This window comes from Alteromonas macleodii, from assembly GCF_903772925.1.
Lineage (GTDB): Bacteria > Pseudomonadota > Gammaproteobacteria > Enterobacterales > Alteromonadaceae > Alteromonas > Alteromonas macleodii_A.
In genome coordinates this window covers 3,122,599-3,180,269 of sequence record NZ_LR812090.1, presented here as the reverse complement: position 1 = coordinate 3,180,269, position 57,671 = coordinate 3,122,599, and the positions used below count along the sequence as shown (strand labels likewise).

Here is a 57,671-nt window from a genome sequence, read left to right as displayed (position 1 = left end):
GAGCTACTAGGCCAGCGAGCGGTACAAAACTTTCTTGCTGCTTTGAAATATCATTAGCGCCAGGCAGGGTATTATCTTTGCTGAGGGCATTGTCTTTACTATTTTTGCTGTAAAAAGGGCTTATCCCTCCTTTATAAAAGTCATCAATAGAGACCAAAATCGTATCTTGCGGCACAAGACTACTTACATAAGCGTTAACCGTTGCTGGCCATTGCGGGGGGGGCGTCGACGCTTTATTGTTCTTATTTAGCGTATTGTGACAGCTTAGTTTGGCATTTGTAACAGGGTGAAGCAGCCCGTTTACAGAAAAGGAGGTCGTAGAATTAGCACGCAATATTCGAGCAGCAGAAGATGGCTTACTTTCTCCAGCTCTCAAAGAAAGAGACGATAACAAAGAGTCTTCATCAGTAGCTCGAAAGGTATTTCCTAGAAGAGGCTGGGTATCAACGCCAAGCAACTTGAGGGCAATGGGTGTTGCTTCCTCATCACTGCATGAAAGGGTAATGCTGCGTTCAGATGTAGCTATAAGCTGAGTAAAGCCATGCCGGCGAAGGATGGCATAATCTTCCTTTGTAAAGCCTTCATGAGTAAAGCGCTGATGCGCTGCCTGCTCTTTTACAGAGCGCTCATGTGCAGAGTACTCATGTGAAGAATGCTCATGTTTAACGCTGCCTTGCGAGTGTTTACCTTGTTCAAGCTGTGCATCGCTGCCGACCGGGGTGATGATACTGCCAGCCAAAAGCCCTTGATTCGACTGCAATAGTTCACCCTGTGTTGCGCCTTCGTTTATCAGCAAAACGGTAACAAGCCCGGCATTGGCCAAAACTATTGCGACCATAATGAGCAAGGGTTCCCACGGTCTATGCCTTGCCATAGCAAGAAGACTAGAGATACTCAGAAGTAATGTGCGCAACAAAGCAGCTTCTCACTCTTTAATGGCGTATTTGTAACAATATTCATATCGCTAAATATCTCCACCGTTACGCTTATTTACGTAAACTGGTGGTGAAACAGTGCCATGTATTACATTTTTAGACTCTATGCTTCCAGGCCTGACATCTTCTAATACACCTTTATGCAGTCGCAGAACAGAATCCGCTTTTATCGCTACGTCTTGACTGTGGGTAACTACCACAAGGGAGGTGTTAGCTTGCTTGCAGGTTTCAAAAAGTAAGTCTGACACTATTTCGCTAGTGGTCTCATCCAAGTTGCCGGTGGGTTCGTCGGCCAAAATAAGCGAGGGGCGATGTACGAGCGCTCGCGCTATGGCACAGCGCTGCTGTTCCCCTCCAGATAATTGGCTTAGCGGTTTTTGCGCTAAGGGTAGTATTCCAAGTTCATCCATTAACGCTAATTGATAGTCTTTATCAAAATTACCTTTTAGCCTTGCGGTAAAGGCAATGTTGTCCCATACGTTAAAGCAGTCGAACAAGTTAAAGCTTTGAAACACAATACCTAAATGCTGCTTGCGAAAATTATCGATATCCCTAGCTTTAGATGTATTATCGAGCTTGCTATAGCCAGCAATCGACAATCCGTTTACTGCAATGTCTCCGCCGTCGGGAGTCTCAAACCCAGCAATAAGCGACAGCAAGGTAGATTTACCGCAGCCAGACGCCCCCTGAATACTCACCGATTCGCCCGGGTTTACAGTCAGGCTAAGGTTGTTTATAAGCTCAACCCCTGTCTTTGAAAAGGATTTCTTTAAGTCTTTTATTGTCAACATAGCTCAGGATTAAAGGTTCAGGGTTAACACTACGGTGTTCAAAATACAGGGTTAAAGGCTCAATGCTATAGCGTAAAAATATGGGCCTAATCGTGGTGTTAATAATCATAGGGCACACAGTAGGTCGAATTTCAGGCTCTCGCGGCTAAAATACATTAAATGCCCATACACGCTAATTAAATTAATTGTTTTTCTATCTGAGGGTATACGTATAGTTCAGGATTTTTGGTTAAAAAACGAGAGGGGAATTCAATGTTCTATTGTTCCTAGGTGTCTTGTGACACCAGAAGGTGTCTTAACTTACGCCATGGGGCAGGGGCTTTGGACTAGAAATTAAAAAGGGGCTGTAAGCCCCTTCTAGTTTGTATCGTTACTGGTTAATGAAGTTATCGAGCTCTTCGCCAGTGATTTTCTTGATTTGTGCAAATAAATACCAAAGCGCGGCAATAAGTAAAATCATGCTCGGGATCACAATGACAGGGTAGCTAAGCGCTGTCATTCGACCCAGCTCTTCAGTGTAGGCCGTTGTGCCCGGTTCACTGACCAATATCATTTTTGCCAAAATATAATTAAGCGCTGAAGAGAGGAAAAACGAACTCGCGACAATATAAGAGCTTACCGCCACCTTCTTTTTAAACTCTGGCTGCTTTCCCTTGGCATCTAGTACCTGATTGAGGTGAGGCCAGTTTATGATCTGGTCGTTAAGAATAAGCATTTTTACCAAGGGTTTATTAGTGTACTGGGTCACTAACACCGCTATACCGATAATGCCCGGAATGGCCGCTTCTTTGATCGCAATATACTCTGCTGGCAATTTGAGCAAGCTAAACCCGCCAGTAAGTAACACGCTGATAATCCCAAGAACAGAAAAGCCGTTTACCTTTCCTGATTCTTTTAGGTCCCATAGACCGTAACCAATAGGGAAGCTAAGTGCGGCTACAATACTCCATGCTGGCCCTAGGTAATCTTCTGAACTTGCATAGCTCATCAATACCACAGGAATAACAATGTTAAACGCGAGGTTGCCGAAAAAGCCTTGATTCTTTTGAGTAGGTTCTTGTACTGCTGACATATCTTTTAATAACGTCTTATCTTAAAGTCAATTATACGGAAAGTAATTAGCGTGCCCAGTGCCATGCGGCAAATAAGCCGCCAATAAAGCCAAACAGATGATATTCAAAGGAAATAAATTTTGATGTGGGAAGTACACCAACCAGCATTCCACCATATAGTGCCGCAACCACAAGTGATATAAGCAAATACCGCACTTTATTACTTCTAAAGCCAGCCAACACTAAGAAACCGAAATAACCATATACCATTCCGCTTGCGCCTATATGTGTGGCGGTTCTACCAAACAGCCATACGCCTAAGCCACCTATAAGCAGTGCACTTAGCGTTGCGATGAGAAACGTACGTTTTCCCCATTGCATAGTAAGCCACATGAACAGCAAAAGAGGCACCAAGTTAGCCATCAAGTGCGTCGGTGTTCCATGAAGAAAAGGTGCTGTAAAGATATAAGGTAGACTTGATAGGGTACGAGGCACCACACCAAACTGATTAAGAGCATTGCCGGTAAGTAAATTTGCTACTTCTACTACGATTAAAAGTGCGCCCAACGTTAGCAGAACGCGAATTTGAAATGAAAGCGGCTTCATAAAATTGCCCCTTAACTAGATTACAAAATAATATGGGGAAGGTAGCGAGAAAGGTCCTGTGTGATCGCTGAGGCATCTTCTCTTACCGAAATACCCGCTGGCATGTCATCTACTAACCAACTACCTATAAGCGTATGATTACCTTCAAAAACGGGCAATGGTTCAAAAGCTTGAACAATAAAACCTTCTTCGCCGTAAGGGCCATCACTCAAAACGCTCTCAACACCACTTTCGATAATTGATACGTTGGCACCCTCTCTAGAAAATAGGGGCTTTTTAATCCACTTTCCGGACAAACTATTTGCGTTTATTTCGTCTGAAAAATAAGCGGGAAGTAGGTTAGGGTGGCCTTCAAACTTTTTCCAAAGCTGGGGAAGCAGCGCTTTATTTGAAATAATAGATTTCCACGCAGGCTCTAACCAATTTACTTGGGCGTCTTCTAATACGTTGCCAAACTCTTCGCGCAGCATAAATTCCCAAGGGTAAAGCTTAAAACAATCAGTAATAGGAGCATCTTGAAGGTCAGTAAAAACGCCTGTGTCTGCTAATCCAATATCTTCGATAAACACAAAGTCAGCTATAAGCCCTGCTTCTTTAGCGCAGTCTTGAAGGTATTGCACAGTACCGCGGTCTTCAACGGTATCTTTACAGCACGCCATATGCAGTTGATTTATGTTGTAGTGCAAGGCAATTTCACGAAAGCGATGTACTAACTTTTCTTGCAAGCTGTTAAACTGATCGGCATGCAGAGCAAGTTTGCCTGCATCGACATTTTGCGAAAGCCACAGCCATTGCCAAAAACCGGATTCATACAGGCTGGTGGGCGTATCTGCATTGTTTTCAAGAAGTTTTGCTGGTCCTTTGCCACTGTAAACAAGGTCAAGGCGAGAGTATAAACTTGGGTCTCTTTCGTTCCAGCTATTACGCACTAAATCCCAATGCTGCTCCGGGATGCAAAAGCGAGTAAGTAATTCCTCACTATTCACCACATCTTCGGTAACCGCCAGACACATTTGATGTAACTCGGCAGTGGGGTCTTCAATGTCGTTTTCAATTTGTGAGAGTGTGAATTGGTAGTAGGCACTTTCATCCCAGTACGGTTCGCCGTACATGGTGTGAAAATGGAAACCAAACTCATTGGCCAACTGCTGCCAGCCCTTACGAGGCTGGCAAGGCATTCTAAACATTCTTATCCGCCCCAGCCGCCTTTACGGCTGCTGCTACCCCAAGATGACTTAGCGCGCACACTGCTGCCAAACCCGCCTCGTTTCATAGTGCGGTTCACCGTTGGTTTTGGTTTGTAAACGCTTTTATTTACCCGGTAATTTCTTTTTCGAATATCGCCATCGAACACATAGCCGTCTGCCGTTATCCAGCGTGAACGAAACGGTGAGTTATATGAATAGGAAGTATATAAGGGTTGCGAGTAGTAGCGACTTGGTGAAAGTAAAGAGCTCACCATATAGCCAGCCATGAAAGGCATGAAAAAGCTGCCGCTGCTGTTGTTTACGTATTGGCACTGATTTGGGCCAAATTCGTACTCACAGTCATATTCAGAACTAAAGCGTGGACTGGTGCGCATAGCCTCATCCACCGCTGTCTGATAGGCAGCTTCACAGCGCTCTACCGCATCTGGGAAGTCTTGCTTACAATCTTCTAGCGATGTGTAAATAGTGGCATCTTCTTTTTCCCCGCCACAACCACTGAGGATAACGCTAGCCACGCCTAACGCTAAAGGCTTAACGTTAAAACCTTTACGCATACTATTAAGGTTAATGTGCTTAGTGCGCTTCATAACAGGCCGCTCACTTTGCTGGTTATCAACAATTTGACGTTCTATGTTGCTTTTATCAGTCATTGCTGCCCCCTTAATAGGTCATGCAAGCGGCGTTTAGTAAGCCTACGGCAATGGACATACTGGCCAGCATTACACCTGCAGAAACTTCATTATTGTTAATACGTTCTGCAATTTTAGGCATAAAGCTGAAACGTAATATGGCAAACGCCAAAGACTGAGCAACAACCGCAACGAGCGCCCAAATAGCAAAATCTACCACAGCAACAGAGTTTGAGGCCGCGCTGCCAAGCGCTATAGCAAAACCGATAATAGCCCCGCCAAATCCAATAGCTGCAGCTACATTTTTTTCTTCTTTTACCAGCTTCCATTCATCATGAGGTGTAACTAAGGCGTACACCAATTTGAAGATAAACAAGAAAACAATCGATAGGCCGAAGTACAGCGCAAAGTTATCCAGGCCGGCCAAAGAGTGCATAATGGTATCCATAGTTATTCCTTTTTTATTAACCGTTTATTGTGATGTCTGCAGGCTCAACATCGAAGCCTGTAGAAATCACTAAGCATCTGTCTAAATTGTTACCCACTTGTTTTTCTTCACCAACAACAAGCAAGGTCTCAACTCTATCGTTACTGATAGGACGTTCATACAACATCATAAACTGATCTGTTTTACTCACATCACCATCTTCTTCGTAGGTCGTTTCGGTTACCGCAACTGGCGGTGATTCGTCGCCCACAGCCCCCCATACACGAGTATATACCTTGCCTTCAAGTTCGTAGGTAGGCTGACTGATTACGCTCTTTAAACATTCATTCCACTGAGCTGTGTTGCCAATGGTTTTTGTCTCATAAAAGTGCCAAAGTTTCACGTCAGTAATGTGGTTCTCTGATAGGCCACCATCGGTCACCACCTGTAAAAAGCCATCATCGTCAGTGTAAAAACGAAGCAGAGTGCCGCCAGTATCTAAGGGGGCTTCACCTACCGCTTGAATTAACTGAGAACGTGCAGCGCCTTCAATGGTTAACTCGGGTTCTAGTAGGGAAAGTTTTAAGTTATCTAACTCGAAAGAACCACCTAAATAAAGCCCCATTATTTCTGGCGCCTTAGGTTCTGATTTCTTAATAGATTCTGATTTCTTAAATAGTTTACTAAACATGTTTACGCCTCTTAATCAGCGTCCAGTGACGACCAGTTTATTGCATTAATGCGTCGCTCAGCGATGTAAAACAAGGTGTCACCTGGGTTTAACGTAGCGTCTAACGGTGGGTTCACCACCATTTCTTTCACAAGGCCATTGGGTGCATAACCGATAAAGATGGCGTCGTGTTTGCGCTTTAAATTGATAAATAACTTGGCAACGGAAATCGCTTGGCAACTTTGCGGTATTTTTACTGAAAATTGTGCTTGCCCTTCATCAATACTTAGCAAGTCGTGATGAAGCATACTGGAACCTGGATCAAATGCAGCTTTAACAAGCATTTCTATTGCAACACTAGGTGTGCATTCCACTTTAGGACAGTGGTCCTGAAGCAAATTTACTAAGCTGTCATCGTCGAAATAGGCCACTTGATGAGCATCAGGATTACGCTTGGTACAATAAAGCGCAGTAGTCATGGTGACATCATCTTGCGGGTTATCGATAACAATAGTTTTGGCAGAGCTTACACAAGCGCGGTCCATATCTTCGTCTTTGTTGAACGAATCTACTTTTACAAATTCAATGACGCCGGGCATGGGGTTGGTAATATCAGCTTTTACGCAAAGTACAATGTCAGGACGTTCAGACATTGCATCTCGTTCTTGCAGAATCAAGTCAAGCAGCATCATGGTGCGCTGCTCATTCCAACCAATCACCAAGATATGTTCATTAAGCATCAAGCTATTCATACCCAACAATCCTTTCTTCCACGTTAAAGAAACCCAAGCTGCAATTCGGCCAATTACCATGGCGAAAATACTCAAACCAAGCGGTATGACATAAAGCGCAACAACTAACTTTCCCGCTGGAGTGACGGGAGAGAGATCGCCATAACCTACCGTTGAAGCGGTGACCGCTAACCAGTAGACAAAATCGGTTTTAGCAATTAAGTCGTGTTCGCCTGCAGCGAAAAGAAGCCAATAGCTTGTTACTGCGTAAAACGCGGTCGCACCGACAATGGTGTACCAGCGAGACTCTGCAAAGTATTGCAGCATGATTTTTCGCAGCTTAATCCATGGAGACATAAAACAAACAGCCCTTGTTATGCGTGTCCTTACTCTGCCTTGAAGTACTTGATTTGTCTAGATTAGGTCGTTGTTATCTGGCGATTTATGCAAGGAATTATTGTAACAAGAATTAAAAATGGGAGCCTTTAGCTCCCATTCTTTGACTTACTTGCCTAGAATTCGAGCTAGCTCGTCATCGGCTGAGGTTTTACCCCCTTTGATGCCCGCTTCTGCTAGGCGTTTTTCTAAGTCGCTGCTCGACTCCTCGCTAGCCAGTTCCTCGGCTGCTTGAAGTTCCGCATTGCGCATCTTTTGCTTATCCTGAATGCGAGACAAAGACTCAGTAGCTGTCTTCATTTTGCTGTTCGCGCCCATGTGGCGTGAAGATACTGCAACCTGCGCTTTTTGAACACTTTCAGTAGCTTTGACCATGTCCACTTGCTGTTCTAAGCGACGCAAGTTCGCTTTAGCTTGCTGAATATTATTAGCCAACTGCTTTTCAGACTGTTTGAACTGATCAAGGTAGGTTTGTTCTTGCTCACGTTCTTCTTTCAGCTCTGACACTTTCTGAGCACAGTCAAGAGCAAGCTGACGATCGTTATCTATCGCTTTACGGGCATGCTCTTCGTACTCGGCTATTGACGAGTTAAAGCTATCTACTTTTTGTTGAGAAAGTTTACATTTCGCCAAAATCTGCGTTCGTGCATGATCAGACTTGCGTAGTTCTTCTTTGGCTTCTCTGATTTCTTGTTCCAAAATTCGAATCGCCTGACTGTCTGCAACAGACTGCGCAGCTTCGGTAGCACCACCTTTTACTGCAGTAATTAGTTTTTTCCACACTGACATTCGCTTCTCCTTAAGAAGTAAATTTTAGTTAAGGTGTGTTTCGTAGGCATCTAAGAAAGATGCAACATTTTGAAACAAGGTTTCCACTTCAATAACAATACTTTCGGCTTTCGACTGGGCACTTAGTGCACCAAAGGCGGTGTAATATTCTTCGCCACCAATATTTGAAATACCTACCGTGGTTAGAGGAAACACCATGTGGGTAGACAGTATTTCATGGTCAAGCGCAGGCTTATCTTTTACTTCCGACGCGGCGAACAAGAGACTTTCTACCAAAATTTGCTCACCGCTAATTGCAAGCCATGCATCAATGCCGTCTTGATTAGCAATAAGTAAGCAGTTTTCCTCATGTGTTACCACAAAGTCATCGTGCTCTTTAAATAAGGCTTCGATGCTTTCCAGTTCCCAGCTCATACCTTTCTCCTTTAGTTATTAAAGCGATAATGTTGAAAACGAATGTCGTATGCTCGGTGCTTTGTAACGCATTGCTTAGCTTACATCGGTGTTGAAACACAAAACCTAAAACCTAGCATTACCAAAAGAACAACCGCAGTTACTGTAACGACTATTTACGTCTTCGCCAATATCTTGACTTGCAGTGTAGACCTGTTGTGCCATAATCGTCAACATTAAATGCATGCTATAAGTGTAAAAAAGTGTGTTTTTGTAAAATATATATCACATTTGTGTGATTTTGGAGGCTGGGTGAACACAGGAAATGCGCAGAGTGCAAAGAATGCATGGCGACAAACGGTTGCAAGAGTCGTGAAATCTGAAATGTCTGTGCGTGGCGTAAAATATCAAGCGCTAAGCCAAAGGCTTGAAGAAGTTGGTGTGGATCAAAGCGCTGACAATTTAAGGAATAAAGTGAATAAAGGTATTATGGGGGCCGATTTATTGCTTCAGATTTTATACGTGCTTAAAGCTCGACCTTTAGATGCCGCGCTTTTAGAAGAAATCTTAACTGATCTTAGTGTTTCGAAAGAGTAGAATAGGGCAGATAAAAAAGTACCCAGCAAATGCCGGGTACGAACGATAAGGAATGTTATGGGAGAACATCATCACTATCTGGAGCAGATGTTAATCGTTTAAGTATTTGCTCGCTAGTACAAAATTCAACTAGTGCGTATTTTGAACGATAAGTGGGTATTAATATCTATACTTATAGGCTAAGAGGTAGGATTTCTAAGACTTTGGTCGACATTGCTTTCTGTGAAATTCCGCAACTTTAGTATAGTTACCTCCTCTTGATATTGTGTTAATCCATAAAGAAAGCCACATAAATTGCGTTTTAATTAAGAATCTATTATCTATGAAACTATCTGAATTCAGCTTTTCGCTTCCGGAAAGCCTAATTGCAAAATATCCCACCGAAAACCGTTCAGCCAGTCGCCTTTTGCAGCTAGATGGTAAAACAGGCGAAGTACGCCACAGTATGTTTGCTGATATGGTCGAACTTTTAGATGAAGGCGACTTGCTGGTTTTCAATAATACCCGAGTTATTCCCGCACGACTTTTAGGTAAAAAAGAAACGGGCGGACAAGTTGAAGTGCTTATTGAGCGTATTACGTCAGACAATACTGCGCTGGCACACGTTCGCGCGAGTAAGGCACCTAAGCCGGGAACTAAGCTTATTCTTGAAGAAAAAGTAAACGTGACGGTTACTGGTCGAGACGAGGCGCTATTTATTTTGCAGTTTGACCACGATGAAACTGTGCTAACGCTGCTGGAAGCGCATGGTCATATGCCGCTACCTCCTTATATTGACCGCCCAGACGAAAACTCAGACAAAGAGCGCTATCAAACCGTTTACAATCAAAAGCCAGGCGCTGTTGCAGCACCTACTGCGGGGCTTCACTTTGACGACGCCATCTTAGAGGCGCTCAAAGAGAAAGGCGTGAATTTGGCTTTTGTAACCTTGCACGTGGGGGCGGGTACCTTTCAACCCGTGCGCGTTGACAATATTCTTGAGCACAAAATGCACGCTGAGTTTGCAGAAGTCCCTGAAGAAGTCGTTGACGCTGTGTTAGCTACAAAAGCTAACGGAAAGCGTGTTATCGCAGTGGGTACAACCTCTGTACGCTCTTTGGAATCAGCGGCAAAGGCAAGCGCTGAACGCGGTGACGGGGAGCTTATTGCGCCATTTAACGAAGACACAGAAATCTTTATCTACCCAGGCTTCGAATTTAAAGTAGTAGACGCCATGTTCACTAACTTTCACCTTCCAGAGTCTACGCTAATGATGCTAATTAGTGCATTTGCCGGTAAAGACAATGTGATGAATGCCTACCAAGAAGCGATAGAAAAAGAGTATCGATTCTTTAGCTATGGTGATTCTATGTTTATTGAGCGCGCCTGAGCACATCATAAGTCTACGCTTCTTAGCGCTTAAATCGGTGTTTTTCCGGCCTTTCTAGTTTAGTTACAGATAAACATAGATACGGGGCATGATCTCAGCCAAATTACTGGTATAATCGCCGCCAATTTATTTTTATACCCAGCGCAGAAGCGCGTAAAAGTGGGAATGCTTTCACATGCAATTTGAGTTGTTAAAAACCGAAGGCCGAGCACGTCGCGGTCGTTTGGTGTTTGAACGCGGTGTTGTCGAAACTCCAGCGTTCATGCCAGTAGGTACTTACGGTACTGTTAAGGGAATGACCCCTGAAGAACTAAAAGACAGCGGTGCACACATCTGTCTTGGAAATACTTTTCACCTAATGCTACGCCCTGGTACTGGCATTATTCGCCAGCACGGCGATCTGCACGACTTTATGAATTGGGACAAGCCAATTCTTACTGATTCGGGCGGTTTCCAAGTATTTAGTTTGGGTGACTTGCGTAAAATTACCGAAGAAGGCGTAACGTTCCGCTCTCCAATTAATGGCGAAAAGATTTTGCTTACGCCTGAAAAGTCGATGGAAGTTCAGCGCGATTTGGGCTCTGACATCGTAATGATTTTTGACGAGTGCACACCGTACCCTGCTACTGAGCAAGAAGCGCGGGTTTCAATGGAAATGTCGCTGCGCTGGGCAAAGCGCAGTAAAGAGGCACACGGTGATAACCCAGCGGCACTGTTTGGTATTATCCAAGGCGGTATGTACGAAGGGCTGCGCGATGTTTCACTCGCTGGCTTAGAAGCTATTGGCTTTGATGGATACGCCATTGGCGGTCTTTCAGTAGGCGAGCCAAAAGAAGACATGATCCGCATTATCGACCACACTGCGCCAAAAATTCCAGAGGACAAACCTCGCTACCTAATGGGCGTAGGTAAGCCAGAAGATTTGGTAGAGTCTGTGCGTCGCGGTATCGATATGTTTGACTGTGTTATGCCCACGCGTAATGCGCGAAACGGTCATTTGTTTGTGACAGAAGGCGTTATCAAAATTCGCAACGCGAAGCACAGAAATGATACCTCACCATTAGATGAGAATTGTGATTGCTACACTTGTAAAAACTATTCTCGCTCTTATTTACATCATTTGGACAAGTGTAATGAAATATTGGGTGCGCGCTTAAACACCATCCATAACCTTCGTTACTATCAGCGTGTTATGCAGGGTCTTCGCGATGCGATCGACGCAGGTACGCTTGACGAGTTTGTACAAGAATTTTATGAACAAAAAGGGTTGCCGGTTCCGGCACTATAACAACGATAATATTTGGGGAATTTTATGAGCCTATTTATCTCGAACGCTTACGCACAGTCTGCTGGTGCACCGCAAAATGGCGGCATGGAAATGATCATCATGCTAGCTGTATTCGGTTTAATCTTTTACTTCTTGCTTTACCGCCCACAGGCTAAGCGCGTGAAAGAGCATAAAAACCTAGTTTCTTCGCTAGGCAAAGGCGATGAAGTATTAACACAAGGTGGTTTGGTAGGAAAAATCACTAAAGTGTCAGAAGAAAAAGACTTCATTGAAGTTGCACTTAACGAATCAAACAACATCGTTGTTCAGAAGTCTTCAGTAACTGCTGTGCTGCCTAAAGGCACCATGAAGTCACTGTAAGTAACAATAGCCGGGGCCGGGACGCTTCCCGGTACTGGCACGAAAGGATTATCCAGTGCTAAACAAAAACTCTATTTGGAAAGTACTGAGTGCACTCATTGTGGTTGCAGTGTGTGCACTTTATGCGCTTCCTAACATTTACGGTGAAGACCACGCCGTACAAATCTCAGCAGGCCGTGATGCCGTGGTGACAGATGCCACTGTTGAACAAGTGAAAGCCGCGCTAAGCGAAAAAAACATTTCTCCAAAGCGTGTTGAATTTGAAGGTGAACAAATTTTAGTTCGCGTTTCTGATTCAGACACCCAACTAGTTACTCGCGAAACATTAGAAAAAGCCCTTGGCGATGATTATTACGTTGCTATGAACCTTGCTCCGGACACGCCAGAGTGGCTTGAAGGTTTAGGTGGCGCGCCAATGAAGCTAGGCCTTGACCTTCGCGGTGGTGTTCACTTCTTAATGGAAGTGGACATGACAGAAGTTATTACCAAGTCTCTTGAAGATGCAGAGAGCGGTTTCCGTACTTCATTACGTGAAGAAGGTATTCGCTATCGTGGTGTAAAGCAGGTGGACGATCATATCGATATTACTTTTCGCGATGAAGACGCACTTGATAAAGCCGAGTTCTTTCTGCGTAACCAAAGTCGCGACCTTACTTTTAACCAAGTGGATGACTTAACGCTTCGCGCTATTTTTGCTGAAAGCAAGCTTCAAGAAATTCGTGACAACGCGGTTAAGCAAAACATAACTATTATTCGTAACCGTGTTAACCAACTTGGCGTGGCTGAGCCTCTTGTTCAAAAACAAGGTGCAGACCGTATTGTTGTTCAGCTTCCTGGTATTCAAGATACCGCTCGTGCGAAAGAAATTCTTAATGCCACCGCGACACTTGAGTTTCGCATGGTTGATCAGAAGAATGATATTCGTGATGCTTTGAACGGTCGTGTTCCTCCTGGTTCTCAGGTGATTGAAGACCAGCAAGGCATTCCCCAGCTTCTTGAAAAGCGTATTATGCTTACAGGTAGCCATATTATTGATGCGAACAGCGGTGTTGATGAATATGGTCTTCCAAACGTAAACATCTCTCTTGATTCTGAAGGCGGTAACAAAATGTCTCGCTCAACCCGTGGCAATATTGGTAAGCCAATGGCTACGGTCTTTATCGAGTACAAATCTACCGGTGAGAGAAATGATGACGGTAAGCTAGTATTTGAAAAGCATGAGCAAGTCATTTCAGTTGCCACTATTCGTGCGCAGCTCGGCAGCAAATTCCAAATCACTGGTCTTGATTCACCAAAAGAAGCCCGTGATTTAGCATTGCTACTTCGTGCGGGTGCACTGATTGCGCCAATTCAAATTGTTGAAGAGCGTACGGTTGGCCCAAGCTTGGGTAAAGAAAACATAGAGCTGGGTATGCAGGCTATTATGTATGGTCTGGCAGCGGTGCTTGTTTTCATGTTGATTTACTACAAAGCGTTTGGTGTTGTAGCGAACATCGCACTTATTACTAACCTAGTCATGATTGTAGGCATTATGTCGATGATCCCAGGCGCAACGTTAACGTTACCAGGTATGGCGGGTATTGTACTGACCGTTGGTATGGCGGTAGACGCAAACGTGCTAATTTTCGAGCGTATTCGAGAAGAGCTTCGTGACGGTCGCAGTCCGCAACAAGCTATCCATCAAGGTTACGACAGCGCGTTCTCAACCATATTGGATGCGAATATCACTACTTTCCTTGCTGGTCTAATTCTGTTTGCAGTGGGTACCGGCCCAATCAAAGGCTTCTCTATTACGCTAATGATTGGTATCGCAACGTCTATGTTTACCGCTATCTTAGTTACTCGCGTTATTGTTAACGCAGTATGGGGTGGTAAACGTCTTGAGAAATTAGCGATTTAAGGAGCGTAAAATGCAGTTATTAAAATTATCCGAAACCGTTAATTTCATGCGCCTTCGCATTCCTGCGATGGTGCTGTCGACAATTCTTATTATCGGCTCATTCGTTTCTTTAGGTGTAAATAGCCTTAACTGGGGTTTAGACTTCACAGGCGGTACGCTTATAGAAGTTGGCTATGAAGACGCGGCCGATTTAGAAGGCATTCGTGTTCAGCTTAATGAATCGAACTTCGAAGACGCCATTGTGCAAAATTTTGGCAGTAGCCAAGACGTATTGATTCGTATAGCGCCTAGAGACGGCGTGAAAGCAGTAACTATTGGCGAGCAGGTACTAGCAGCGCTGCGCGCTGACGGTACTGAGGTTGATATGCGTCGTATCGAGTTCGTAGGTCCTAACGTAGGTGAAGAGCTTACTGAGCAGGGCGGCCTTGCGATGCTAGTCGCACTCTTGTGTATTCTCGTTTATGTCGCAATGCGATTTGAATGGCGATTCGCTCTAGGGTCAGTGTCGGCACTAGCTCACGACGTTATACTTACGCTAGGTTTGTTTTCAGTACTTCAAATCGAATTTGACCTTACGGTACTTGCAGCGGTACTAGCGGTAATTGGTTATTCACTTAACGATACCATCGTTGTGTGTGACCGTATTCGTGAGAACTTCCGCAAAATTCGTAAAGGTGAGCCTGTTGAGATTATCAATATCTCGCTAACGCAAACCCTAAACCGTACTATCATCACCTCATTAACCACGGTGTTGGTATTGGTTGCATTATTCTACAAGGGTGGTGCGCTTATTCACGGATTTGCAACAGCATTGCTGTTTGGTGTAGTGGTAGGTACTTACTCATCGGTGTATATCGCAAGTTCAGTGGCACTTGCATTGGGTATTAGTAAAGAAGACCTAATGCCACCACAAGTGGAAAAGGAAGGCGCAGATTTAGATCCTATGCCTTAATGCTTCACTTCAGGTAGTTCAGGCCAAATTTAAAAAACCGCATCAATTCGATGTGGTTTTTTTATTGGAGTAATAGGCGCATTAAACCAATATATAAAAATGCCATGGGAGTTAGTGGGTTATTTATGTAATATGATTTGAAAAGCAAGTCATTTGAAGCCTACGTTTAGGTACTAATATGAATTTCAATTTCTCGGAAGTTGCAGATACTATAGAGATAAACTCTGCTAAATCTTGATTGAAAAAATGTACACAGTCTCCTTCGAAACCACAAAATAAAGACATCGCCACTGATTTTAGTTTGGCATTTGTGACAAGCTTCTTAAACACCTTTTTTCCTCTATTTCAGATTTTAAGCAGTTTATAGAATTGACATTAGTAAGGGGTACTGCTAGCTTAATTTAGCGCTGGGTCGCATATAAATAATTTAATTTACAAATAGATAAGGAATTCTATTATGCGCTACCTGATACAAATATCGATACTCTCATTATTAATAATGTTGTCGATACCCTCCACGGCAAGTGAGCTAACTTCAACGTACGTTTGCGACGACTGCAGCTACTCTGATGCGATTGATATGGCACGCTCTTATCACATTCAACCCGAATGTGTTGCTGAAAACCTAGGTAACGATGGCCAAGTTTTGCTTGGAAATACTACCTTTTCTTGTCCCACAACAACTCAAGAACTTATTATTACTGATCCCATAAACCGAACTAGTTTTAAGTTTGAAGTGCGTGCTGTCCAAACAGTAGATTGGGGCACTGCTTATGACATTACAGTGACTGACAAATCGATGATTCAAGAAGAGCGTGATGCTTTGGAGATGTTTTACGAAATTGACGAAGATTTTCGTCGTGGAATGGAACAAAACATATGGATAGAAGCAGAGCCGTTCATCAGTGCTAACACGCAAAACGTATCTATAAGTAGCGGCGGTGCAGGGGTTGTGGCAATGACTTCGTCAAACAGCGGTGGGCCAGATTGTTCAAACCATGCATCGCAAATCTTTGGTTCAGCCGAGTTTCGGAATAATGTTGAAAATCAGTCAACCCAACAAATAACCAGACAAATGGGGCTGAGTTCATGGAAAGACTTCACTTCTCAAATAGATACTAACGTATCGTTATCGCTAGGGACATCGTTAGGCGTATCGATTAACTTCTCACAAAGACAAAATAGTTATTTCGTTACAAGAGAAGATGATAACGGTGGCAAACTAGTTTATGAAGTTAGTTATCACGGTGAAAAAAGAGAGATTACTCGATTACCAAGATTGAGGAGCAGCACTGAGAGGTTTTTAAATTTGAATTTTAAACTTATCCCTGGTGTTTCAACAATTGATGGATACAGAATTACCAGCCTTTTTGGCGGTTATACCGATTTAACCGAAATCCCAATTTCGGTATGTTTGTCAGAAATGTTGACCAAACTACTCAATACAAAAACGCTGACAGAAGGAGGTGGTTCAGGCTCACTGATTGACGCAGTGGGGTTTGACGCGTCAAATGGGGGAACGTTGATTCCAAGAGCGAATACATGGACTAACCTAGGCGGTTGTAGAATTGTAGAAGGGACTGGGCAAATATGTCGTGCGGGAACCAACGACTGTGTGCAGGTAAGAGCCGATTATATTGATTGTTAGTCTAATCTCGTAAAATGCTACATGTACAAACACTGATAAGTGTTTGTACATGTTTTTTAAAGTATTTACTTAAGGTGTTTAACCAAGCCTTGAACCACTTTTACGCTACCGGCAACAATTTCACCTTTGTGAAGTGGGTCATTGCCGCCTTTAAAGTCGGTAACTAAACCGCCAGCTTCACGAACAATAAGTTCGCCCGCGGCAATATCCCAAGACTTGATACCACGCTCCCAGTACCCATCGTGACGGCCAGCCGCGACGTAAGCAAGATCTAGCGCTGCACTACCTGCGCGGCGAATGTCACCCACTTCGTGGAAAATTTTGTTTAGGCTAAGTGCATACTCGCCAAACTGAGATTTGTTTTTGAAAGGTAGGCCAGTAGCAATAATGGTTTCAGTAAGGTCACGTGGTTTAGAAGCACGGATACGATAGCCATTTAGCTGTGCGCCTTGACCACGGCTCGCGGTAAATAATTCACTGCGAATTGGGTCGAAAACAACCGCTTGGTCTAGACGACCTTTGTGAAGAAGTGCAATTGAAACGGCAAAGTGAGGGATGCCTTTTACAAAGTTAGTGGTGCCATCTAACGGATCGATAATCCACTGATAGTCTGTTTCTGTGCCCAGAACCTCACCCGCTTCTTCGCCTAGGAAGCAATGGTTCGGGTAAGACTGCTGAATTTTGGCAATAATTGCTTGTTCCGCTTCTTTATCAACTTGAGTAACGAAGTCGTTTAAGCCTTTTGACTCTGTCGCTACTTCATTATGTTTTTCAAAACCACGAACAATAACTGTTCCAGCCGCACGCGCAGCGCGCACCGCAATATTCAGCATAGGATGCATAGATAAACCACCAATTGTAAAAGACCAATGAAACAAACCAGCTGTATAAAAAATAGCTAGTTGTTTGCGAAAACGGGCGGAGTCTACCAGAATCTATGCGCGTTGCAAATGAATTCCCATTAGCGAAACAATTAATGATATCCCGTATTTTTTCAACACTGATTGGAATTGTCCTCAATAAGAGCCGTGGGGAAGGGCAAACTGGCCGGTTCAAAAAATTATATGGCATGCAACATAACTTAAGGGGGCTTGAGCTGCTCATAGCCTTCTATACTGCCGCTATGATAAACTTGAACTAATTTAAGATTGTAAGGTGATACGCGTTCGCGAATATCATCTATTTATAAAAGTACGTAGGTATCACACGCATGCTCGAAAATATTCGCATCATTTTGGTTAACACTTCTCACACAGGAAACATAGGCTCAACAGCGCGTGCTATGAAGACCATGGGCCTGAGTAGCCTTTATCTTGTTGACCCAGTAAATGAACCCGATGGTCAAGCGAGTGCCCTAGCAGCAGGTGCGGGCGATGTGCTGGCAAACGCTAAAATAGTAGGAACATTAGAAGAAGCTGTTAAAGACTGTGGCTTAGTGGTAGGAACGTCAGCCCGTTCGCGCACTCACTCGTGGCCTATGCTTGGCCCCCGTGACTGCGGAGAGAAGCTTGTACAGGAAGTAGAAAAGTACCCAGTAGCCTTGGTTTTCGGCCGTGAAAACAGTGGTTTGACGAATGAAGAATTGCAGCAATGTCACTTTCACATGTGCATTCCCGCTAACCCTGAATATAGCTCGCTTAACTTAGCGGCTGCAGTTCAAACACTGTGTTATGAAATTCGCATGGCGTATTTAAATCGCGAAACTTATCCAAGCGTTGAAGAAGAATACCCGCTAAATGACGATTTAGAGCGTTTTTATACCCATTTGGAAACAACGCTTGAAGGCACGTCTTTTATACGTAAAAGCCACCCAGGTGTGGTAATGACTAAGCTACGCCGCTTGTTTAACCGCGCACGTCCTGAATCTCAAGAGCTTAATATTTTACGCGGAATATTGGCGTCTATCGACAAATCGGTTAAAAGCGCTAACTCCACCGAAAATAAAGACGAGAAAGAGTAAGCAGTTATGTTTGCCCGCATTAAAGATGATGTAAAAGGCGTTTTTCACCGCGACCCTGCGGCCAGAAATACCTTTGAAGTATTAACCAACTATCCTGGCCTTCATGCTGTGTGGCTACATCGAATTAGCCACAAATTGTGGAAGGCAGAATGGAAATGGTTGGCACGCACATTATCAACGTTTAGTCGTTGGCTTACGGGCATTGAAATTCATCCAGGGGCAACGTTAGGACGACGGGTATTTATCGACCACGGTATGGGCGTCGTTATCGGTGAAACCGCCGAAATTGGCAATGATGTTACTCTATACCATGGGGTGACTCTTGGTGGTACTAGCTGGAAAGCCGGCAAGCGCCACCCAACACTTAAAAACGGCGCAGTCGTGGGAGCGGGGGCTAAAGTCTTAGGTCCGATTACCATTGGTGAAAACGCCAAAGTAGGGTCCAATTCTGTAGTTGTTAAAGATATTCCAGACGGCGCTACAGCAGTTGGCATTCCCGGTCGTATTATTATTTCTAAGCAAAAAGAGTCGAATGCCACGGTAAATCCTCAGCGCGATAAAATTGCTCAGAAATATGGTTTTGATGCCTATGCAGTCGCGCCAGATAACCCTGATCCAGTGGCCAATGCTATGGGAGTCATGCTAGAGCACATGCATCAGATGGATACGAAAGTGGAAGAGATGTGCAAGGTCATTCAGTCATTGGGTGGCGATGTGTGTACCGATAATTTACACAACATCAGTGCTGAAGATTTCGCAGATACGGGCTTTGATTTAACAGAAACTCAAGAGCGCGAAAAAGCCCATTCATCCTTCGACCCAGCAATTTAAAGTTTAAGCCCTATTTAATTCTAATAGGGCTACAGATATTCTGCCTCTATACTGCAACAGTAACAGTAAATAAAAAGACCGTCTTTACAATGATTTAACATCTGTGTTGACTAGTGTAAGACTCCAACATACATTGTGGTAACGTTAATTATGGCTTTTCAGGGATGTTATGCAGAGCGAGTTACCACTTTTAGACGTTTTGATCGTAGGAGCGGGTATTTCAGGTATTGGCTGTGCATATCACATTCAAAATAAATGCCCTGACTTGTCCTATTCGATTATTGAGGCAAGGGGCGATCTAGGCGGAACTTGGGATTTATTTAAGTATCCAGGAATACGGTCAGATTCCGATTTATTTACCTTTGGTTACGACTTCAAACCGTGGAAAGAGAAAAAAGCTATTGCTGATGGCGCGTCAATTAAAGCCTATGTTGATGAGACCGCTGCTGAAAATGGGATTAAGGAATATATACGCTTTTTTACACGTGTCGTGGATATAGACTGGCAAAGCGATAAGAAATATTGGCGAGTAACGTTATCGTCAGAAAAAGGCGGACAGCAAGAACAAATCGCTGCAAGATGGATATTTAACGCATCAGGTTATTACCGATATGACAAAGGTTATACCCCAAACTTTAAGGGGCAATCCCGCTTTAAAGGTCTAATCGTACACCCCCAGCATTGGCCCGAAGACCTAGAATACGAAAATAAACGCGTAGTGGTGATAGGTAGCGGTGCTACAGCGGTAACGCTAGTTCCCGCATTAGCAAAAAGCGCGTCGCACGTGACTATGCTGCAAAGAACGCCATCCTATATATTGCCTGTCCCCGTTGATGATCCGGTCGCAAAATATTTACGTGCATGGTTTAGTGAAGATACAGCGTTTAAAGCTGCGCATCGGTTTAATATAGCGAAACAGCGCTGGGTGTACGGGTTTTGTCAGCGCTTTCCGCATCGTGCGCGCAAAATAATACGCATTCTTAATGCAAAGATGCTACCAGCAGGGTACCCAGTAGATACTCACTTTAACCCACCTTATAACCCTTGGGAGCAGAGGCTCTGCGCAGTTCCAGGTGGTGATTTATTCGAATCAATTTCAAGTGGAAAAGCGTCTGTTGAAACGGATACGATAGATACATTTACCGAATCGGGAATTAAACTCAATTCGGGGCAGCATGTAGATGCCGATATTATAGTAACGGCAACCGGCTTAAATCTTCTGCCATTAGGAGGATTAGTTCCTAAAATAGATGGGAAAGCTGTTACGCTTTCAGATTGCGTTACGTATAAGGGGATGCTGCTTAGTGGCGTGCCTAATTTTGCGATTGCGGTTGGTTATACATCTTCTTCATGGACTTTAAAAATAGGTTTGTTGTGTGAGCATCTTACGCGTCTATTGAATTATATGAAACAACAAGACTATGTAGCATGTACACCCGTTGCCACGCAGAATATGGAAACACAGCCGTTACTTAACTTCGGGGCCGGTTACATTCAACGTTCATTAGATAAGTTACCCCGACAAGGGATGCATTATCCCTGGTCTATGTCGTTTAATTATGCAGAAGATGTAAAGATTTTCCGAAAAGGGCGGGTAGACGATCCTGCTCTTAAATTCGAATAGAGTTTTGAGCGTTCTGCGATACCCTGTATTTACTAAACGAGAATATTTATATGAGCTTAGCCCAGCATAATGAGCAATTTGTAACGCTTAATAACGGTGATACATTCTGTTATGCCGAACATGGTAGTGAAAACATTGAGACAATCGTACTTATTGTCGGATTGGGTCTTCAATTAGTTTACTGGCCAAAAGCACTAATAGAACGCTTAGTGGCCAGTGGTTTCCGTGTTATTTGCTTCGACAATCGCGATGCTGGAAAGTCGGTGCGCAGCAACACACCGCATCCTTCTCTCCTTCAGCAACTAAGAGGCAAGGCTCCTAAAGGGGCTTACGGGCTGGAGCGTATGGCTGAAGATACTGCCCAGCTTTTGGAGGCGCTAAATATCGAAAGCGCACATGTTGCTGGAATGTCTATGGGAGGGATGATTGCGCAAACTCTCGCGAGCCTTCACCCAGAAAAAGTGCAATCTATGACGTCGATTTTCTCTACCACTGGAAGTCGAAAAGTCGGTCAACCGTCTTATTCAACGCTATGGCGTTTAGCAAGAGCAAAGGCACCAGCATTTGAAAATGATGCGGTTAGAAATTATGAAGCAATGATGACTCATATAGGTGATGCGGCAGCTGAAGATGCCATAAACCAATGGCACCAATATGCGAAATTAGCATGGCAGCGCAATGGTGGTAAGAGTGATGCAAAAGCCCTGTTTCGGCAAATTGGTGCAATCATGAAATCAGGTGATCGAACACCAATGCTTAGAAACGTTAAAACACCAACGTTAGTGATACACGGAGACGTCGACCACATGGTTCACCCAAGTGGTGGCGCTGCAACTGCTAAAGCTATATCTGGTGCTAAGCATCAGGTTCTGCGAGGGTTACGCCATCAAATTGATAATATTCAGTCACATCGAATAGCAGACAGTATTCTTGCTCATATCCACTTAAACGCTAATGGTAAGCGGGCATAATAAACGTGAATTTTTGCGTATGAAATACATATTCTTTGAAGAGCGCAATCAAACGTAAAAACACCGCTAAAAAGTGCTTTGTGTTACAGTGCATCAGAGCTTACACCTCTAATAAACAAAAGCGATTACACGCATCAATAATACCTGACTAAATTACTAGGTCTTATACTTGACCATTTTAGTCGGGTATGTGAAAATTCCCGCACTACAAAACGGCGGGAGAATTCAATGAAACTCACTTCAAAAGGGCGCTATGCGGTTACCGCAATGCTTGATGTCGCTTTGCATTCAAAGCGTGGTCCAGTGCCTCTTGCCGATATTTCAGAACGACAAGAAATTTCCTTATCTTATTTAGAGCAGCTTTTTTCTCGACTGCGTAAAGAGCAGCTAGTAGACAGTGTTCGCGGGCCCGGTGGCGGTTACCTATTAGGCCGCGAAGCGAGTGACATTGCAATAGGCGAAGTCATTCGCGCCGTCGACGAGTCTATTGATGCTACGCGGTGTCAAGGGCAAGCCGATTGCCAAGGCGGTGATCGTTGCTTAACCCATAGCTTGTGGCAAGACCTAAGCGACCGTATTGCCGCATTTTTGAACTCGATTACGCTTGGTGAATTAATGGCTAAGCGCGATGTGCAGGAAGTGGCCGGTCGTCAGGACGGTAATGCATCACTTCGTCATATCACTAAAGATATCGAAGTAAGTATTCAACTTTAAATTGGTATTGAGTAACGCATGGCTTTATCAACACCCATTTACTTAGATTACGCAGCAACGACCCCGGTAGACCCAAATGTGGCTGAGGCGATGGCAAAATGCTTAACGCTAGAAGGTAACTTTGGTAACCCGGCTTCTCGTAGCTATCGCTTCGGCTGGATGGCTGAAGAAGCGGTAGATGTTGCTAGAAATCAAATTAGCGACGCGCTGAATTGCGACCCTAGAGAGATTGTTTTTACCTCGGGCGCAACTGAGTCAAACAACCTCGCCATCAAAGGTATTGCGCAAGGCTATGCCGACAAAGGTAAGCATATTATTACTGTAAATACCGAGCACAAAGCGGTATTAGATACCTGTGAGTATTTACAGAGCCAGGGCTTTGAAGTTACGTATCTTGAAGTTCAGTCAAACGGGTTAATTGACTTAAAAGAGCTAGAAAACGCGTTGCGTGAAGACACTATTTTAGTATCGGTTATGCACGTTAATAACGAACTTGGCGTTATTCAAGACATCAAAGCCATTGGGCAACTTTGTCGCGAAAAAGGCGTGTTTTTTCATGTGGATGGTGCGCAGAGTGTGGGCAAGATAGCGATTGATTTGGCAGAGCTTCCGATAGACTTACTGTCGATATCAGCCCATAAAATTTATGGCCCGAAAGGGATGGGGGCTTTATATGTGCGTCGTCGCCCTAAAATCAATTTAGTGGCACAGATTCATGGCGGTGGACACGAGCGCGGCATGCGTTCGGGTACCTTAGCCACCCATCAAATCGTGGGAATGGGTGAAGCTATTGCACTGGCGTCATCAAAAATGGAAGAGGACAGTACGCGCATCTTAAAACTGCGTGAATCGCTGTGGCAGGGTCTTCAACAGCTTGGTGATATTTACCTAAACGGGCATGCCACGCAGCGCATCCCCGGCATATTGAATGTGAGCTTTGCGGGTGTAGATGGCGAAAGCTTGATGATGGGCTTAAATGACATTGCCGTATCTTCAGGGTCGGCGTGTACGTCAGCGAGTTTAGAACCTTCTTATGTACTAAAAGCCATTGGCCGCAGTAATGAGCTTGCTCATGCAGGTATACGTTTTAGCGTAGGGCGTTTTACGACCCAAGAAGACATTGATTACGTAGTAAACAAAGTCGTTGATGTAACAACGCGACTGCGCCAAGCGGTTGTTGCTTAAACGCTTCAATAGTCGTTCAGCTAGCTGTTTGACTAAGCGCTAAAAACAGAGCTTAGTGTAGAGCCGGATCAACCATTAGAGCGCAGATTTGGGCAAGCGTTATTGTTCGGGACAAGGCGTAGGTTGAGTTAACACATTCTATAGATTTTAGGGAATGTGGACGAAAATTAATGCGAGCTTGAAGGAAATTGAGCTTCAAGCAGCGTTTAGAACATGTAAGTGGCGATAAATTAATGGCTGAATATTTGAGTGAAATAGTCGGGTATTATATACTACGGCACCAAAATTTTAGGCTGTCCGCAATGTAACTGGCAGTTTCAACAATTCTTTAGGGGATAAACCCAGATAAATAAAGTTGTTGAAGTTGAAGATTTGCATAAATTACCAAGACCGTGGGGTGATTTATTTGCTAGTTAAGTAGAAAGCGCTGTGGCAGCAAATGCAGGCAAACAAGTGAGATCCCAACATGAGTGAACAGATCGAACAGGCGTTAGAAAGAAAGTACGATGCAGGTTTCTATTCAGAAATCGAATCTGAAACGTTTGAGAGCGGCCTGGACGAGTCGGTTATCCGCCGCATATCAGCAATGAAAAACGAGCCTGAATGGATGCTTGAATGGCGTTTGAAGTCTTACCATGCATGGCTAGAGATGGAAGAGCCAGACTGGGCGCACGTCGACTATCCAAAAATTGACTATCAAGCGATCTCTTACTACTCGGCACCAAAGAGTATGAAAGATAAACCTCAGTCGTTAGACGAGGTGGATCCAGAGTTACTGCGCACATACGAAAAGCTGGGTATTCCGCTACACGAACAAGAAATGCTGGCGGGCGTTGCTGTAGATGCGGTATTCGATTCGGTATCGGTAGTTACAACATTCCGTGAAAAGCTTGAAGAAGCAGGCGTTATTTTCTGCCCAATTTCTGAAGCAGTTCAGAGGTATCCTGATCTTGTTAAAAAATACATTGGCTCAGTAGTTCCGCGTACTGACAACTATTTCGCCGCGCTAAACAGCGCCGTATTTACTGATGGTTCATTTGTTTATATTCCAAAAGGTACACGTTGCCCAATGGAGCTTTCTACTTATTTCCGAATAAACGAAATGAACACAGGTCAGTTCGAGCGTACCTTAATCGTCGCTGATGAAGGCAGCTATGTAAGTTACCTTGAAGGTTGTACAGCGCCACAGCGTGACGAGAACCAGCTTCACGCAGCAGTAGTAGAGCTTGTTGCGATGGACGATGCCCAAATTAAGTACTCAACGGTACAAAACTGGTACCCAGGCGATGAGAACGGTAAAGGTGGCATTTACAACTTCGTTACTAAACGTGGTGTAGCGCATACTAATGCCAAAATCTCGTGGACGCAGGTTGAAACCGGCTCTGCGGTTACGTGGAAGTACCCAAGCTGTGTACTTAAAGGCGACAACAGTGTAGGTGAATTCTATTCAGTAGCGCTAACGCGCGGTCGCCAGCAGGCTGATACCGGAACTAAGATGATCCACGTGGGTAAAAATACCAAGTCGACCATTATCTCTAAAGGTATCTCAGCGGGTAACAGTAACAACGCCTATCGCGGGCTGGTTCAAATGGGCCCTCGCGCAGACGGAGCACGTAACTTCACCGAGTGTGACTCGCTACTTATCGGTGACAAATGTGGCGCGCACACATTCCCGTATATCGAAAGCCGCAACCCTTCAGCCATTGTTGAGCACGAAGCAACAACATCGAAGGTGAGCGACGAACAATTATTCCTGTGTCAGCAGCGTGGCTTAGACACAGAAAAGGCCGTTTCTATGATTGTTAACGGTTTCTGTAAAGAAGTATTCAAAGAGCTGCCAATGGAATTTGCCGTAGAAGCCGGCAAGCTGCTCGAAATTAGTCTTGAAGGTTCAGTGGGGTAATCAATGCTTAGTATCAAGAATTTACATGCCAGCGTGGAAGAGAAAAACATCATTAAAGGTCTTAACCTTGAAGTTAAACCTGGTGAAGTACACGCTATCATGGGCCCCAACGGAGCCGGTAAAAGTACTCTAGGCTACGTCCTATCTGGTCGTGATGGTTACGAAGTAAGCGAAGGCGAAGCCAAGCTTAACGGTAAAGACCTATTAGAGCTTGAAGTAGAAGAGCGTGCTCGTGAAGGCCTTTTCCTTGCGTTCCAATACCCAGTTGAAATTCCTGGCGTAAGCAATATGGAATTCATGAAAGAGTCGGTAAACGCTATGCGCGAAGAGCGTGGCGAAGAGCCTCTATCGGCTGCTGAGTTTCTTAAAAAAGCTAAAGAAGCCTGTAAGCAAGTTCAGCTTCCACTAGACTTCCTAAAGCGTGGTGTGAACGAAGGTTTCTCTGGTGGTGAGAAGAAGCGTAACGAAATCATGCAAATGATTTTGCTAGAGCCAAAGCTTTGCATTCTAGATGAATCTGATTCAGGCCTTGACGTTGACGCGTTACAGGTTGTTGCGGATGGCGTTAACAGCCAGCGCGACGGTGAGCGCAGCTTCATCGTTGTAACCCACTATCAGCGTCTTCTGGATTACATTAAGCCTGACTTTGTGCACATTCTTGCTGACGGCAAAATCGTGAAAAGCGGCGACGCTTCACTTGCACTAGAAGTAGAGAAGAGCGGTTATGCATTTTTAGGTAAAGCGTACGAGGAGGCTGAGGCATGAGTCAATGGCTAGAACAGGTCATTGATAGCGCACAGCGCGACGATTATTTATCGCCCGTGCGTCAACAGGCCTTAACACAGTTAAAAGCTGACGGCTGGCCAGCGCGCAGAAGCGAGAGCTGGCGTTTTACGCCGCTCACGCCTGTAGAAAAGCGTGAAGCGAAACAAGCTGTCCAAGCAGACAGCCTGCCAGTTCCAGCAATAGAAAACCTGAATGCTATCGACTTGATTTTCGTTGATGGTGTATTGGTAACGCAAGTAAACACCTTGAACGTGCCTGCTGGCATGACAATTACGTCGCTCAATACCGACGATACAGCTACGCAGCAAGCCATTAGCAGTGTTTACGGTCAAGTTAAGCCAACCCGTCATATGTTTGGTTTGGTGAATGACGCGCTTTGCCAACACGGTATATTTATCAGTGTTGAAGCCGGCGTAAAAATCGACACGCCAATTCGCATCGTGAACATGGCTTCACAAAATGTCGACGCTCATACGCGTGTAGTAGTGAAAGTAGCAGAAGGTGCAAGCGCGACTGTTATTGAGCAAGGTTTCGGTGATACTGAAAGCCTAACCACTGCGTTTGCTGAATATGATCTGGCGGATGATGCTCACCTAGAGCACTATCGTTTTGCCATGTTTACTGGCAAAGCCAAGCAACTAGGCGGTAGTCACTTTAAACTGCATAACCGCACTACGCTTAACAGCACTATGGTGGGCTATGGTAGTGAGCTATCTCGTTTAGACGTAGATATTCACCATGCTGGTGAATTTGCTGACGCGAAAATGAACGCTATTTATCTTCTGGCAGAAGGCGAGCTATTCGACCTTCACTCAACCATTGAGCACGCTATGCCAAATGGTACAACAGAAGAAAACGCACGCGGTATAGTTGGTGATAGGGCCCGGGCGGTATTTAACGGTCGTATTCATATTCATCGCGACGCACAAAAAACACTCGCTGAGCTTAACAACCGCAATCTATTGCTATCTCGCCGAGGCGTTATTAATACTAAGCCTGAGCTAGAGATTTACGCCGATGACGTAAAATGTGCTCATGGTGCTACGGTGGCAGAGATTGAAGAAGAAGCCCTATACTACATGCTTACTCGTGGTATTTCGCGTAGTAAAGCACTGGTTATGCTGAACTTCGGTTTCATTCAAGAGCTTATTAACGATGTGCCAAACGTAGCGGTACGTGAGTGGCTTGCGCCTATCTTAAGCGAGCGTTTCGCCCAGATGGAGGTGAAATGAGTTTAGACGTTGCAGCACTTCGTGCCCAGTTTCCTATTTTATCGAAAACGGTAGACGGCAAACCGCTGGTATACCTCGATAACGCGGCAACAACACAAAAACCACAGGCGGTGATCGATGCCTTGGTAGATTTTTACACGGGTACGAACGCAAACGTGCACCGCGGAGCGCATCATTTATCAGATGAAGCCACGCGCCGCTACGAAAATGCACGTACCAGCGTTGCTACGTTTATTAACGCTAACGTTCGCGAAGAAGTCATTTGGACTGCCGGTACCACTGAAGCTATTAATATCGTCGCTAATGGTTTAAGTCAGCTACTTGCTGAAGGCGATGAAGTGATGGTGACCGAGCTGGAGCACCACGCTAACTTAGTTACTTGGCAGCAAGCTTGCCGTCGCTCGGGAGCAACGTTAAACGTTGTGCCTATTTTCGATAGTGGTGAGCTTGATGTTGAAGCATTTGACAGGTTGCTATCTAAAAACACTAAGCTGGTGGCTTTTCCCCATGTATCGAATGCGTTAGGTACAGTTAACCCAATTAAGGCACTTACTCAAAAAGCGAAAGCAGTTGGCGCATGGGTATTAGTAGATGGCGCTCAGGGCATTGCTCACGGCGGCGTTGACGTACAAGATATTGGTTGTGACTTTTACGCATTTTCAGGGCACAAACTTTTCGGTCCAACGGGTATAGGCTGCTTGTGGGGCAAAAAAGAAGTGCTTGAAACCTGGCCAGTATGGCAGGTAGGCGGTGAGATGATCAAAGATGTGACTTACCATGAAGCTACATGGGGTGCATTACCAAACCGCTTAGAGGCTGGCACGCCTAACATTGCTGGCGCCATAGGTATGGGTGCAGCAGTAGATTGGTTTAGTGCCCTTGATATTAATGCGCTGCACGCGCATGAGCAGAAGCTACTTGCCTACGCTACCGAGCAGGCCGAAGCGTTTGATGGTATGCGGATAATCGGTACGGCACCTAACAAGGTAGGCGTGCTGAGCTTTCTACTTGAAGGTGCGCACCCGGCGGACGTGGGCTTCATTCTTGATAGACAAGGCGTTGCAATTCGTACCGGTGATAACTGTGCACAGCCGCTAATGAAGCGCTTTGGTATTCCGGGTACTGCTCGTGCGTCGTTCTCAATTTACAATACGCTTGAAGAAGTAGACAGCTTATTCGCTGCGCTTAAGAAAGCAAAAATGATGTTGGCCTAAGGAGGCATTATGAGTGTTGAAACTTTCGTACCTAGTACAAAGCTCATTACGCTAACTGACAGTGCCGTTAAGCATTTCGAAAGTAAGCTTAAAGACAAGCCTGGTCAGTTAATTCGTTTATCAACCAAAGTAAGCGGCTGCACGGGTTATGCTTACGTGCTTGATTTCGCTGATGGCGCACAAGCAGGGGATGAAATTGTAGAGATTTCTCCTATTGTAAATGTGGCTGTCGCAGCTGATGCAACAGACCTTTTGCGTAATACAGAAATTGATTACGTGACTGAAGGTGTGAATGGCATCATCAAGTACAACAACCCTAACGTGGTTGATGAATGTGGGTGCGGCGAAAGCTTCAACGTGGGCTAACGCCTGCGTTCATAACCCACAACCAGTATTACCAAGAGTACAAAGTCGTTTATGAAGCAAAAAATGGTGACCACCGAGCGTGAATGTAAGGCACGTTTGGTTCCTGCAGGCAATCCCACCGTTATACCCGAAGGTGAGTTTGTTAATATCACGCAAGAGCTAGGTGGTAATTACACCGTAACCTGGCGTGGTAATATGTACCGTATTGACGGTACCGACGCTGGTGCAATTGGCCGTAAAGCCATGACGCTAAGCTTTGACGCTCCCGAGGATGGGAACATCAGTGAGCAGCAAGTGTGGGATGCTTTAGAAACTATCTATGACCCAGAAATTCCAATTAATCTTGTATCGCTCGGCCTTATCTATAAGGTGGATATTGATCAAGCATCTGGTGCCGTAAATATCGATATGACACTTACAGCACCGGGCTGTGGTATGGGGCCAGTTTTAGTAGGTGATGTTGAATATCGCGTAGCTATGGTGCCTCATGTTAAAAACGTGAACGTGGAGTTGGTTTTCGACCCAGCTTGGTCACGAGACATGATGAGTGAAGAAGCACAGCTTGAAGCGGGTTTGTTCTTTTAAGCGGTTGATATACCGCCTACCTATAATTCTTTTTACACAATTACGGAAATATCAATGCAACTACCTAGCAGTGACGAAATTATTGATGATTTAGCGTTCTTCGACGATTGGGAACAGCGTTATCAGTACATCATTGACTTAGGAAAATCTATTCCGGGTTTACCAGAAGATGCTAAGACGCCTGAACGTCTAGTAAAGGGATGTCAAAGTAGCGTGTGGTTGGTAGAGTCTTACGACGGTAATAAAATCAATTTTGATGTCGACAGCGATGCTGTTATTGTTCAAGGGTTACTAGCGTTAGTACTTGCCGCCTATAATGACAAAACGCCAAAGGATATTTTAGCGTTTGATATCGACGGCTATTTTGAAGCGTTGGATCTCGAGCGTCATATCACCCCAACCCGAGGCAATGGTTTACGCGCTATAGTGGGTAAAATTCAAGAGCTTGCAAAAGCTAACGCCTAAAGCCTTATCGTTGGGCCAGTTAATCCAACTTCACGTTAACCTCCGATAGCATCCACAGTGAGTGCAGATATTATTGCTTTAAAATATCTGCCTTCGCACAATAATGTATACATTGTCATCATATTGTCATAGCTATTGGGTTAATCTGACACTACATTACAAGTAAAAACAATACGTTACGCCTGATTTAAAAAGGCGCTGGTCAAGCCGTTATTAATTGCCTATAATTCGCGGCCAAAATTTAAAGATACATACACTATTTGTTTGGAGAGAGAACATGGCTCTTGAGCGTACTTTTTCGATTATCAAGCCTGATGCGGTAGCTAAAAACGTAATCGGTGCAATTTACAACCGTTTCGAATCTGCAGGTCTTCGCATTGTGGCATCTAAGATGATCCACATGAGCAAAGAGCAAGCAGAAGGCTTCTATGCAGAACACAAAGAGCGTCCTTTCTTCGGCGCACTTGTAGACTTCATGACGTCTGGTCCAGTTATGGTTCAAGTACTAGAAGGCGAAAACGCTGTTCTAGCTAACCGTGAAATCATGGGCGCAACTAACCCAGCTGATGCAGCTGCAGGTACACTACGTTCAGACTACGCTGCGTCAATCGACGAAAACGCAGTTCACGGTTCTGACGCGCCTGAGTCAGCAGCACGTGAAATTGCTTACTTCTTCTCTGAAGAAGAAATCTGCCCACGTACTCGCTAAGATTACGTAGGTAGAAAGAATGGGGCCAAAAGGGCCCCGTTTTTTTTGAGCATGCTTTATGCTGCTTTTCTCGGGGCTCATTCAGGCAAGCTAAACCACGTTTCTCGCGCATTACCAAACTTAACGTTTCTCTGCGTTAAATCGACTTTTTCTCATATCTCATCTGTGGTAAAATCCGCGCAAATTTTAATCAGCGTATTTCTTTTTCTTTAATGCCGCTCAAGGCATAAACGATTCGCTGGTTTTTACACCATATTCAGCAGTTAGAGGGGCATCCCTCGAAGGTAAAAGGGTCATCTTATTCATGGCAAAAACTAACTTATTAAACTTAAATCGCGAAGGCTTGCGCAATTTCTTCAAGGAAATGGGCGAGAAACCATTTCGTGCCGACCAGGTAATGAAATGGATTTACCAGCACGGTGTCAGCGATTTCGAGGAAATGAGTAACCTCAATAAAAACCTTCGCGCGATGCTGATTGAAAATTGCGAGATTAAAGCTCCTGAAATTGCTTACTTCCAAGAAGCGAGCGACGGTACAATTAAGTTCGCACTTACCCTTGAGGGTGGACAGGAAGTTGAGTCTGTTTGGATCCCCGAAACTGATCGGGCGACGTTATGTGTATCGTCACAAGTAGGTTGTGCACTAGAGTGTACCTTCTGTTCAACGGCGCAACAGGGGTTCAACCGTAATCTAAGCGTGAGCGAAATTATTGGTCAGGTATGGCGCGTAGCAACCTTCCTTGGTCTTTCTAAAGACTCAAGCAAACGCCCAATCACCAATGTAGTAATGATGGGTATGGGTGAGCCTCTACTTAATCTTAAAAACGTAGTGCCGGCCATGGACATCATGCTAGATGATTTTGGTTTCGGTCTATCTAAGCGCCGCGTTACGCTAAGTACATCTGGTGTTGTACCTGCACTTGATATGTTGGGCGATCAGATTGATGTAGCACTTGCTATCTCGCTTCACGCCCCCACCGACGAACTGCGTAATGAAATTGTGCCGGTTAATAAGAAATACAATATCGAAGCATTCTTAGCAGGGGTACGCCGCTACCTAGCTAAATCTAAAGCTAATCAAGGTCGCGTAACCGTTGAGTATGTAATGCTATCGAATATTAATGACAGCACTGAGCAGGCGCACCAGCTGGCTAAGGTATTAAAAGATACTCCTAGTAAGATAAATTTAATACCTTTTAACCCATACCCGGGCTCGCCATACACTTGTTCTAGCAACTCACGTATCGACAGATTCTCAAAAGTGCTTATGGATTATGGGTTTACCACTGTGGTACGTAAAACCCGAGGCGATGATATTGACGCGGCGTGCGGTCAATTAGTGGGCGATGTAGTAGACAGAACGAAAAGATTGTTAAAAAAACAGGTGAAGGGCGAAGCAATTTCAGTAAAAATGGCCCAATAATCATTAAGATAATAGGGTAAGACTATGATTGCAGGATTGCGAACTTCACTTAGAATTGGATTATTAAGCGCGGTAATACTTACTGCTGGCTGTGTTAGCAACAGCCAACCAGGCATGTATGGTGGTGACTTTGACCACGAAGAAGCCGCCAGGACGCGGATGTCTCTTGGCCTTACTTACCTCCAAAATAATAATTACACGCAGGCGAAAAAGAACCTCGACAGGGCGCTTGCGTTTGACCCTTACTCTGCAGATGTTCAATATGCTATGGCGTATTACTACCAGTTGGTAGGCGATAACCTGCGAGCAGAAGAGTATTACAAAACTGCCATTGAACTAGCGCCTGACGATGGGGATATTGCCAATAGCTATGGTGCGTTTAAGTGCGAAAATGGCGAATACGATAAAGCCAAGGCTTATTTCTTTAAGGCAATTAACAACCGTCTTTACGCAAACGCGGCGCAAACTTACGAAAACCTAGCCTTGTGCGCGCAAAGCCAAGGTAAACTTGATCAAGCAATCGGCTACTTCAAGGACGCTTTACAGCACCAACCAGCACGAGGTAAGAGTCTATTCTTGTTAAGTGAACTGTATACAGTGTCAGAGCAGTGGGACCTAGCCGAAATAACACTTCAAAAATACCAACGTGTTGCCAAGGTTACACCGGATTCATTGTGGTTGGCTTATGAAATCGCTAAAGGCAAGAAAGATTTTGAAAAGGCGAAAGGGTATGGCGATATGTTGCTTTCTCTGTTCCCTGAAAGTGAACTTACGAAGCGATATTTGGTTCAGCGCGACGCGCTTCAAAAGAAAGTCGTAATAAAATCCAAGGCTTCTTCTCCTGAGAAAAAAGCAGTACAACCCGTTGTTGAGCAAGAATCTGAAAAAGCCGTTCAAAAGCAAACTGGCGAAAGTGCAAGTGAGCCGTTGGCTTCTAATACAACCGGGGTTGAACAATCAAGCGACACCCTAAGTGGTAAGCAAAAGCAGGTTGCCATGGTAGAAGCCGAAGATACAGAGCAAAATACTGAATTATCTGCGCTTGACGACAAATTCCATGTAGTAAAAGAGGGTGAAAACTTATATCGTATTTCTTTATTGCACAATATCAAAATGGCAACACTGCAAGCGTGGAATAACCTTGAAAATACTGGCGCTATTATTGCTGGTCAGACGCTTTGGTTAGTACCACCAGGTATGCAGGAGGAATAAGGTTTAATGGTGTCAGAAGAAAACGCGAATCAAGAAGTTACTTCGCAACAACAAGAAAATACGCCAAGTCCAGGGGCAATGCTTAAAGCACGTCGCGAAAAGCTAGGTTTGTCTCAGCAAGATATTGCCGATAAGTTGTTTCTAAAGGCTAAACAAATCAATGATTTAGAAAGTGATGTAATTGATGAGAACTCGTCAGTTACCTTTACTAAAGGCTACGTAAGAAATTATGCCAAACAATTGGGAATGAACTCCCATGAGGTTATTGAGGCATTTGAACGCTTCCACAACCAAACATCAGTACCTTCATCGGAAAAACTACAGAGTTTTTCAAAACGTGTCGCAAAACAGACACACGATGACCGCTGGATGATGGTTACCTATGCGATTTTACTTCTCATCATTGCTGGCGTTGTCGTGTGGTGGTATCAACAGCCAAGCGACGACACCGTTGCTGAACTACCCTTAAATGAGGCCGTAAAGAGAGAGGCGGCAAACACGCCAATTTCTTCAAATGCCAGAACAGCAAATGGAAATTTAGGCGGTGCTGAAACTTTACAAGGTGAGTCGGCTAACACACTATCAACGGGAAGTTCAGAGCAAAGCTCATCTCAGATCAATGATGTCTCAAATACAGGCTCTGATAAGGCTGAGTTAGCAGGTGCAAACAGCGATGTAAATGGGCAGGATAATGGTCTTACCCAAAGTGGCGACCTTGACGATGGCGCCATTTCTGCTCCTGACAGTGCAGTTGATAGCAGTAACAATATTACTGCACTCGTAAACACGGTAGGTAGCGATAATGAAACGTTAGCTGATACCGCTCTTAACACTCAAACTGAAGCTTCGCCTATCTCAATGGTTTTTACCTTTGACGATGACTGTTGGGTTAATATTAAAGACGCCTCGGGCGAAGCGATCGCCTACGGTGTAAAGCAAAAAGGGCGTGTAATGGAGATTCAAGGCGTTCCGCCTGTTGAAGTTACGCTCGGCGCACCGGATAATGTGCGCATATCAGTTAACGGCGAGGCTGTTGATATTTCTCCATATCAAAATGGTAGAACAGCTCGCTTTGTACTTCCTTTATAGGTAATTAGATGTTTGCAGAAAGCCCTATTAAGCGCCGAAAGTCTACGCGTATTAATGTAGGTAACGTTCCTATTGGTGATGGTGCTCCCATTACTGTTCAATCTATGACAAATACCCGCACCACTGATGTGGCTGCGACTGTAGAACAAATAAACCGTATTGTTGCTGTGGGCGGCGAAATTGTTCGCGTATCGGTACCCACTATGGAAGCTGCTGAAGCCTTTAAAGAAATTAAGCAACAGGTAAGTGTACCACTTGTTGCAGACATTCATTTTGACTACCGCATTGCGCTTAAAGTAGCTGAATACGGCGTAGATTGTTTGCGGATAAACCCAGGTAATATTGGCAATATGGAGCGTGTACGTTCGGTTGTCGATTGCGCAAAAGATAAAAATATTCCTATCCGAATCGGTGTTAATGGCGGTTCTTTAGAAAAAGATTTACAAGAAAAGTATGGCGAGCCCACACCAGAAGCCCTTGTCGAGTCAGCGATGCGCCATGTGGACATTTTAGATAAACTCAATTTTGACCAGTTCAAAGTAAGCGTTAAAGCATCGGATGTATTTCTTGCTGTTGGCGCATATCGCTTGTTGGCGCAAAAAATAGATCAACCTCTGCACTTAGGTATTACCGAAGCTGGCGGCCAGCGTGCCGGCGCGGTTAAAAGTGCGGTGGGGCTTGGTATGCTTTTAGCTGAAGGTATTGGCGATACACTTCGTGTTTCGTTAGCGGCCGATCCAGTGGAAGAAATTAAAGTAGGCTTCGATATATTAAAGTCACTTCGCATTCGCTCTCGTGGTATAAACTTTATTGCGTGCCCCAGTTGTTCAAGACAAGAGTTCGACGTTATCGGCACCGTAAACGCGCTAGAGCAACGATTAGAAGATATTCTTACGCCAATGGACGTGTCTATCATCGGTTGTGTGGTTAACGGCCCAGGCGAAGCAGAAGTGTCTGACTTGGGCCTTACCGGGGCACGTAATATGAGTGGCCTATACGAAGACGGTAAGCGCGTAAAAGAGCGTCTTCCTAATGACGATTTGGTCGATAAGCTAGAAGCTAAAATTCGCGCTAAGGCATCTCGCATGAGTGAGCAAAATAAAATTCAGGTCTCGGTAAAAGACTAAGAGAGTTTTTGTTCATTGTTGTTTATTCCCAAAGCCCCTATAATGCGGGGCTTTTCACTATTTAGCAGTATGAGAATTTCACGTGGCTAAGACTATTCAGGCAATTCGAGGCATGAATGACTGCCTACCGGAGATTTCCGGTACATGGCAGAAGGTAGAATCTGTACTTCGTCAAGTGGTGGCGAGCTATGGATACCAGGAAATACGTACTCCCATCGTTGAAAGCACCGACTTATTCAAACGTTCTATCGGAGAAGTGACCGATATCGTTGAGAAAGAAATGTATACCTTCGAAGATAGAAATGGCGACAGTTTAACGCTGCGTCCAGAAGGTACGGCAAGTTGCGTGCGCGCGGGTAACGAACATGGTTTATTGTACAACCAGCAGCAACGCCTGTGGTACATGGGGCCCATGTTCAGACACGAACGCCCACAGAAAGGTCGCTATCGCCAGTTCCATCAGTTTGGTGTAGAAACCTACGGCATGGACGGCCCTGACATCGATTTAGAAGTTATTCTTCTTAGCGCACGTTTTTGGAAAGCGTTTGGTATCGAAAAGCATGTAAAGCTTCAAATAAATACGTTAGGTTCAAATGAAGCACGCGCTGCATATCGCGATACGCTGGTTGAATTCTTAAAAGCGCGTGCAGACCAGCTCGACGAAGATTCACTGCGTCGACTTGAAACAAATCCACTTCGTGTACTTGATTCAAAGAACCCTGACGTTCAGGCCGCTATAGCTGACGCGCCAGCGCTAATTGATCACCTAGATGAAGAATCTAAAGCTCACTTTGATACGCTGTGTTCGCGCTTAACCCAAGCAGGCATCGAGTTCGAAATAAATCCTCGCTTAGTACGCGGGTTAGATTATTACAACCGTACAGTGTTTGAGTGGGTAACAGACAGCCTGGGAGCCCAAGGTACAGTATGTGCTGGCGGTCGTTACGATGGCTTAGTAGAGCAACTAGGCGGTAAAGCTACACCTGCGGTTGGTTTTGCCATGGGTATTGAACGTTTGGTACTGTTGCTGACTACACTAACCGAAGAAGGTCAGGATACGAGCTTCGCCGACGTATATGTAACGGCGATGGGTGATGAAGCGCAGTCTTACGCTATTGAAGTGGCAGAACACCTTCGAAATACGCTTCCTAATACACGCATAATGATGCACTGTGGCGGCGGCAACTTTAAAAAACAACTAAAGCGTGCAGATAAAACAGGTGCACGTTTAGCGCTGCTTTTAGGTAATGACGAAATGCAGTCTCGCGAAGTCGGTGTTAAACCCCTACGCGACGGTCAAGAACAAATTACGGTCAGCTTTGATGCCTTATCTGATAAGGTTGCAGAAATGCTGAGCGCAAAATAAATAGAGGACATCATGGAACAGTTCGCAACAGAAGAACAACAAGTAGAAGCGATTAAGCGTTTTTGGAAAGAACACGGTACAGCTATTATCGTCGGCGCTGCGCTAGGTTTAGGCGGCCTATGGGGCTGGAGAGCGTATTCTGAAGCTCAAATTGAAAATAAAGAAGCTGCATCGGTTGCGTATCAAAATGCGGTAGAAACATTTGGTACCGAGGGAAGTGACGCAAAAGTTAAGGCCTTCATCGAAGAAAATAAAGATAGTGGTTATGCTAGCATTGCCAGTCTTCTTGCAGCTAAGCAAGCGGTAGAAGCAGGCGATTTAGACGCTGCTGCTTCGCATCTAAATAGCGTTGTTACCTTTGCTGAGAACGATGAAATGAAGGTGTTAGCGTCGCTTCGTTTATCTCGGGTGCAAATTGAAATGAACCAGCTTGATGCGGCGTTGTCTACGCTTAGCAATGTTATTAACGACGCATTTGCAGCAGAGGTTTCTGAACTAAAAGGCGATGTGTATCAAAAACAAGGCAAGTTTGACGATGCTCGTTTAGCTTATTCAAATGCGTTAGAAAAAAATGCCAACAATCCGCTTTTACAAATGAAGTTAGATAACCTGTCGGTTTCTGCTGCACAGTAAGCGATGCCCACTGGGCTGGTGTAAATAATAAAGAGGTACGCAATTTGTTTCACAACACGTGTGGCCGTAAAGGTCGATTTGCTCGCACGATAGGTATGGCATTGGCAGTGTCTATCACAATGTCTGGCTGCTCTACTATTTCAGACTGGTTTGCAGATGAAGAAGAACTAGAAATTCGTCGTTTAAAGCCGATTGAAGCTAAGTTTACTCCTGAATTAGTGTGGAACCGTGATATTGGTGATGGCGTTGACCATTATTTCTCACGTCTACGCCCTGTATACGCTTACGACAAGCTTTTTGCTGCTGATCGCCATGGCGCCGTTGTTGCGATGGAGCCAGAAACAGGAAAGGTGTTGTGGCAAAAAGACTTCGCACAGTTTCGCTCTGAAGGCATGTTGAGTTCGATAACCAAGCTATGGCAAAGTGGTGAAACAGCGCGTATTGGCGGTATTTCTGTTGCAGATAGACATGTATTCATAGGTACCGAAAATGGTTACATAGCGGCAATGGACGCAGAAACGGGTGAGCTTGTATGGGAAGCTACGGTACCTGGAGAAATTCTTGCGGCCCCAGCTGCCGATGAAGGGATCCTCGTGGTCAACACAGGCGCTGGAAGTTTGTTTGGTTTTAATACCCGAACTGGCGAGCAAATGTGGAGACACGAGGGCGATACGCCCCCATTAACGCTTCGCGGTATCTCAGGCCCCATTGCTTCAAACGGCGGCGCTATCGTGGGTACCCCGACCGGTAAAATTCAAGTAAACCTTATTGAAACCGGTGTGCTCGCGTGGGAAACAGTCATTGGAACGCCTTCTGGCGCGACAGAGCTTGAGCGTATTGTCGATATTGATACTACTCCAGTACTTTATGGCGGAACTATATACACCGTTTCTTATAACGGCACATTGGCCGCTGTAGAGCTTCGTTCAGGTCGGGTTATTTGGAAGCGTGAATACGCATCATTCCGCAATCTGAATATCGATGGCAACAGTATTTTTGTTGTAGACAATAACTCTAATGTTTATGCCCTTGATAGACGAAATGGCGTAGAGCTATGGTCTCAAGGACTGCTTAAACAGCGTTCGCTAACTGCAGCGACCCCGGTGGGCGAACATATTGTAGTGGGTGATAATTGGGGCTTCCTACACTGGATAGAACAAGAATCTGGTGAAGTAGTGGCTCGACTAGATGTGGGCGGCGACGATGAAGACGATGCTATTTTCGCAGCACCGCTGAATGTTGACGGTAATATTATTGCTGTAACAAGAAATGGCGAAGTAGTCTCGGTACGCGCGCCAAACTAGTACTTCATAATTTAATACATCCTTTTAAGGGCGTTTTAGGTGTGACCTAAAACGCCCTTTCTATTTATTATTCTATTCGTAGTTTTGCATGAATATCTTTACCGCGGTGCAGAACCACTATACCTGCGGTAACACGCTGCGATCAGGAACATTTTAATTCTCGCTGAGTGGGCAATTATCTATGCGGATTGGTATTAGATAGTGAACAAGGTATAATGCGCCCATTCTTAAAAGCCTCATCACATATTCTTAATCGTTAGAGAATAAACTTCCCAAACGTTGCTTGATTACATGGTGTGTGTGGCTTGTGCTTTTTTAGCTTTCATGACCCTTAGGATCTGATAAATGTTACCCGTTGTTGCTTTGGTTGGCCGCCCTAATGTTGGCAAATCAACCTTGTTTAATCGCCTTACTAATACCCGTGATGCACTTGTTGCAGATTACCCTGGGTTAACTCGCGACCGTAAATACGGTCAAGCGAAGTTTGAAAAGCGCCAGTTCATTGTTGTTGATACCGGCGGTATTACAGGTGATGAAGAAGGCATTGATGCCGAAATGGCGCAGCAGTCTTTATTGGCGATCGAAGAAGCCGATGTGGTTTTATTTTTGGTTGATGCAAGAGCAGGGATGCTGCCCGCCGACCAAGGTATTGCTGATCACCTCAGGCGCATAAACAAGAAAGTATTTGTTGTAGCCAACAAAGTTGACGGTATTGACGGCGATAGTGAAAGCGCAGAATTTTACTCTTTAGGTCTAGGCGAGATAAAGCAAATTGCAGCGGCACATGGCCGTGGCGTAAGCCAGTTACTGCAGGATGCTCTGAAACCACTAGAAGCCGACTTCCCAGACATGGAAATTGTCGACGAAGAGCCAGAGGAAGAAGAAGATGCCGAAGCTCAGCGTCAGCGTTTACAAGAGTTGCCTATTAAGCTAGCTATTGTCGGAAAGCCAAACGTAGGTAAATCAACACTAACAAACCGTATCTTAGGTGAAGAGCGAGTTGTTGTGTATGACATGCCGGGCACAACTCGTGACAGCGTTTATATCCCTATGGAAAGGGACGAACGTGAATACATCCTTATAGACACTGCAGGTGTAAGAAAGCGCAGAAAGATCAGTGAAGCCGTAGAGAAGTTTTCTATTGTAAAAACCCTTCAAGCGATTGAAGAAGCAAACGTGGTGTTATTAGTCATCGATGCCAGAGAAGGCATTACTGATCAAGATTTAAGCTTACTGGGTTTTGTTTTGAATTCTGGGCGCTCGCTAGTTGTGGCTGTAAACAAGTGGGATGGGCTAAGCACAGACGTGAAAGACGATATAAAGCGTGAAATGGACCGTCGCTTGGGCTTTGTCGACTTTGCGCGTATCCATTTTATTTCAGCGCTTCACGGTTCTGGTGTGGGTAACCTATTCGAATCTGTGCAAGAAGCTTATATGAGTGCGACCAAACGCATCAATACTGCTTTGCTTACTCAAATTATGGAAATGGCACAGGACGACCATCAGCCACCGCTTGTTCGCGGTCGTCGGGTGAAAATGAAGTATGCTCATGCCGGTGGCTATAACCCGCCTGTTATTGTTATTCACGGCAATCAGGTGGATGACCTGCCGAGCTCTTATAAACGTTTCTTAATGAACTATTTCAGAAGAGCGCTAGAGATTATGGGCACGCCTATTAAGATTGAATTCAGAGAGGGTAATAACCCGTTTGAAGGTAAAAAAGCTAATCTGACCTTGGCGCAGCAGCGCAAACGTCGCCGTATGATGTCTTACTACAAAGACAAAAAGTAAGCTTCAGAAGCATCTTAAATACTTAGGCGCTATTTCTCGTTCAGTTGAAGTAGCGCCTTTATTCTTCCTCTTCCTCTCACTATCGTTGAGTCATAATTACAACTTAGTTGTAGACTTTACGCTCTCTTTAACGTTTCAACGTCTCACTTCTTCTGGCATAACAACGCTTTGCCCCTTTGAAAATAAAGCATTCTTTAACTGGTAAGTGTTGGAGCCATTTTTGCAACCTAATGCAATTCGATTTAGGGAAAACGCATCGTAGTTAATTGTATTTGGACGTTATTTTGTCAGTAGAAAAGTTATTTAAAAGCACCTCACCACTTCAAAAAAATCAAATATACAACTGGTTTGACAGATACAAACCTCAGGAACAGCAAAAAGTCTATATCCTTAGTAGTGAATTCGAAAAAAGACCAAAACGAAATTTATCGTTTACGAAACGTAATAAAGTGAAAAAAGCCTAGCGCTGACCTTCCAAAAGCAGGGTGCGAACCTTTTTCATCATTTCAGACTCTTGTGGTACTTCAACCTTAACGATCAACTGGTTGACAATAGTGTCTGAAAAATCAGGAGGGAAAGTGGTAGACACTTTAACTATCTTGTCCTGTTGTCTAAATACATAGGTTGTTGCGAAAATTGTTGGCGATGTTTCTGAATTTGCACTTAAACCTAGCCTCCACCCAGAAAGTTTATCGTTCACTGTATAGGGAGAGGCAGGACTGACTTGAGATAAAATTAAGTGCTGTAACTCTGCTGTAGCCGATGCTTTCTTAAAGTCGCTTTCTAATTCCTGTGGCAAAAGTTCGCTTTCATCTGAAGAAAGCTGCGCCAAAAATGGGTAGACGGTAACGTCGACCAAAGCGTCTTCGAAGTTTGAATGTATATAACGAGTGATTGCACCACTAAAAGGGTCCGAGTAAAGCTGGGTGTCTAGTTTAGTAAACTCGCCGACGGCATCTGGAACCTTGAGTGCTAAGTTGTAATTACTTGCTTCAAGGGCAGCAAACAAGAACTCGCTGGTGAAAATTTGTTTATGCTTTACGTGTTCAAGCCAGCGAGATACCAGTAAACGTACAACATTTTCGGTGCTTTGCTTTTCAATAACATTGCTATTACTGGTTTCTATACCGCTATCAAATGCTGAAGAATCAATTTCAATGCCCCGCCACTGTAGCGTAAATTCCGCGAATTGCTTCGCATTTTGCTTGTGCACATTGGGCGCAGCACCCACGTTAGCAATAAGCAGTTCGTAGTCGTTTCCCTCAGCGTAGGGTAAGAGGTTGTTAAATTTTCCGGTTTCACTGAGTTCTTTGATGAAATTTTCTGGAGAAATAGCATCTTCTTGGCATAAAGTGTTGTCGCTTACGAAATCAGGTTCGAGGTTATATGTTTCTCGCTGTTCAATACAGGCCTCAAGTAAATCTTCGCTTGGGTAGGTAGAGAAAACAGCAACGCTTTGGTCCACTGAAGACGCCCATGCGTGATTAGAAAAATCGACTATCAACAATAAGCAAAGGGGCAGCATAGGTACTGGCTTGGCGAAACTCTGAAGCAGTTTGCAAAACAAGACTCTGGCCCGCAGCTGCAAAGAATAAAATATGATGTTTTTTGCACTAACGGGCATAATATTAAAAGCCATCTATTGCCGCTGAATTTTCGTCACTGTACTGGTTATTTCACCGTCAGTCACTCGTGTTTTTATCTCATCACCTATTTCAACTTTTTCCACGCTATTCACCGCTGCTTTTTCGGTAAGCGTGATGCTGTAACCTCGGGCAAGTGTTGAAAGAGGGCTTACGGATTGTAAGAGGCCTACTTTACTGCCAAGTTCACTTTTCTTACCTTTAATAAGTGCATTTATACCTGAAATAAGCTTGGTATTCGCATAGTTAAGTTTATCTTTTGCTCGCGCTACACTTGCCGACGGTGATTGATGGTTTAATCTAGATGCTAGCGTATGCAGTTGCTTCTCTGCTTTTGCTAAATCACTTTGCATTTTATGGGTCATGCGTAGCTGTAGCCGGTCTAACGTTTGCCACTGCGACTGTATACGACTTTGTGGGTGCAACGCATTTAAACGTTGTTTCTTTAAAGTGAGCTGCTGCTTATTAGTTTGAATATACTGATGTACTGCTCGTGCTAAGCGTTGTTTTTGCTGATGCAACGTTTGGTAAAGAGCAGTAGAGTCCTGACTTAAGATTTCTGCGGCTGCAGATGGGGTAGGGGCGCGAACATCAGCGACGAAGTCGCTTATTGTGAAATCTACTTCATGACCCACGGCGCTAACGATGGGTAGGGAACTTGCGGCAACTTCCCTTGCTAGGCTCTCATCATTAAAACACCATAAGTCTTCTAATGAACCACCGCCGCGCGTAAGTAATAGCACATCGACTTCAGCGCGTCTGTTAGCCGTACTCAATGCATTGATTAATTGTTGAGGAGCAGTCTCGCCTTGAACCATTGACGGATACACGATGACTTCAGTTTGCGGACTCCTGCGTTTTAATACACTTAATACATCGTGAAGTGCTGCACCGCTTGATGAGGTTATTACGCCAATGCGATTAATACGTTCAGGCAGAGGACGTTTGTTATTGGCGTCGAACAAGCCTTCATTATGAAGTTTGAACTTCAGCGCTTCAAACGCTTGCTTAAGTGCACCTTCTCCATCGCTTTCCATATGCTCAACGACGAGTTGATAGTCGCCGCGTGCTTCGTAAAGCCCTACCGACGCCCGCACTAAAATTTTATCGCCTTCTTTCGGGCGAATGCGAACGTTTCGGTTTGAACCTTTGAACATGGCCGCGCGGACTTGGGCTTTGTTGTCTTTCAGCGTGAAGTACCAATGCCCTGATGCGGCTGCCACAAAGTTGGATATTTCGGCAGATAGCCAAATAAGGCCAATTTCGCCCTCCAACACGGTTCTGGCTAAGCGATTCAGCTTGGTGACTGTTAAAATTTGTCGAGACGTAGATGGCGAATTTGTAAACATAAAAAAAATCACTAGGTTTAATACATTTAGAGTTTACCTGAAAACTAAAAAACACTACAATTGCGCCGCAATTAACCCTCAACTGAATAGGTGTTGTTGCATGCTACGTATCATCCAAGAAGCCCTGACGTTCGACGATGTGTTGCTGGTTCCCGGCCACTCGACCGTCCTCCCTCATACAGCCAACCTACAAACCCGTCTAACCCGTGGAGTAACGTTAAATATTCCAATGGTGTCTGCTGCCATGGACACGGTTTCTGAAGCCCGTCTAGCCATTGCGCTAGCTCAAGAGGGTGGTATTGGTTTCATTCATAAGAACATGAAGCCCGAAGAGCAAGCCAAACACGTACGTGAAGTTAAGAAATACGAAAGTGGTGTGGTATCTGACCCGGTAACGGTAGAAGAGAACGCGACCATTGGTGAAGTTATCGCGCTTTCTAAGCGTCTAGGCTACTCTGGTTTCCCGGTAACTGACAAAGACAATAACCTAATTGGTATTGTGACAGGCCGTGACCTTCGCTTTGAAAAGCGCTTAAATCTTCCTATTAGTAACGTGATGACCAAAAAGGATGATCTGGTTACCGTTAAAGAAGGTGCAAGCTCTGACGTAGTGCTAGATTTAATGCACGAACACCGCATTGAAAAAATTCTTGTTGTAGACGATGCGTTCAAGCTTACAGGTCTTATCACCGTTAAAGACTTCCAAAAAGCAGAAAACAAGCCTAATGCGTGTAAAGACTCACTAGGTCGTCTTCGCGTAGGAGCGGCGGTAAGCGTTGGTGCTGGTACTGATGAGCGTATCGCCTTACTTGTTGATGCAGGTGTAGATGTTCTACTAATCGATACTTCTCACGGTCATTCGCAAGGCGTTATTGACCGCGTTAAGAAAGTACGTGCAGACTATCCAGATGTACAAATTATTGCGGGTAACGTTGCGACGGGCGATGGCGCGAAAGCACTTGCCGATGCCGGCGTAGATGCTGTTAAAGTGGGAATTGGGCCTGGTTCAATTTGTACTACCCGTATCGTAACCGGTTGCGGTGTGCCTCAAATTACTGCGGTATCAGATGCAGTAGAAGCGCTTAAAGATACTGACATTCCAGTAATCGCTGACGGCGGTATTCGTTTTTCGGGTGACATTGCTAAGGCGTTGGCTGCTGGCGCAAGCTGCGTAATGGTTGGCAGCATGCTAGCAGGTACTGAAGAAGCGCCAGGGGAAGTAGAACTTTTCCAAGGCCGTTATTACAAGTCATATCGCGGTATGGGTTCACTAGGCGCTATGGATCAAAGCCACGGTTCGTCAGACCGTTACTTCCAAGATTCTGATAACGCTGAGAAATTAGTACCAGAAGGTATTGAAGGCCGCGTAGCGTACAAAGGTCCAATTGCTAATATTATCCATCAGCAAATGGGCGGCTTGCGCTCAGCCATGGGCTTAACGGGCTGCGCAACGATTGAAGAGCTAAATACCAAGGCACAATTTGTGCGCGTAACTTCAGCCGGAATGGGCGAGAGCCACGTGCACGATGTAAGCATTACCAAAGAAGCGCCAAATTACCGTTTAGGTTAAGGCGACCGACGACTGCGAGGCTGGTACTACACCAGCCTTTGTTCTTTTATTTAACGGGTAAAAATAAAACATGACCACAAATATCCACGACCAACGCATACTTATTTTGGATTTTGGCTCGCAATACACGCAGTTGATAGCACGTCGTGTTCGCGAAATCGGCGTTTACTGCGAGCTTTGGGCTTGGGATGTGACCGAAGAGCAAATCCGCGAATTTAATCCTCAAGGAATTATCTTGTCTGGTGGCCCAGAGTCAGTAACAGAAGAAGGCTCACCGCGAGCACCTGAGTATGTGTTTGAAGCCGGCGTGCCCGTGCTAGGCGTGTGCTATGGCATGCAAACTATGGCGCACCAGTTAGGCGGTGGCGTACTGGGCTCAGACAAGCGTGAATTTGGTTATGCGCAAGTAGAAGTGATTAAGCCAAGCCCGCTGCTGGATAAAATTGAAGATGCGATAGGTGATAACGGCGCGGCGCTGCTTGATGTATGGATGAGCCACGGCGATAAAGTAGCAGCTATTCCTGAAGGCTTTGAAACCATTGCGCAAACGGCTTCATGTCCGCATGCGGCAATGTATAACGAAGAAAAGCAATTCTACGGCGTACAATTCCACCCAGAAGTGACTCACACACGCCAAGGTATGCGTTTACTTACTCACTTTGTAATGGATGTTTGTAAGTGTGAAAAGCTGTGGACGGCTGGCGCAATTATTGACGATGCTATTGAGCGTATTAAAGAAAAAGTAGGTGACGAGCGCGTCATATTAGGTTTATCGGGAGGTGTAGACTCTTCAGTAACGGCTATGTTACTTCACCGTGCTATTGGCAGAAACCTTACCTGTGTATTTGTAGATAACGGATTGCTGCGCCTTAATGAAGCCGATCAGGTGATGGAAATGTTTGGTGACCACTTTGGTTTAAACATTATCCGTGTCGACGCTGAAGGCCGTTTCCTTGACCGCTTGAAAGGCATTGAAGATCCTGAGCTTAAGCGTAAAGCTATCGGTAACGAATTTGTTCGTGTATTCGATGAGGAAGCGAGCAAATTAGAGAACGCTAAATGGCTAGCACAGGGTACTATCTACCCAGACGTGATTGAGTCAGCGGGTTCAGCAACTGGTAAGGCGCACGTAATTAAGTCGCACCACAACGTGGGCGGTCTTCCTGAAGATATGGAACTGGGTCTTGTTGAGCCACTGCGTGAACTATTTAAAGATGAAGTCCGCAAAATAGGCCTTGAGTTAGGTTTACCATACGACATGCTTTACCGCCACCCGTTCCCTGGACCGGGTCTAGGTGTTCGTGTACTTGGTGAAATTAAGAAAGAATATTGCGACCTACTACGTCGCGCTGACGCTATCTTTATTGAAGAGCTATATGCAGCTGATTTGTACCAAAAAGTAAGCCAAGCGTTTACCGTATTCCTTCCAGTGCGCTCGGTTGGCGTAATGGGTGATGCGCGTAAATACGATTGGGTGGTAAGCCTTCGCGCAGTAGAGACCATCGACTTTATGACAGCTCACTGGGCTCACTTGCCATATGATTTCCTAGGTAAAGTGTCGAATCGCATTATCAATGAAATCGACGGCATTAGCCGTGTGGTTTACGACATCTCTGGTAAGCCACCTGCTACGATTGAGTGGGAATAATCGGGTGTAAATATACCAAAATGAAAAAAAAAGAGCTTTCGGGCTCTTTTTTTGTATTTACCTCAAAAAGAATAAGTTAATAAGCAACCTGTCAGCACTGCGTATATTTTTATATATATTGATATGTTGCCTTATACCTAACTTGTAACCATACCGTCATAAAACTATCATTTAATGGCGACGTCCTCCTTCAAAATTATACTAAAGGTTAAGCCGTGTTCAATTACACAAGCATCAGTCGTTTGGTGATGACGCCCGTTCTCGCCAGTCTTTTCATTCTTGTATTACTCAATGGTGCTTCAATTTTGAAATCATTTTCTTTGCTTAGCGCATTTGATGAGCTAGAGAATACGCTGGTTCAAGCTGAGCGAGACGTCAATACAACGCTTAGTACGTTCAAGACACAAGTTCAAGAGTGGAAGAATGTCTTGCTACGCGGACATAAAAAAGAAGATAGAGAAAAATACTGGGAACGATTCAAGCAGCGTGAAGCTGATATAACTCGTCAATTTGACCTGATGCTATCGGGTAATGTGATAAGTGATAGCGTGAAGTCTGATATCAGGCAATTTAAAAAAGCGCATGCCGTGATGGCCGAAAAATATCGAGAAGGTTACAACGCGTTTATTACCTCAGGGTTTGACCCTAAAGTTGGCGATAGCTTTGTGCGCGGTATTGATAGAGAGCCCGCTAAGCTTTTATCAAGCATAGCATCGGAAATTGAAGCAGATTCAGCCAATGCAATAGCTGAGCTTAAAGCCAATACCCGCAGTATGCTTTGGATCATATTATTGGCCGCTGTTGCGCTGTCTGGGCTTTCAGTTGTGTACGTTGTTGCTCGCCTGCGTTCTCAAGTTATCAAGCCAACGAAGGCTGTTGCTGCGTGTATATCGAACTTAGCTAATAGCCGCTATGACTATGCATTAACTTATACAAGTGAGCACGAACTAGGTATGTTGGCCGATTCCGCCCGCGCGTTGCAATACAAGCTGAAAGATTCGGTTGCGCAGCTTCAACAGGCGGAACGAGAAATGGAAAAAGCCTTCGGTACACTCGGTAACGTCAGCCAATCCATTATGGAAGGCGCCAATGGCCAGCGTGATGCGTCGCGTTCGCTTGATAGCAGCACAGATAAACTGAAAGAGATTGTACAGAATTTAGTGGCTATTACTGACCAAGTTGCTGTAGCTACCAATAATTCTGAAAAGAACGTAGCAAGCTGTTACGCCACATTTGAAAGTGCTAACGCAGGCTTTAAACAGCTAGCTAAAACGGTAACCGAATCCAGTAATATTGTTTCTGAACTTCAAAGTCGAAGCACGAATATCCTTAAAGTGGTGAACGTCATTAATGAAATTGCCGACCAAACTAATTTGTTAGCACTTAACGCAGCAATTGAAGCTGCAAGGGCAGGTGAGCACGGGCGAGGGTTTGCGGTAGTAGCGGATGAAGTTCGGGCACTTGCAGCTAAAACGCAACAATCGACTAAAGAAATTAACGATATTTTGAGCAGCTTTGAGGCGGAGGCAAAAGGTGCGGTAGCGGCCATGTCATCGGGCAAGCAGTTATCTGATAACAACGCGGCAGAGGCCGCTACGGCACTTGAAACCCTCAATAATGTAGTGAGAGATATTCAAGAAACCGCGAGCGTAGTGGTGGCGCTTAACGAAGCGGCAGATGAGCAAGAAGCGGTGCTACAGCAGGTGGAAGCAATTATAAGCAACGTAGTGACATCGTCAGAAAAATATCATCAGCTTGCGCAGCGTGATGACATGTCTCGCTCAATGAAAAGTATGTCAGAAAACGTGGAAAAGGTGGTGAACAGTTTGACCCGCTAACTGTGCTTTGTCAGTATTAACCGCAGATGTGGAACTAAAATGTTTTGGAGTAAGCGTCAAGGTGGCTTTTAAAACCATGCCGCTTATTCCTTGTTCCATGAGCCATATATTGAATAAGTTGCACTAAAAATAATGACCACGCCACTCGTTTTTCACCCCATATATAGCCAGTTAGACCTTCCCGAACGACACCGCTTTCCCATCGAAAAATATGTGGGTATTCGCGACGAGCTGGTAAGGCGTGGAGTTGATAAAGCGCGTTTTATTACCCCGTCACCCGTTGATTTATCTGTTCTTACGGCCTATTACGACTCAAGCTATGTCGATGCGCTTACTACTGGCGCATTAGATAAAAAAGCTATGCGTCGTATAGGCTTTCCTTGGTCGCAGCAATTAATTGAACGTACCCGAACCGCCGTCGCAGGTACTTGTTTAACGGCAAACCTTGCATTAGAGCATGGCAAAGCCTTGAATTTAACTGGGGGGTATCATCACGCGTTCGCGGACTTTGGTTCTGGCTTTTGTCTTTTCAATGATTTGTATTTAGCGGCAAAAACCATGCAGCAAACATCATCTATTGATAATGTGCTCATTATCGATTTGGATGTGCACCAAGGAGACGGCACAGCCAAGCTTGCTGAAGATGATCGCGATATCTTTACCTTATCCATTCATGGTGAAAAAAACTTTCCATACAGAAAGCAGCATTCGGATATTGATATTGGGCTTGCCAAGGGGACGGAAGATGACGAGTATTTGTCTACGCTTGAAGAGGCGCTTACATTAGCTAATAGGCAGTTTCAACCCGATGCCATTATCTATGACGCGGGTGTGGATGTTCATGTGAACGACGATTTAGGGCATTTACATATATCCACCCAAGGTGTTTATGAAAGGGACAAGACTGTATTTGCTTTTGCTGACCGTTTAGGTGTGCCAATTGCGGCGGTCATTGGGGGAGGATATCAAAGAGATATTGCTGCGCTGGTAGATGTGCATATTCAGCTTTATCGTGCTGCGGGTGTAATTGACTAGCTGCTGCGAGTATCTATTGAACGATAAAAAGCGCGCTCAAAACGCGTCGATAAAAAACAAATCGTTTTGAGGGCGCTTCGTAATTAAGCGTACTTATCTGTTTTACAAAAAGTGCAGCTGAAAACCAATACCGATGCGTTCTTGTGAACGGTTGTAGTCGATAAGAGAGTCGCCATAGCCATTGAAATACTGCAGCAGTAACTCATAGCGGTCAGATATCGGGTAGGTGAAATCTAGCTGAATACTGCCCTTGTTTTCGTCAAAATCCAGGTTGTTTCTCAGCAGCGCAAGCACTTTAAAAGCACCAATTTTTCTGCCGTAACCAAATTCCATTCTGCCGTAGTAGTCTTGAATGTCTGGGTTATCGTCTCCCGTTGGATCAAGCGGGTCTGCTTTTTCGTCTTCAGGAATACGATACCAAGTCTTAAAGTAATAAATATCGTCGTTGTCGCTGAACACTATTGACGCGAAAAGGCGGTTCCAACTGCGTGAGCGCAGACCACTTTGGCCGTTCGACATATGATTGAAACCGACTTGGAAGGTATTAAATTTGTAGCCAAGTACCGAATAATCTGCGGTTTCTTGCCAGAAAACTTCTGGCTCGTAATTGGTCTCGCGAAAGGGCTTTGACGCTTCACTATTATAAAGCTGCCAGAAAGAGGTTACCGTAAAGCCGAAGTACAAGCCGTCAAAGCCAGTATCTTCCATGTACAGGGGGAGCTTAGCGCTCACTTGAAACTTAGCTTCTTTATTATCTACGTTTTCTTCTGTTAACTCTTCATTGCCGAAAGTGTTAGGGTTAGAAACGTAAGTAATAGGAAGTAAATAATTTTGTCTATGCTGAGTAATAGCAAAAACGTTGTCTAGTGCTTCTTTATCACCTTCCAGGCGTTCATCTAGCGCGCTCTCTGTGGTTGTGTCACGTTTGATGATATCTATAACCTCAATACCACTTTCTTCTTGAGACCGCTGCTCATCTGCCTTTTCAACAACGCTTTCCTGTTCGCTGTTCTCGATAGGTGATGTTTGTTCGCTTACCACTTCTTGTGATTCTTGAGCGCATACTGACGTGCAAGCAGCAAACGCTGCCAATATTATTAAAGGCTTTAACACAGACACCTTAAATTCTCCGTTACAAGGGGTTGTTATATTTTATTGAAGTCCAACGTTTGGCCTTCTGAAGACGCAAATACATGTAAAGTAGACGCTGCCACTGTGACGTATTCATTACAATGTTTCACGACATCATCTATAGCGTCATCTGTGCGTTCTGGATCATGACTGTATAAAGCTAATTGCTTAACATGACTTGCCATAGCGAGTTTGACCGCTTCTTCAGCAACGGAATGACCCCACCCGTTTTTAGCAGGCATGTCTGTTAACATGTACTGTGCATCATGAATAAGCAAGTCTGCGCCGTTAGCAAACTTCGCAAAATCTAGAAAATCTGTTTCTTTTTTATAAGGAGGGTAGAGTTCGTTATCGGTAATATAAGCAACTTTGGCACCGTCGGCTTCAATACAATAGGCGCTACCGCTGCCTGGGTGGTTCATGGCCAAGCGGGTGATAGTCGCACTTCCAATGGTAAATGTATTTTCTGTTGCAGGATACTCAATAAGGCTTATGGAAGACTTTAACGCGTTTTTCGGAACAGGGAATAATGACCCTTCCATTTGTTTTAAAATTTGATCTGGTTCGTTGAGCTGAGTAAGACCTGGATAAATGTTTATTTCACGTGATTCTTGGTAAATAGGTGCGAAAAAAGGAAAACCTTGAATATGGTCCCAATGGTTGTGACTTAATAAAAGGTGGATTGGCGTTGTCTTTTTAATTAAGCGGTCGCCAAGTAAGCGAATACCAGTACCTGAGTCGAGAATGATATCAGTACCGTCCTCGAGCTCAATGTGAACGCATGCGGTGTTACCACCATAACGAACGTAAGCTGCCCCCGGAGTGGGTATTGACCCTCTTACGCCATAAAAAGTTAACCGCATACGCCCTCATCTACTTATCTAATGAGCAAGTTCAGGTTTTAGAGAGCGGCTACAAAGTCTTTTGCTGCGCTAAGGTCTAATAACTGTTTCTCGCCAGTACGTCTATTCTTATATTCAACCTGTTGATTATCCAGGTTTCTTTCACCAATAACAATGCTGTGAGGTATGCCAATTAATTCCATATCATTGAACATAACACCCGGGCGCTCTTTTCTGTCATCAAATAACACTTCTACGCCTAGTGCAATAAGCTCTTCGTATAGCGCTTCTGCAGCTTCTTTTATACGATGAGATTTATGCATATTCATTGGTATTAATGCAATTTTAAACGGCGCAATAGGATCTGGCCACTTTATGCCGAATTTATCGTGATTTTGTTCGATAGCAGCAGCAACAATGCGCGATACACCAATGCCGTAACAGCCCATGGTCAGCGTTTGATGCTTACCTGATTCACTTAGCACACCGCAGTTCATGGCTTCTGAATACTTGCTGCCAAGTTGGAAAATATGACCCACTTCGATACCGCGCTTAATATCAAGTGTGCCTTTACCGTCTGGAGCCGCATCGCCAGCGACGACATTGCGAATATCTACACCAGTAATATCATCAGACCAATTTACGTTGATGTTCATTTTACCGCCAGCGCCAGCGCCTGTTGTAAAATCTGCTAGCGCTACAGCACTTGCATCCACGTAAGCTGGGATTGGAAGGTTAGTTGCGTCTGCAAAATAGGGTACTACACCAAGCACTTCTTTCGCTTTGTCGAATGACGCTTCAACCAGCGGGGTAGCAACACCTTCAATTTTCTCTGCTTTAATATCATTTAATTCGTGGTCAGCGCGCAGCACTAATGCAACCCAGTTGTCTGCTTGTACTTCTTCGCCTTTGTCATCTGTTGCGTTCGCCGCTTTTACCACAACAACTTTTACTGTATTGGTTATATCGGCATCGATACTTTTAAGTATTTTTTCGAAATCTTTGCCTTTTGCATCTTTCGTTTCTACAGAGGCACCGGTAGCTTGTGCTTTTTCTGGTGCCACAGCGGCGGCCATTTCAACGTTAGCCGCGTAGTCGCTGCCTGATGAGAATGCAATGGCGTCTTCACCAGAGTCAGCTAGCACGTGAAACTCATGAGAATGATTACCACCAATTGAGCCTGAATCGGCTATTACTGCTCTGTAATCAAGACCCATACGAGAGAAAATGTTGCAGTAAGCGTCATACATTTGCTGGTAAGTCTCTTCCAGGCAGCTTTCTTCTAAGTGAAAGCTATATGCATCTTTCATCGTAAACTCACGACCACGCATAATGCCGAAACGCGGGCGAACTTCGTCGCGGAATTTTGTCTGGATTTGATACAGGTTTAGTGGAAGTTGCTTGTAGCTGCTTATTTCATTGCGTACAAGGGCTGTAACCACTTCTTCGTGAGTTGGGCCTAATACAAAGTCGCGCTGGTGACGGTCTTTAACGCGAAGCAGTTCTGGGCCGTATTCTTCCCAGCGTCCTGACTCTTCCCATAGATCGGCAGGCTGAACAACGGGCATAAGCACTTCAATCGCGCCTGCTTTGTTCATTTCTTCACGAACAATATTGGCTACTTTATTAAGTACACGAAGACCTGACGGCAGCCACGTGTAAAGACCTGAGGCAAGCTTTCTGATCATACCAGCTCTCAGCATAAGCTGGTGGCTGATAACCTCTGCATCGGCAGGTGTTTCTTTCTGCGTGGCAAGCAAATATTGACTAGTGCGCATGTAAAGCAGGTATCCTGTTTTCAATGTATTTATGACTGTGGGTGTGCTGGCCTTCTGCGATAAGTTGTACACATTATGCAATTTATGGAATTGTTGCTAAATGCTTTAACCAAAGAATGAGCATCACACGTTTGGCGGTATTCTAATTAACTGTGAGCCATTTCGCCACAGACTGTTTACACTAAAAGTGCAATTAACCTAAATGAATAAGCTCAGTTACCCATACCACACTATTTTTCACCTTAAAGCCTACATCAACATCGTATAGGGTAACGCGATAGGTTTTCTCGTCGTTATCTAGCTTTTGTTTATAAGCTGGGCGAGGGTCTTGCGCCAGTACCGCCTTAACTAAAGAGGTAAAGTCGCTGTACTTTTTGTCTATTTCAGAAAGCGTTGGCTTAAGCGTATCTAAAAATTTCACATGGCGTTGGGGAATGGGGCTAATGTCGTCAAGCTTGTCGCTTGCGTGTTGGACACTATCTGCGTAACCAATATAAGGTTTGATATCGATAAGCGGCGTACCGTCTACTAAATCTACACCTTCTACCAGCAAGTGCGCTTTACCCTTATCGTGTACTAGCCCATTGTTTTTCACGACAGACATACCAATACTGTTCGGCCGATGTGTACTGCGAGTGGCTAAAACACCCATAGTGGCATTGCCGCCCAACCGAGGTGCCTTTACTGTATTTTTCCAACCGCGCTCAATGTTTTGATGAAAAATAAAAAGTAGCCACAGGTGACTATAACTTTCTATCCCTTTTAGCATGTGGATATCGTTAAACCCTTCTTCGAACGTTATTATCCCATGAGCTTTTGCTAAGTTAGGTTGCCTTGGGATGGCAAACTTTTGCTTGAAAGGCGTAGCGATACTCGCGATTGTCGATACGGTAAATGAAGTTGGCGTAGTCACGGGTCTGCTTCAACCTAATTAAAAATAATGTTTGCTGTCATATTACTCTCATACTTAACAGGTAATGTAACAGTGCAAGTGAAAACTTGAACCAGATAAAGTATTTTTTCGGTTCACGAATGAAATATTTATTTGGGTTCCCGGGAGTAATCCAACATTTTCAGCCTGCTCAGTTATTGCACTAGAACTTTTTCTGGTATCAGTTTATAAAACTTGTGTACTTAGCAAAGCAATTAAAACGCTCGTGTTTTACTGCGCAGGCTTATCTTTTTTTATTGCTTCTAATGCGTTCTCAAAATAAGGGCAGCCAAGTGCCTGCGCCTTTTCAATGTTATGGCTGAATATCTTTTCCGCGTCCTCTTCTTTCTTCATATAGCGAGTAATGTGAGCTTCGCGAATTAAATGCAAGAGCGGGTAGGGGGAACGATTCGTGTAGTTTTCAGCATCGTTAAAATCGCTACCGTCAAACACATAGTCAGGGTGAAAACTCGCGAGTTGATAGGTGCCACTGTATCCCCAGTCATGCAACATATTATCGCCAATAGCTAGCACATCAAGGTACTCTTCAAAATCAGCAAGGCTCGGATTTGTCAGGGCAATTAGTGTGGTAGCGGTGCTCTCATTCTCTTCCAAATGGCGAAGTTCGTCGTACAGAGATTGAATAACGTCCCCCGCATCTCCTGCTATTACTTTACAACGAATTTGATTTGGCGTTCTTACATAGCGCGCAAAGGGGCAAAAATTGTGTTTTATCACAATATCATCAACCCACTTAAGCGTTGCATCAATTACGTGTTGTTCGCACAACGGAGATGTTGGTTCTGCCATAGAGAAGTTTTTCAATTTAGGTCAGTATTCAAAAAGAGGGGAGTATAAAGCAAAAAGGCAGAAATTTAATTTCTGCCTTTAAAATTTGTTTAAGCCTTAGTGCTTTAAGAATGAAACTTAACGTACGCCTCAAGCGTGTTTTCTATCAAACTTGCCACTGTCATAGGACCAACACCGCCAGGTACAGGTGTTATCCAGCCTGCACGCTCTTTGGCTTTTTCAAAATCAACATCGCCTATTAATGAGCCATCATTAAGACGGTTAATGCCCACATCAATCACAATCGCCCCAGGCTTAACCCAGTCGCCAGGTATAAAGTTAGGCTTACCGACAGCTACAACAAGTAAGTCTGCACGCTGAACGTGGCTTTTAAGGTCTTGGGTAAACTTGTGGCAGGTAGTAACAGTACAACCGGCTAACAATAATTCAAGACTCATAGGGCGGCCCACAATATTCGACGCACCGACAATAACCGCATCTAAACCCTTAACAGGGCGTTTAGTAGACTCGATCATGGTCATGATGCCCTTAGGTGTACATGGTCGTAAAGCGGGAATACGTTGAGCAAGGCGACCGATGTTATAGGGATGGAAGCCATCGACATCTTTATGCGGGTGAATACGCTCTAACACTTTCTCTGCGTTGAGACCGGCAGGTAGTGGTAGTTGAACCAAAATGCCGTCTATCTCTTTATCTTCGTTTAGCTCGTCCACTAAGTTAAGTAAGGTTTCTTCCGTAGTGTCGGAAGGTAGATCGAAAGAGCGAGAAACGAAACCTACTTCTTCACAGGCTTTACGCTTATTTGAAACGTAAACTTGAGAAGCGGCATCACTGCCTACAAGGACAACGGCAAGACCTGGCTGTCTTTTACCTGCCTGAGTAAGTGATTCAACATAGGATGTTACGTGTTGGCGAACTTGCTTGGCAATTAATTTGCCGTCAATAAGATGGGCGGTCATAGTCTTGTACGATTCTTATATGGTTGGGTGGTCAACAAGTGCCCTATATTGTTTCATAAAATAGGGGGAATACTCTAGCAATTATTAGATAGTAGTTATCGGTCGTAACCGAACCTCTAATAAGTTGAACTTAACCGAATAGTGCGTGTAACTGAGTAACCGCTCAACATAAAGGAAATAACGAGAGACCAACAACGTCAAAAAGTAGTTTACGTGATAATAAACAAAGCCCTTTTCTTTAAGCTAGGTTGCCCGGTCCAGGTTGAGCCAATAACTTTTCTTGCAATAGCAATATGGCAAACCCGTTTACGGGTTACTACGCGTAATTAAAAGCCGTGAAATATAGGCAGAATTGTACAAAAAAACATGATAATGAGTGCTTTGTGAGCGGTTGGTGATTTTATTTAAAAAAGTGTTTGACGAGGTGGGGGGATGTCAGTAATATTCGCACCCCGTAACGGCACAGAGGCTTACGCATCTTGGTCGATACGACAGTCGGTGAGTGGCGCAGCTTGGTAGCGCACTTGTTTTGGGTACAAGGGGTCGCAGGTTCAAATCCTGTCTCACCGACCACTTTTGCAGCGAAGATTCGCCAAGCGCCCGTAGCTCAGCTGGATAGAGCAACGGCCTTCTAAGCCGTGGGTCGCAGGTTCGAATCCTGCCGGGCGCGCCATGCGAGTCAGGTAGGTCCTGATAGCAAGGCTGAATTTTTATATCTACACTGCTAGTATAAAGCTTGTAGATTGTGCAACACACCCTATGGTGGGCGTAGCTCAGTTGGTAGAGCCCCGGATTGTGATTCCGGTTGTCGTGGGTTCAAGTCCCATCGTCCACCCCACTTCTTGCGGAAGTGGTGGAATTGGTAGACACGCTGGATTTAGGTTCCAGTGCTTCACGGCGTGAGAG

53 protein-coding genes and 3 tRNA genes (1 of these 56 running past the window's edge) are annotated in these 57,671 nt (G+C 44.6%); 36 read left to right on the top strand and 20 right to left on the bottom strand.

Annotation, left to right across the window (positions count from 1 at the left end; genetic code table 11):
- From PCAR9_RS13775 to PCAR9_RS13725, 11 genes are all read right to left on the bottom strand, one after another.
- Nucleotides 1–916, bottom strand: the beginning of a protein-coding gene (locus PCAR9_RS13775) for an FtsX-like permease family protein (RefSeq protein WP_179984081.1). 2,084 nt of this gene lie to the left of the window's left edge; the window shows 916 of its 3,000 coding nt (coding positions 1–916); its start codon is at nucleotides 914–916; its stop codon lies beyond the left edge, outside the window.
- A gap of 48 nt (nucleotides 917–964) precedes the next feature.
- Nucleotides 965–1,726 (bottom strand): ABC transporter ATP-binding protein, encoded by a 762-nt coding sequence (locus PCAR9_RS13770; protein WP_179984080.1) that lies wholly within the window; start codon nucleotides 1,724–1,726, stop codon nucleotides 965–967.
- Nucleotides 1,727–2,096: 370 nt separating this feature from the next.
- Nucleotides 2,097–2,798 (bottom strand): VC0807 family protein, encoded by a 702-nt coding sequence (locus PCAR9_RS13765; RefSeq protein WP_179984079.1) that lies wholly within the window; start codon nucleotides 2,796–2,798, stop codon nucleotides 2,097–2,099.
- 46 nt (nucleotides 2,799–2,844) lie between these two features.
- Complete coding sequence (locus PCAR9_RS13760; RefSeq protein ID WP_179984078.1) at nucleotides 2,845–3,384, bottom strand: rhomboid family intramembrane serine protease; 540 nt, start codon at nucleotides 3,382–3,384, stop codon at nucleotides 2,845–2,847.
- 20 nt (nucleotides 3,385–3,404) lie between these two features.
- The gene (locus PCAR9_RS13755; protein ID WP_179984077.1) at nucleotides 3,405–4,571 is read right to left on the bottom strand and encodes a glutathionylspermidine synthase family protein; all 1,167 of its coding nucleotides are present in this window, start codon (nucleotides 4,569–4,571) and stop codon (nucleotides 3,405–3,407) included.
- 2 nt (nucleotides 4,572–4,573) lie between these two features.
- Nucleotides 4,574–5,242 carry a DUF1190 family protein gene (locus PCAR9_RS13750; RefSeq protein ID WP_179984076.1) on the bottom strand — a complete coding sequence of 223 codons (669 nt, stop codon included), beginning with the start codon at nucleotides 5,240–5,242 and terminating at the stop codon, nucleotides 4,574–4,576.
- Between the two features lie 10 nt (nucleotides 5,243–5,252).
- Nucleotides 5,253–5,669, bottom strand: a complete 417-nt coding sequence (locus PCAR9_RS13745) for a DUF350 domain-containing protein (protein ID WP_118493211.1) — start codon at nucleotides 5,667–5,669, stop codon at nucleotides 5,253–5,255.
- 16 nt (nucleotides 5,670–5,685) lie between these two features.
- The gene (locus PCAR9_RS13740; RefSeq protein ID WP_179984075.1) at nucleotides 5,686–6,339 is read right to left on the bottom strand and encodes a YjfK family protein; all 654 of its coding nucleotides are present in this window, start codon (nucleotides 6,337–6,339) and stop codon (nucleotides 5,686–5,688) included.
- An 11-nt stretch (nucleotides 6,340–6,350) separates the two neighbouring features.
- Nucleotides 6,351–7,406, bottom strand: a complete 1,056-nt coding sequence (locus PCAR9_RS13735; protein ID WP_179984074.1) for a potassium channel family protein — start codon at nucleotides 7,404–7,406, stop codon at nucleotides 6,351–6,353.
- Between the two features lie 147 nt (nucleotides 7,407–7,553).
- On the bottom strand, nucleotides 7,554–8,234 hold the full coding sequence (locus PCAR9_RS13730; RefSeq protein ID WP_118493215.1) for a PspA/IM30 family protein: 681 nt from the start codon (nucleotides 8,232–8,234) through the stop codon (nucleotides 7,554–7,556).
- 24 nt (nucleotides 8,235–8,258) lie between these two features.
- A complete protein-coding gene (locus PCAR9_RS13725) occupies nucleotides 8,259–8,648 on the bottom strand; it encodes a DUF2170 family protein (protein ID WP_118493217.1) in 390 nt (129 codons plus the stop codon).
- Between the two features lie 291 nt (nucleotides 8,649–8,939).
- On the opposite strand from PCAR9_RS13725, the gene PCAR9_RS13720 reads away from it, so the two are divergent.
- The 7 genes from PCAR9_RS13720 (at nucleotide 8,940) to PCAR9_RS13690 (ending at nucleotide 16,741) form a co-directional block, all read left to right on the top strand.
- Complete coding sequence (locus tag PCAR9_RS13720) at nucleotides 8,940–9,224, top strand: DUF6471 domain-containing protein (RefSeq protein WP_179984073.1); 285 nt, start codon at nucleotides 8,940–8,942, stop codon at nucleotides 9,222–9,224.
- A 322-nt stretch (nucleotides 9,225–9,546) separates the two neighbouring features.
- Nucleotides 9,547–10,593, top strand: a complete 1,047-nt coding sequence (gene queA, locus PCAR9_RS13715) for a tRNA preQ1(34) S-adenosylmethionine ribosyltransferase-isomerase QueA (RefSeq protein ID WP_179984072.1) — start codon at nucleotides 9,547–9,549, stop codon at nucleotides 10,591–10,593.
- A 175-nt stretch (nucleotides 10,594–10,768) separates the two neighbouring features.
- A complete protein-coding gene (gene tgt, locus PCAR9_RS13710; protein WP_118493223.1) occupies nucleotides 10,769–11,881 on the top strand; it encodes a tRNA guanosine(34) transglycosylase Tgt in 1,113 nt (370 codons plus the stop codon).
- Between the two features lie 24 nt (nucleotides 11,882–11,905).
- Entirely contained in the window at nucleotides 11,906–12,241 is a 336-nt protein-coding gene (gene yajC / locus PCAR9_RS13705; RefSeq protein WP_179984071.1) for a preprotein translocase subunit YajC, read from the top strand.
- Nucleotides 12,242–12,296: 55 nt separating this feature from the next.
- Nucleotides 12,297–14,141 carry a protein translocase subunit SecD gene (secD, locus tag PCAR9_RS13700; RefSeq protein WP_179984070.1) on the top strand — a complete coding sequence of 615 codons (1,845 nt, stop codon included), beginning with the start codon at nucleotides 12,297–12,299 and terminating at the stop codon, nucleotides 14,139–14,141.
- Between the two features lie 10 nt (nucleotides 14,142–14,151).
- On the top strand, nucleotides 14,152–15,093 hold the full coding sequence (secF, locus tag PCAR9_RS13695; protein ID WP_179984069.1) for a protein translocase subunit SecF: 942 nt from the start codon (nucleotides 14,152–14,154) through the stop codon (nucleotides 15,091–15,093).
- A gap of 457 nt (nucleotides 15,094–15,550) precedes the next feature.
- Nucleotides 15,551–16,741: a hypothetical protein gene (locus PCAR9_RS13690; protein ID WP_179984068.1), complete on the top strand. Its 1,191-nt coding sequence runs from the start codon at nucleotides 15,551–15,553 to the stop codon at nucleotides 16,739–16,741.
- Nucleotides 16,742–16,806: 65 nt separating this feature from the next.
- Here the strand turns inward: PCAR9_RS13690 and suhB are convergent, their stop codons facing one another.
- A complete protein-coding gene (gene suhB / locus PCAR9_RS13685) occupies nucleotides 16,807–17,583 on the bottom strand; it encodes an inositol-1-monophosphatase (RefSeq protein WP_179984067.1) in 777 nt (258 codons plus the stop codon).
- Between the two features lie 368 nt (nucleotides 17,584–17,951).
- Between suhB and trmJ the strand changes: the two genes are divergently transcribed.
- From trmJ to der, 22 genes are all read left to right on the top strand, one after another.
- On the top strand, nucleotides 17,952–18,701 hold the full coding sequence (gene trmJ / locus PCAR9_RS13680; RefSeq protein WP_179984066.1) for a tRNA (cytosine(32)/uridine(32)-2'-O)-methyltransferase TrmJ: 750 nt from the start codon (nucleotides 17,952–17,954) through the stop codon (nucleotides 18,699–18,701).
- 6 nt (nucleotides 18,702–18,707) lie between these two features.
- Nucleotides 18,708–19,532, top strand: coding sequence for a serine O-acetyltransferase (gene cysE, locus PCAR9_RS13675; protein ID WP_179984065.1), 825 nt, complete (start codon nucleotides 18,708–18,710; stop codon nucleotides 19,530–19,532).
- A gap of 169 nt (nucleotides 19,533–19,701) precedes the next feature.
- Nucleotides 19,702–21,156, top strand: coding sequence for a flavin-containing monooxygenase (locus PCAR9_RS13670; protein WP_179984064.1), 1,455 nt, complete (start codon nucleotides 19,702–19,704; stop codon nucleotides 21,154–21,156).
- Between the two features lie 50 nt (nucleotides 21,157–21,206).
- The gene (locus PCAR9_RS13665; protein WP_179984063.1) at nucleotides 21,207–22,127 is read left to right on the top strand and encodes an alpha/beta fold hydrolase; all 921 of its coding nucleotides are present in this window, start codon (nucleotides 21,207–21,209) and stop codon (nucleotides 22,125–22,127) included.
- 228 nt (nucleotides 22,128–22,355) lie between these two features.
- The gene (gene iscR, locus PCAR9_RS13660; RefSeq protein WP_179984062.1) at nucleotides 22,356–22,841 is read left to right on the top strand and encodes a Fe-S cluster assembly transcriptional regulator IscR; all 486 of its coding nucleotides are present in this window, start codon (nucleotides 22,356–22,358) and stop codon (nucleotides 22,839–22,841) included.
- A gap of 18 nt (nucleotides 22,842–22,859) precedes the next feature.
- A complete protein-coding gene (locus PCAR9_RS13655) occupies nucleotides 22,860–24,026 on the top strand; it encodes an IscS subfamily cysteine desulfurase (RefSeq protein ID WP_179984061.1) in 1,167 nt (388 codons plus the stop codon).
- 466 nt (nucleotides 24,027–24,492) lie between these two features.
- Complete coding sequence (gene sufB / locus PCAR9_RS13650; protein ID WP_179984060.1) at nucleotides 24,493–25,929, top strand: Fe-S cluster assembly protein SufB; 1,437 nt, start codon at nucleotides 24,493–24,495, stop codon at nucleotides 25,927–25,929.
- Between the two features lie 3 nt (nucleotides 25,930–25,932).
- A complete protein-coding gene (sufC, locus tag PCAR9_RS13645) occupies nucleotides 25,933–26,694 on the top strand; it encodes a Fe-S cluster assembly ATPase SufC (RefSeq protein ID WP_179984059.1) in 762 nt (253 codons plus the stop codon).
- Complete coding sequence (sufD, locus tag PCAR9_RS13640) at nucleotides 26,691–27,947, top strand: Fe-S cluster assembly protein SufD (protein ID WP_179984058.1); 1,257 nt, start codon at nucleotides 26,691–26,693, stop codon at nucleotides 27,945–27,947. Before sufC ends, sufD begins: the two co-directional genes overlap by 4 nt.
- Nucleotides 27,944–29,161, top strand: coding sequence for an aminotransferase class V-fold PLP-dependent enzyme (locus tag PCAR9_RS13635; protein ID WP_179984057.1), 1,218 nt, complete (start codon nucleotides 27,944–27,946; stop codon nucleotides 29,159–29,161). The genes sufD and PCAR9_RS13635 overlap by 4 nt, the downstream gene beginning before the upstream one ends.
- Before the next feature lie 9 nt (nucleotides 29,162–29,170).
- Entirely contained in the window at nucleotides 29,171–29,527 is a 357-nt protein-coding gene (locus PCAR9_RS13630; protein ID WP_025255915.1) for a HesB/IscA family protein, read from the top strand.
- A gap of 51 nt (nucleotides 29,528–29,578) precedes the next feature.
- Nucleotides 29,579–30,112 carry a putative Fe-S cluster assembly protein SufT gene (sufT, locus tag PCAR9_RS13625; RefSeq protein ID WP_179984056.1) on the top strand — a complete coding sequence of 178 codons (534 nt, stop codon included), beginning with the start codon at nucleotides 29,579–29,581 and terminating at the stop codon, nucleotides 30,110–30,112.
- A gap of 54 nt (nucleotides 30,113–30,166) precedes the next feature.
- Nucleotides 30,167–30,577 carry a SufE family protein gene (locus PCAR9_RS13620; RefSeq protein ID WP_014999055.1) on the top strand — a complete coding sequence of 137 codons (411 nt, stop codon included), beginning with the start codon at nucleotides 30,167–30,169 and terminating at the stop codon, nucleotides 30,575–30,577.
- A gap of 277 nt (nucleotides 30,578–30,854) precedes the next feature.
- Nucleotides 30,855–31,286, top strand: a complete 432-nt coding sequence (gene ndk / locus PCAR9_RS13615; RefSeq protein ID WP_012519000.1) for a nucleoside-diphosphate kinase — start codon at nucleotides 30,855–30,857, stop codon at nucleotides 31,284–31,286.
- A 304-nt stretch (nucleotides 31,287–31,590) separates the two neighbouring features.
- Entirely contained in the window at nucleotides 31,591–32,709 is a 1,119-nt protein-coding gene (rlmN, locus tag PCAR9_RS13610) for a dual-specificity RNA methyltransferase RlmN (RefSeq protein WP_179984055.1), read from the top strand.
- 24 nt (nucleotides 32,710–32,733) lie between these two features.
- Nucleotides 32,734–33,921 carry a type IV pilus biogenesis/stability protein PilW gene (gene pilW / locus PCAR9_RS13605; protein ID WP_179984054.1) on the top strand — a complete coding sequence of 396 codons (1,188 nt, stop codon included), beginning with the start codon at nucleotides 32,734–32,736 and terminating at the stop codon, nucleotides 33,919–33,921.
- Between the two features lie 6 nt (nucleotides 33,922–33,927).
- On the top strand, nucleotides 33,928–35,010 hold the full coding sequence (locus tag PCAR9_RS13600; RefSeq protein ID WP_179984053.1) for a RodZ domain-containing protein: 1,083 nt from the start codon (nucleotides 33,928–33,930) through the stop codon (nucleotides 35,008–35,010).
- A gap of 8 nt (nucleotides 35,011–35,018) precedes the next feature.
- A complete protein-coding gene (gene ispG, locus PCAR9_RS13595) occupies nucleotides 35,019–36,137 on the top strand; it encodes a flavodoxin-dependent (E)-4-hydroxy-3-methylbut-2-enyl-diphosphate synthase (RefSeq protein WP_179984052.1) in 1,119 nt (372 codons plus the stop codon).
- A gap of 82 nt (nucleotides 36,138–36,219) precedes the next feature.
- Nucleotides 36,220–37,503: a histidine--tRNA ligase gene (gene hisS, locus PCAR9_RS13590; protein WP_179984051.1), complete on the top strand. Its 1,284-nt coding sequence runs from the start codon at nucleotides 36,220–36,222 to the stop codon at nucleotides 37,501–37,503.
- 12 nt (nucleotides 37,504–37,515) lie between these two features.
- Nucleotides 37,516–38,136 carry a YfgM family protein gene (locus PCAR9_RS13585; protein WP_179984050.1) on the top strand — a complete coding sequence of 207 codons (621 nt, stop codon included), beginning with the start codon at nucleotides 37,516–37,518 and terminating at the stop codon, nucleotides 38,134–38,136.
- Between the two features lie 44 nt (nucleotides 38,137–38,180).
- Entirely contained in the window at nucleotides 38,181–39,440 is a 1,260-nt protein-coding gene (gene bamB / locus PCAR9_RS13580; RefSeq protein ID WP_179984049.1) for an outer membrane protein assembly factor BamB, read from the top strand.
- A gap of 345 nt (nucleotides 39,441–39,785) precedes the next feature.
- Nucleotides 39,786–41,231, top strand: a complete 1,446-nt coding sequence (der, locus tag PCAR9_RS13575) for a ribosome biogenesis GTPase Der (protein WP_179984048.1) — start codon at nucleotides 39,786–39,788, stop codon at nucleotides 41,229–41,231.
- Between the two features lie 460 nt (nucleotides 41,232–41,691).
- Here the strand turns inward: der and PCAR9_RS13570 are convergent, their stop codons facing one another.
- Together PCAR9_RS13570 and xseA are read right to left on the bottom strand one after the other, a co-directional pair.
- Nucleotides 41,692–42,870 carry a hypothetical protein gene (locus PCAR9_RS13570; RefSeq protein ID WP_179984047.1) on the bottom strand — a complete coding sequence of 393 codons (1,179 nt, stop codon included), beginning with the start codon at nucleotides 42,868–42,870 and terminating at the stop codon, nucleotides 41,692–41,694.
- Nucleotides 42,871–44,223 carry an exodeoxyribonuclease VII large subunit gene (xseA, locus tag PCAR9_RS13565; protein ID WP_179984046.1) on the bottom strand — a complete coding sequence of 451 codons (1,353 nt, stop codon included), beginning with the start codon at nucleotides 44,221–44,223 and terminating at the stop codon, nucleotides 42,871–42,873.
- Nucleotides 44,224–44,323: 100 nt separating this feature from the next.
- Between xseA and guaB the strand changes: the two genes are divergently transcribed.
- From guaB to PCAR9_RS13545, 4 genes are all read left to right on the top strand, one after another.
- Nucleotides 44,324–45,793 (top strand): IMP dehydrogenase, encoded by a 1,470-nt coding sequence (gene guaB, locus PCAR9_RS13560; RefSeq protein WP_179984045.1) that lies wholly within the window; start codon nucleotides 44,324–44,326, stop codon nucleotides 45,791–45,793.
- Nucleotides 45,794–45,863: 70 nt separating this feature from the next.
- Nucleotides 45,864–47,441: a glutamine-hydrolyzing GMP synthase gene (guaA, locus tag PCAR9_RS13555; protein ID WP_179984044.1), complete on the top strand. Its 1,578-nt coding sequence runs from the start codon at nucleotides 45,864–45,866 to the stop codon at nucleotides 47,439–47,441.
- Nucleotides 47,442–47,656: 215 nt separating this feature from the next.
- Nucleotides 47,657–49,279: a methyl-accepting chemotaxis protein gene (locus PCAR9_RS13550; RefSeq protein ID WP_179984043.1), complete on the top strand. Its 1,623-nt coding sequence runs from the start codon at nucleotides 47,657–47,659 to the stop codon at nucleotides 49,277–49,279.
- 132 nt (nucleotides 49,280–49,411) lie between these two features.
- Nucleotides 49,412–50,314 carry a histone deacetylase family protein gene (locus PCAR9_RS13545; RefSeq protein ID WP_179984042.1) on the top strand — a complete coding sequence of 301 codons (903 nt, stop codon included), beginning with the start codon at nucleotides 49,412–49,414 and terminating at the stop codon, nucleotides 50,312–50,314.
- Nucleotides 50,315–50,416: 102 nt separating this feature from the next.
- Here PCAR9_RS13545 and PCAR9_RS13540 read toward each other — a convergent pair whose 3' ends face one another.
- From PCAR9_RS13540 to folD, 6 genes are all read right to left on the bottom strand, one after another.
- Nucleotides 50,417–51,433: a phospholipase A gene (locus PCAR9_RS13540; protein WP_179984041.1), complete on the bottom strand. Its 1,017-nt coding sequence runs from the start codon at nucleotides 51,431–51,433 to the stop codon at nucleotides 50,417–50,419.
- Nucleotides 51,434–51,459: 26 nt separating this feature from the next.
- Entirely contained in the window at nucleotides 51,460–52,308 is an 849-nt protein-coding gene (locus tag PCAR9_RS13535; RefSeq protein WP_179984040.1) for an MBL fold metallo-hydrolase, read from the bottom strand.
- A gap of 38 nt (nucleotides 52,309–52,346) precedes the next feature.
- Nucleotides 52,347–54,065 (bottom strand): proline--tRNA ligase, encoded by a 1,719-nt coding sequence (locus PCAR9_RS13530; protein ID WP_179984039.1) that lies wholly within the window; start codon nucleotides 54,063–54,065, stop codon nucleotides 52,347–52,349.
- A gap of 193 nt (nucleotides 54,066–54,258) precedes the next feature.
- On the bottom strand, nucleotides 54,259–54,978 hold the full coding sequence (gene tsaA, locus PCAR9_RS13525; protein ID WP_179984038.1) for a tRNA (N6-threonylcarbamoyladenosine(37)-N6)-methyltransferase TrmO: 720 nt from the start codon (nucleotides 54,976–54,978) through the stop codon (nucleotides 54,259–54,261).
- Nucleotides 54,979–55,227: 249 nt separating this feature from the next.
- A complete protein-coding gene (locus tag PCAR9_RS13520; protein WP_179984037.1) occupies nucleotides 55,228–55,806 on the bottom strand; it encodes a DUF1415 domain-containing protein in 579 nt (192 codons plus the stop codon).
- A gap of 104 nt (nucleotides 55,807–55,910) precedes the next feature.
- Nucleotides 55,911–56,765, bottom strand: a complete 855-nt coding sequence (folD, locus tag PCAR9_RS13515; protein ID WP_118493308.1) for a bifunctional methylenetetrahydrofolate dehydrogenase/methenyltetrahydrofolate cyclohydrolase FolD — start codon at nucleotides 56,763–56,765, stop codon at nucleotides 55,911–55,913.
- A 496-nt stretch (nucleotides 56,766–57,261) separates the two neighbouring features.
- On the opposite strand from folD, the gene PCAR9_RS13510 reads away from it, so the two are divergent.
- From PCAR9_RS13510 to PCAR9_RS13500, 3 genes are all read left to right on the top strand, one after another.
- Nucleotides 57,262–57,338, top strand: a tRNA-Pro gene (locus tag PCAR9_RS13510).
- A gap of 23 nt (nucleotides 57,339–57,361) precedes the next feature.
- A tRNA-Arg gene (locus PCAR9_RS13505) sits at nucleotides 57,362–57,438 on the top strand.
- Nucleotides 57,439–57,527: 89 nt separating this feature from the next.
- Nucleotides 57,528–57,603: transfer RNA gene (locus tag PCAR9_RS13500), tRNA-His, on the top strand.
- Nucleotides 57,604–57,671: the final 68 nt, after the last annotated feature.

Excerpts from the sequence above, each read along its gene's own strand:
- PCAR9_RS13600 (WP_179984053.1), top strand. The coding sequence starts at position 33,928 with ATGGTGTCAGAAGAAAACGCGAATCAAGAAGTTACTTCGCAACAACAA.
- PCAR9_RS13630 (WP_025255915.1), top strand. The coding sequence starts at position 29,171 with ATGAGTGTTGAAACTTTCGTACCTAGTACAAAGCTCATTACGCTAACT.
- PCAR9_RS13570 (WP_179984047.1), bottom strand. The coding sequence starts at position 42,870 with ATGGCTTTTAATATTATGCCCGTTAGTGCAAAAAACATCATATTTTAT.
- sufB (WP_179984060.1), top strand. The coding sequence starts at position 24,493 with ATGAGTGAACAGATCGAACAGGCGTTAGAAAGAAAGTACGATGCAGGT.
- tgt (WP_118493223.1), top strand. The coding sequence starts at position 10,769 with ATGCAATTTGAGTTGTTAAAAACCGAAGGCCGAGCACGTCGCGGTCGT.
- PCAR9_RS13655 (WP_179984061.1), top strand. The coding sequence starts at position 22,860 with ATGGCTTTATCAACACCCATTTACTTAGATTACGCAGCAACGACCCCG.
- PCAR9_RS13740 (WP_179984075.1), bottom strand. The coding sequence starts at position 6,339 with ATGTTTAGTAAACTATTTAAGAAATCAGAATCTATTAAGAAATCAGAA.
- ndk (WP_012519000.1), top strand. The coding sequence starts at position 30,855 with ATGGCTCTTGAGCGTACTTTTTCGATTATCAAGCCTGATGCGGTAGCT.
- pilW (WP_179984054.1), top strand. The coding sequence starts at position 32,734 with ATGATTGCAGGATTGCGAACTTCACTTAGAATTGGATTATTAAGCGCG.
- PCAR9_RS13760 (WP_179984078.1), bottom strand. The coding sequence starts at position 3,384 with ATGAAGCCGCTTTCATTTCAAATTCGCGTTCTGCTAACGTTGGGCGCA.
- guaB (WP_179984045.1), top strand. The coding sequence starts at position 44,324 with ATGCTACGTATCATCCAAGAAGCCCTGACGTTCGACGATGTGTTGCTG.
- PCAR9_RS13755 (WP_179984077.1), bottom strand. The coding sequence starts at position 4,571 with ATGTTTAGAATGCCTTGCCAGCCTCGTAAGGGCTGGCAGCAGTTGGCC.
- guaA (WP_179984044.1), top strand. The coding sequence starts at position 45,864 with ATGACCACAAATATCCACGACCAACGCATACTTATTTTGGATTTTGGC.
- PCAR9_RS13735 (WP_179984074.1), bottom strand. The coding sequence starts at position 7,406 with ATGTCTCCATGGATTAAGCTGCGAAAAATCATGCTGCAATACTTTGCA.
- suhB (WP_179984067.1), bottom strand. The coding sequence starts at position 17,583 with ATGCATCCTATGCTGAATATTGCGGTGCGCGCTGCGCGTGCGGCTGGA.
- iscR (WP_179984062.1), top strand. The coding sequence starts at position 22,356 with ATGAAACTCACTTCAAAAGGGCGCTATGCGGTTACCGCAATGCTTGAT.
- PCAR9_RS13670 (WP_179984064.1), top strand. The coding sequence starts at position 19,702 with ATGCAGAGCGAGTTACCACTTTTAGACGTTTTGATCGTAGGAGCGGGT.
- PCAR9_RS13545 (WP_179984042.1), top strand. The coding sequence starts at position 49,412 with ATGACCACGCCACTCGTTTTTCACCCCATATATAGCCAGTTAGACCTT.
- PCAR9_RS13665 (WP_179984063.1), top strand. The coding sequence starts at position 21,207 with ATGAGCTTAGCCCAGCATAATGAGCAATTTGTAACGCTTAATAACGGT.
- PCAR9_RS13690 (WP_179984068.1), top strand. The coding sequence starts at position 15,551 with ATGCGCTACCTGATACAAATATCGATACTCTCATTATTAATAATGTTG.
- PCAR9_RS13585 (WP_179984050.1), top strand. The coding sequence starts at position 37,516 with ATGGAACAGTTCGCAACAGAAGAACAACAAGTAGAAGCGATTAAGCGT.
- sufC (WP_179984059.1), top strand. The coding sequence starts at position 25,933 with ATGCTTAGTATCAAGAATTTACATGCCAGCGTGGAAGAGAAAAACATC.
- secF (WP_179984069.1), top strand. The coding sequence starts at position 14,152 with ATGCAGTTATTAAAATTATCCGAAACCGTTAATTTCATGCGCCTTCGC.
- PCAR9_RS13530 (WP_179984039.1), bottom strand. The coding sequence starts at position 54,065 with ATGCGCACTAGTCAATATTTGCTTGCCACGCAGAAAGAAACACCTGCC.
- PCAR9_RS13725 (WP_118493217.1), bottom strand. The coding sequence starts at position 8,648 with ATGAGCTGGGAACTGGAAAGCATCGAAGCCTTATTTAAAGAGCACGAT.
- PCAR9_RS13730 (WP_118493215.1), bottom strand. The coding sequence starts at position 8,234 with ATGTCAGTGTGGAAAAAACTAATTACTGCAGTAAAAGGTGGTGCTACC.
- sufD (WP_179984058.1), top strand. The coding sequence starts at position 26,691 with ATGAGTCAATGGCTAGAACAGGTCATTGATAGCGCACAGCGCGACGAT.
- der (WP_179984048.1), top strand. The coding sequence starts at position 39,786 with ATGTTACCCGTTGTTGCTTTGGTTGGCCGCCCTAATGTTGGCAAATCA.
- trmJ (WP_179984066.1), top strand. The coding sequence starts at position 17,952 with ATGCTCGAAAATATTCGCATCATTTTGGTTAACACTTCTCACACAGGA.
- PCAR9_RS13765 (WP_179984079.1), bottom strand. The coding sequence starts at position 2,798 with ATGTCAGCAGTACAAGAACCTACTCAAAAGAATCAAGGCTTTTTCGGC.
- PCAR9_RS13770 (WP_179984080.1), bottom strand. The coding sequence starts at position 1,726 with ATGTTGACAATAAAAGACTTAAAGAAATCCTTTTCAAAGACAGGGGTT.
- ispG (WP_179984052.1), top strand. The coding sequence starts at position 35,019 with ATGTTTGCAGAAAGCCCTATTAAGCGCCGAAAGTCTACGCGTATTAAT.
- sufT (WP_179984056.1), top strand. The coding sequence starts at position 29,579 with ATGAAGCAAAAAATGGTGACCACCGAGCGTGAATGTAAGGCACGTTTG.
- rlmN (WP_179984055.1), top strand. The coding sequence starts at position 31,591 with ATGGCAAAAACTAACTTATTAAACTTAAATCGCGAAGGCTTGCGCAAT.
- cysE (WP_179984065.1), top strand. The coding sequence starts at position 18,708 with ATGTTTGCCCGCATTAAAGATGATGTAAAAGGCGTTTTTCACCGCGAC.
- PCAR9_RS13635 (WP_179984057.1), top strand. The coding sequence starts at position 27,944 with ATGAGTTTAGACGTTGCAGCACTTCGTGCCCAGTTTCCTATTTTATCG.
- PCAR9_RS13750 (WP_179984076.1), bottom strand. The coding sequence starts at position 5,242 with ATGACTGATAAAAGCAACATAGAACGTCAAATTGTTGATAACCAGCAA.
- PCAR9_RS13535 (WP_179984040.1), bottom strand. The coding sequence starts at position 52,308 with ATGCGGTTAACTTTTTATGGCGTAAGAGGGTCAATACCCACTCCGGGG.
- yajC (WP_179984071.1), top strand. The coding sequence starts at position 11,906 with ATGAGCCTATTTATCTCGAACGCTTACGCACAGTCTGCTGGTGCACCG.
- PCAR9_RS13745 (WP_118493211.1), bottom strand. The coding sequence starts at position 5,669 with ATGGATACCATTATGCACTCTTTGGCCGGCCTGGATAACTTTGCGCTG.
- PCAR9_RS13620 (WP_014999055.1), top strand. The coding sequence starts at position 30,167 with ATGCAACTACCTAGCAGTGACGAAATTATTGATGATTTAGCGTTCTTC.
- folD (WP_118493308.1), bottom strand. The coding sequence starts at position 56,765 with ATGACCGCCCATCTTATTGACGGCAAATTAATTGCCAAGCAAGTTCGC.
- xseA (WP_179984046.1), bottom strand. The coding sequence starts at position 44,223 with ATGTTTACAAATTCGCCATCTACGTCTCGACAAATTTTAACAGTCACC.
- PCAR9_RS13520 (WP_179984037.1), bottom strand. The coding sequence starts at position 55,806 with ATGGCAGAACCAACATCTCCGTTGTGCGAACAACACGTAATTGATGCA.
- queA (WP_179984072.1), top strand. The coding sequence starts at position 9,547 with ATGAAACTATCTGAATTCAGCTTTTCGCTTCCGGAAAGCCTAATTGCA.